Below are 57671 nucleotides of genomic sequence, written 5' to 3'. Positions count from 1 at the left end.
AGCCGATCGGCGCCATGGGCGGAGAGATGGCCCGGGTGCTGCTGGAGCTGCTGGGGAAGTGGACACCGGGCACCCCCGGCACGGACGCCGGTGCGCGACGGGCGGGGGAGGGGCCGGCCGGGGAGGGACCGGACAGCCTGCATCGCGTGCTGCCCACCGAACTGGTGACCCGCGCCTCCTCCTGACGGAAGCTCACGTCACCCCATAGGCCGCGCTCCGGGTGCGCCGGACCCGCGGGGGCCGTTGCATCGCAGACATGGCTCGCACCGGGACCGGCAACACCCGGACGACCGCGGCACCTCGGCGCCGCAGCCGTCCCCTGGTCGGCTGCACCCTGGCAGCCGTCACCCTCCTCGCCCTGCCCGCCCCCTTCCTCGCTCTCACCAGCACGTCGTCGCACAGCCCCGCCCCCCAGCGGTCCGGCACTCCGGCTCCCTCCACCGCGCCCGCCGCGCCTCACGTGCCTCGGGCCTCCGGTCCGCCGGCACCGGGCGGCGCGGAGCCGCAGGCCGACGGCATGCGGAGCGGCACACCCCGCCTCGTCGCACCCCCCGGCCTCCCGGGCGCCCCCGGCGCGGACACCGGCTCCGGAGCTGAGCGCAGGCCCGGCGCCGGCCGCGGGTCCGGCGCGGACACCGGCGACGGCGCCGCCCGGCCGTCCGGGCCCTCGGACGCGCCCTCCGGAACTCCCGGGGACACCGGGCCTCCTGGGGCCTCCGGACCGTCGGGCGACCCCGGAGACCCCGGAGCGCCCGGAGACACAGGGGTTCCGCGCGGGGAGCCGGACCCGGCCGAACCGTCCGCACCCGCGGACCCGCCCGCGACGGCGGAGAGCGGATGGGTCTCGCCGGTGACCGAGTTCCCGGTGCGGATCTCCCAGGCGTACGGGGTCAAGGGCGGCTGGGCGGCGGGCTATCACACCGGGGTCGACCTGGCGGTCCGGGTGGGCACGCCGGTGCGGTCCGTCGGCCCGGGGGCGGTCGTGGCCGCCGGGTGGGCCGGTGACTACGGGAAGGCGGTGACCGTCCGGATGGAGGACGGCATGTACCTCCTCTTCGCGCACCTCTCGGAGGTCTACGTCCGGGAAGGAGCCGCGGTGCGCGCCGGGACCTGGCTCGGGCGCTCGGGCAACACGGGCCACTCCACCGGCCCGCATCTGCACTTCGAGGTGCGCGAGCAGCGCGGCTACGGTTCGGACATCGACCCCGTGCGCTACCTCGCCGACCACGGTGTACGCCTCGGCTGAGGGCGGTCGGCGGGCCGGAGCCCCGGACGGGAGCGGCCGGGAGCGGCCGGGCGCGCGGGGCGCGCCCGCGGGTCCGCTCCGGGCGCCCGGCCCGGTGCCGGTCAGCGGCCGGGCCGGTCCAGCACGCGGTCCGGGCGGCAGATGTCGCAGACCCGCGCCTCCGCGGTGCGGGCCAGCAGCTCCACCGCCTCCTGAGCGGTGACGCGCCGGGTGAGCCAGCCGTCGCGGGCCTGCCAGCAGTCCCGGCGGTGTACGCACCACCAGGGTTCCGCGTCGCCGGTACCGCGCATCCGGACGGCCAGCCACTGGCGGCCCGCGACGGCACCGGCCGTCGGCACCGCGGTGTAGCTCTCGCCGGGGATCGGGGTGATGTCCTCGGCCGCGACGCTGATCGCGGTCGGTGCGCTCTTGGGCTCGGCGTGCCCGTCGGGGTGCTGGTGGCGGCTCGGCAGAATCGCCTCGCACTCGTACCACCAGTGGCCGTCGGGCGTGCGGGAGCGGCCGGTGACGATCACGTCCAGCTCCTGTCCGTCCGGCATCCGGGCCCGCGCCCACGGGCCCGCTCGGGCACGCCACTCACTCACGCCCCGAATATTAGTTCGAATGAAGCGGGAGTGCGCCGTCCGGGTTCATTCCGTCCCGCGTTGTCGTGTTGTACCAAAAAGTGACACTTCGGCCGCCATTGTGGTGCCTCGTCCAACCAACCCTCGGAGGTTCACATGCGTATGCGCACGCTCGCGCGTTCCGTCGCCGTCGGCTTCGCCGTCCTGGGCCTGGCCGGTGCCGGTGCCGGTTCGGCCGCCGCCTGGCCGAAGGGGCACCAGTACAACTGGGTGCACGAGTCGGTCAGCAAGGAGATCAAGAAGATCTCCATCTCCGACGACGACAAGATCATCAGCGACTCGGTCATCTTCGTCTTCGGCCCGATGCAGAACGACTGACCCGAGTACCTTCCCCTGGCAGAGACCAGCTCTGCCTGCCCGTCAGCACTGCGTTCCCGTCTCCCCAAGGAGGCCGGGAACGCAGTGTTTTTCGCGGCCTCCGACGGCTCCCGGGGCTCCCGTGCCCCGCCCCCCCCGCCTGCCGGGCGGCTCCCGCCCGTCCCGGGCCCTGGTACGGGCCGGAGGCCGCGCCCCGGCGTCCGGTGCGTGCCGCCGGGTGCCGTCCGCCTGCTACTGCTGCGTGCCGGTCCGCTCCGCGTGGTCGCCGTCCTGCCCGGACCCCGCGCCGTCCCGCGGGGATCCCGCGCCGTCCCGGCCGGGCTCCGCGCCCGGCTGTGCGGGCTCCGGGCGGTCCTGCTCCCCGCCCGGCCCACGAGTGGCGCCTGTCGTCCTCCCGGTCTTCCACGCCCCGGTGCCGAAGGGCCACCGGGGGCCGCGGTTGTCGTCCGGGATGCCCACGAGTTCCTCGACGTCGAACAGCCGGGCGATGGGCACGTCCGAGCTGCTGTGGGCGATGATCGAGAAGGCGATGGTGACCGCGATGAGGGTGAACGCCTCCTCGCCGTGCGGGATACCGGCCTGGAGCACCAGCAGTCCGTAGACCACCGAGGCGAAGCCCTTGGGGCCGAACCAGGCCGCGGTCAGCTTCTCCCGCCGGTCGAAGGACGTACCGAGCAGCGACAGCAGCAGCGAGGCCGGCCGGATCAGGACGATCGCCAGCACGGCGACCACGTACCCGCCGAAGGACAGGTCCCCGAACAGCTCCCCGGTCAGCAGCGCTCCGAAGATCAGCAGCGCGGCGAACTTGGCCAGTTCGGCCAGCGAGTCCCCCAGCGGTTCGAACGCCCGCTTGGCCTCGGGGGAGACCGCCGCGAGCACCGAGCCCGCGCTGAAGGCGGCCAGGTAGGAGTTGGCGTGGGTCAGCGCGCACACGGCGTACAGGATCACGCCGATGGCCAGCGGCCCCAGCGGCTGCAGCTTCGGCTCGGCACCCAGCAGCCGGAACCGCAGCAGGCCGTTGACGAGCAGCGGGGCCGCGATGCCGAAGGCCAGTCCGAGCACCAGCTCCAGGGCGATGCTGCCGGCCGAGGCGTGCTCGCTGTGCCCGCTGGGTGCCGCGGCGGCCAGGAAGATCAGCACGAACGGCAGCGCCAGCCCGTCGTTGATGCCGCTTTCCACGTTGAGGAGCTGCCGGAGCCGGGACGGCACCCGGCGGTGCCCGACGATGGCGGAGGCGAAGACCGGGTCGGTGGGGGAGAGCACCGCGCCGACGAGGAAGGAGGTGGTCCAGTCGAAGCCGACCAGCCAGTGGGTGAGCAGCGCGATACCGAGGAAGGCCAGCGGCATGCCCAGGCCCAGCGCCCGGGCCGGGCTCTTCCAGCGCTCGCGCAGGTCGGCGAAGTGGACGTGCATCCCGTCGGTGAACAGCACGGCGAAGAGCGCCAGATCGGCCGTGACGCGGACGATGTCGCTCTCCGGCGCCACGTGGATGAGCCCGAGCGCTCCGTCCCCGACCAGCGCGCCGCCCGCCAGGAACAGCAGCGAGGTGGAGAGCACCGAGCGTGCGGCCAGTCCGGACAGCAGTACGGCGACCAGCAGTGCGATGCCGAAGACCATGACCAAGACCAAGAGAAGCAACCCCCGCCGCGCCGACTCGTGCACACAAACAAGAGGCCCTGTGGCCCGCGTTTCCGCCGGCCACAGGGCCTCCGAGAGAAGGGTGATCGACGGGACTTGAACCCGCGACATCCTGGACCACAACCAGGTGCTCTACCAACTGAGCTACGACCACCATGTCCGGTGCGGAAGAGAAGATCTTCCCTGACCGGCCGCTACGAGTGTACAGGGTCCGGCGCCGTGCTCGCGCACAGGTTTCCGGTCCGGGCCCGGCAGGGGTGCTGCCGGGCCCGGAAGCCCTCCGGTCAGTCCGCCGGAGGCAGCACGTGCCGGGCCGCGATCTTCTTCGCCGTCTCCGAGTCGGGTCCCGGCTGGGGCACGAAGACGGCCTCCCGGTAGTACCGCAGTTCCGCGATGGATTCGCGGATGTCGGCCAGTGCCCGGTGGTTGCCGTTCTTCTCCGGGCTGTTGTAGTAGGCGCGCGGGTACCAGCGGCGGGCCAGCTCCTTGACCGAGGAGACATCCACGATGCGGTAGTGCAGGTGGCTGTCGAGCGCGGCCATGTCGCGGGCGAGGAAGCCGCGGTCGGTGCTGACGGAGTTGCCGCACAGCGGCGCCCGGCGGGCGTCGGGCACCCACTCGCGTACATAGGCCAGGACCCGGGCCTCGGCGTCGGCCAGCGTCGTGCCGCCGTCCAGCTCCTCCAGCAGGCCGGAGGCGGTGTGCATCTCGCGCACCACCTCCGGCATCGCCTCCACGGCGTGCGCGGGCGGGCGGATCACGATGTCCACGCCGTCGCCGAGTACGTTCAGCTCCGAGTCGGTCACCAGCGCGGCCACCTCGATGAGCGCGTCATCGGACAGCGAGAGGCCGGTCATCTCGCAGTCGATCCACACCATGCGATCGTTCATGCTCTTCACAGTACGTGACCCGGCCCGCTCAGCTCGTCCCCCGGCCGCGCTGGCCGGGAACTCGCGGGGCGAACGCGTCCGATTCCGGTTTGCCCTGTTCCGGGCGGCTGTGCGGAGTGCTTCGGTGCTCCCTCGCTTCCTGTCGGGTCTCCTGCCTGATGCCGTACGCCGACGGTCCGCCTCCCGGCGGTCCCCCCGCAGCTCCCGGCTCGTGGCCGCCCGGATACCCCGGATACCCCGGGTGCCCGTGCGGTCCGGCATGGCCGGGCTGGCCGTACCCCTGCCCCGGCGGGGACTGGTGGGGCAGCCGCAGCGGGCTCTCGCCGCCCTGGCCCCCCGGGCCCGGAACGCCGTTCCCGGCGCTCCCCGCTGCGCCCGGCGGCGCCCCCGCACCCTCGTGCGCCTGCTCCCCGTCCGGCCGGCGCGCGCGGTACGCGGCCCGGTAGGCGGCGGGGGAGGCACCGAGCTGGCGGCGGAAGTGGCCGCGCAGCGCGACGGGCGAGCGGAAGCCGCAGCGGCCCGCCACCTCGTCCACGGAGTAGTCCGACGTCTCCAGCAGACGCTGCGCCTGGAGCACGCGCTGGGTGATCAGCCACTGCAGTGGAGCGCTCCCAGTGAGTGACCGGAAGCGCCGGTCGAACGTGCGGCGGCTCATGTACGCGCGCGCGGCGAGCGTCTCCACGTCGAACTGCTCGTGGAGGTGCTCCAGCGCCCAGGCGACGACCTCGGCGAGCGGGTCGGCGCCGATCTCCTCTGGTAAGGAGCGGTCCAGGTGGCGGGGGTGGCCGCCGGTCTCCTGGCCGTTGCCGCGGCGCGGCGGGACGACCAGCCGGCGGGCCAGTGCCCCGGCCGCCTCGGCCCCGTGGTCGCTCCGTACGACGTGCAGGCACAGGTCTATGCCCGCGGCCGTACCGGCGGAGGTGAGGATGTCCCCGTCGTCCACGAACAGTTCGCGCGGATCGACGTGGACGGCCGGATAGCGCTTGGCCAGTGTGGGTGCGTACATCCAGTGGGTGGTGGCCGGCCGCCCGTCCAGCAGTCCGGCGGCGGCGAGGACGAAGGCGCCGGTGCACAGACCTATGACGCGGGCCCCCTCCTCGTGCGCCCTGCGCAGTGCCTCCAGCGCCCCCGGTGGTGGCGGCTGGGTGATGGAGCGCCAGGCGGGCACGACCACGGTGCCCGCACGGGAGATCGCCTCCAGCCCGAACGGCGCGCTCAACTGGAGCCCGCCGGTGGTACGCAGTGGTCCGTCCTCACCCGCGCAGACAAGCAGCCTGTAGCGCGGAACTCCGGCGTCTTGGCGGTCGATTCCGAAGACGGAGAGCGGGATGGAACTCTCGAAGATGGGACCACCGCTGAAGAGCAACACCGCCACGATCTCGCGCCGGCGGCGCGCGGCCAGCTTGCGGGTCTCGACTGGGCCGTTCGTGGAGTCCTGGCTCATTGGAACTAAGCCCCCCTCAATCGTTGTGTTCCTCTCGGTCCATACACATCTCCCCCGCTCTCCCCCGCAGTGAAAGCCAAGATCGAATCTACTGCGTCGGATGAGGTGGGCGGTGCAAGTTCGGCATCCGGCGCTATGTCGACAAGGCAACTTGGCGTGAAGCATTCGATCACGAAGCGTTTCACTCAACCGCGCTGCAGGGAAGTACGCATGCCCTCTCTGCCCCATCAACGTAGGGTGCACACCCGCCTGACGCTCCTTTCCTCCCTGGTGGCAGGGGGTCGGGCGGGAAGGGCGGCACAGGTTCTGACGCTGTGCCAAGTTGGCTGAAATTCGAGGGGGATCAGACGTGCGATTCGGTCACACGCAAGGCGTGCCGTCGTGACTCCAGGGATGTATGAGGTATGTGGGGCGCATGAGGTGCGCTCTGCGTGTGCAACATGCGACGGTGCGTGACCTTTTGTGGCTCTGTGCGTGCCGGTGTGTGCCGTTGTGCGCCGCGAGGGACGGTCTCGCGCCAACGCAATGATCGGGACAGAATGCCTCCGGTGTGCCACCTGGCGCCGCGTCCGCCGCGCTCGTGCCGCAGCGGGGGCGCTCCCACGGCGCGTGACCAGTGCGACACGCGGGGTGCGCGGGGTGGCGGGCCGGACGGTTCCGCGCCATTTCCGGCGGCGGTCCTGTTACGCCTCGGTCAAGGAGGCGCGTAAGGGGCGTAACGCGGCATTGCGCTGCGGCCCGCGCTCAGGCATGCTCCGGGGTCAACTGCTCCGGGCAGCCGCTCCGCATTGCCTGGGCATGGGGGGAGTGCGGTCGTACCCTTTGGGTAAGGGACTTGGGAAGACGATTCCCGGTCTTCGTGAGCAGGCCGTGCAGCACCCAGCAGATCCGTCCGAGCAGATCCGAGAGAGCGCAAGCCGTCCGTCGTCCCTCTGCACAGAGGACTCACTTCGCCGAGACACTCATGGCAGGACACGAGATCCCTGAACCAGCAGACCGCAGGCAGGTCGCCGACTCCACGGCGATCCCCGAAGCGGCGGACGAGACGCGCCACTCCTGCGATCCGGCGTTCCAGCACGGCGTCGTCGTCGGTTTCGACGGCTCGGTCTCCAGCGAGCGCGCGCTGGCGTACGCCATCGGCATGGCCTACCGCTCGGGCTCCGGTCTGATCATCGTCCATGTCGCCAACCGGCTGCCCACCACGGTGTGGGCGGGTTGCGAACCCCCCGTCTTCGTCGACGTCCCCGACCACCGCACCGAAGTGCTCGGGCTGGAACTCGCCTGCGCCGAACATCTGGCGGAGGTGCCCTGGATCCTGGTGGAGCGGGGTGGCGACATCTGCCACGAGCTGGAGGAGGTCGGCAGCGAGTACGCGGCCGACGCCATCGTCGTCGGCTCGACGCACGGACTCGTGGGACGGATCTTCGGCTCGGTGGCGGGGCGCCTCGCGCGGCGGGCCCAGCGTCCGGTCATCGTCGTCCCCTGAGCCCCGCCGTCCCGCTGTGCGCCCCGGCACTGCGGGCCGCGTCCCGGGGGCGCGGCTGCTGCTCGTCCCGCCGGGTCCGCGCTGGTGCGGCGCATTCCGGTTCGCCGGGGGATGCTGCTGTGCCGGTGCCGGTGCCGGTGCGTTGCGGTGCCTGCGCGGCTCGCTGCTTTCCTCGCCGATCCCGCGGCCCGCGGCTGGCGTTGCGGGTTGCGGGTTGCCGGTCGCCGGGGGTGTGCGCCGTAGCGTTCCCGTCGTTGCGCGCCGCCCCCGCCGCAGCGCAGGCCGCCGATTCCCTTGCCGGGGAGCCGAATTCGCCCGCACCCGGCGCGCCCACCGGTGAGCTGCGCGGTCGGTGCCGCAAAGAAGGCATCGACAAATCTACCCACCCGTAGAGGTGGGTTGTGCGCTTGTGAGGGGCATACAGACAGCACACGGGTGGCCGAGACCCGAGGGCGCGCCACCGGGTGGGAGGTGACGGTCCCGTCCGGTGGCCCACCCGCCGGCGTAATGGGCGACGCCGGCACAGGGGAGGCGGGATCCCGCGCGGATGGTGGCCCGCGCGGGATCCCGCCCACCCGGGCGCCCGCACCCGGCGGCGCGGGCGGTGGGCCGCTCCTACTCCACGGTGACCGACTTGGCCAGGTTGCGGGGCTTGTCGATGTCCCGCCCCAGGGCGAGGGCCGTGTGGTAGGCCAGCAACTGCAGCGGAATACCCATCAGGATCGGGTCCAGCTCGTCCTCGTTCTTCGGCACCAGGATGGTGTGGTCGGCCTTCTCCTGCTCCTGGTGGGCCACGGCCAGGATGCGGCCGCTGCGTGCCTTGATCTCCTCCAGCGCCGCCCGGTTCTTCTCCAGCAGGTCGTCCTCGGGCACGATCGCGACCGTCGGCATCGCGGGCTCGATCAGCGCCAGGGGCCCGTGCTTGAGCTCGGAGGCCGGGTACGCCTCGGCGTGGATGTAGGAGACCTCCTTCAGTTTGAGGGACGCCTCCAGGGCCACGGGGTAGCCGCGCACCCGCCCGATGAAGAGCATGGAGCGGGCGTCCGCGTACAGCTTCGCCAGCTTCTCGATCTCCGGCTCCTGCTTGAGGATCTCGGCGATCTGGTCCGGCAGCCGGCGCAGCCCCTCGATGATGCGCTTGCCGTCCTTGACCGACAGGTCGCGGATGCGGCCCAGGTGCAGCGCGAGGAGCCCGAAGGCGACCACCGTGTTGGTGAAGCACTTGGTGGACACGACGCAGACTTCGGGCCCGGCATGCACGTAGACCCCGCCGTCGGCCTCCCGGGCGATGGCCGAGCCGACGACGTTGATGACCCCGAGCACCCGGGCGCCCTTGCGCTTGAGCTCCTGGACGGCGGCGAGCGCGTCGTAGGTCTCCCCGGACTGCGAGACGGCGATGTAGAGCGTGTCGGGGTCCACCACCGCGTTGCGGTACCGGAACTCGCTGGCGGGCTCCGCGTCGGCGGGGATGCGGGCGAGCTCCTCGATCATCTGGGCGCCGATGAGGCCGGCGTGGTACGAGGTGCCGCAGCCGAGGATCTTCACCCGGCGCACGGCACGGGCCTCGCGCGGGTCGAGGTTCAGGCCGCCCAGGTGCACGGTGGCGAACCGGTCGTCGATGCGCCCGGCCAGCACCCGGTCCACCGCGTCCGCCTGCTCGGCGATCTCCTTGTGCATGTAGGTGTCGTGGCCGCCCAGGTCGTAGGACTCGGCGGCGTACTCCACCGTCTCCGGGGAGGAGGAGGTGCGGGAGCCCTCGGTGGTGTAGGTGCGGTAGTCGCCGGCCTTGATGGTGGCCATCTCGCCGTCGTCCAGCGTGACCACCTGGCGGGTGTGGGAGACCAGCGCGGCGACGTCCGAGGCGACGAACATCTCGTTCTCGCCGATGCCCAGCACCACGGGCGAGCCGTTGCGCGCCACCACGATGCGGTCCGGGAAGTCGGCGTGCAGCACGGCGATGCCGTAGGTGCCCTCGACGTGGCGCAGCGCCTCCTGGACGCGCGCCTCCAGCCGCTCGGCCTGCGCCGCGGCGATGAGGTGGGCCAGCACCTCGGTGTCGGTGTCGGAGACGAAGGTGACGCCCTCCGCCGTCAGCTTGGCGCGCAGTTCGGCGGCGTTGTCGATGATGCCGTTGTGGACGACGGCGACCTTCTCGGCCGGGTCCAGATGCGGGTGGGCGTTGACGTCGTTGGGCACGCCGTGGGTGGCCCAGCGGGTGTGGGCGATCCCGGCGCTGCCGGTGAACCGCTTGGGGACGCGCTCCTCCAGGTCCCGGACCCGGCCCTTGGTCTTGGCGGTCTTCAGCCCGCCCGCCTTGCCGCCCGTGCCGGTCTGGATGGCGATGCCCGCCGAGTCGTAACCGCGGTACTCCAGTCGCTGGAGGCCCTCCAGCAGGAGCGGGGCGGTGTCACGCTTACCGATATACCCGACAATTCCGCACATACTGCTGATGCCCTGCCTCTCTGTCGTGCCGTTGGGGATGAGCTGCCGGCGCTGCTCCGCGGTCAGCCGTACACGATGCGGCGGAGCTGTCTGAGGGACAGCTCGGGCGGCGCGACGGCCCGGTGCGGCAGCTCGGCCTCGATACGTTCGAAGATCTCCGGGTTCGCCAGGCCCTTGGCCTGGAGCTCGCGGTGCCGACGGCGGACGAACTCGGCGGCCGTCTCGTCGAAGTACGACAGGACGTCCAGCACCACCCGGACCGCTTCGCCGCGCTGCAGCGGCGTGGTGCGGACCAGGTGGTCGATGAGGTCGTCGTGGACCGGTGTCGGGGCGTCGAGCACCCGTCGATACTGCGGTTTCCGCGTCTCGATCGCAAGAAATCTGCCCGATAGCGGGCACGGCGTGGCGAAATCGGACCAGAAAAGGTACGTACCGCTCTCTTCCCGGCTTCGCGTGCGGCGGTCAGTATGACGAAGTGTCCTGAACACGGCTTTCGTTGAGAGTGCGCCACCCGGGTGAAGGACCGTTCACCCGGGCCCGCCGCGGATCCCGGAGAGATCGCTGATGGGACGACGACTCACACCGTTACTGGTCCTGTGCGCCTCGCTGCTCGCCGCCACCGCACTGCCCGCCACCCCCGGGGCAGCCGACGCGGCCTCCACGCGTGCCAGAGCCCGGCCCACACCACTCGACCGGGTGATACCCGCACCCGCCTCGGTACAGGAGCGGGGCAGGCCCTACACGATCACCCCGCGGACGGTGATCCGCGTGCAGCCCGGTGCCGGCTCCGACCGCGCACCGGGCCGCCGCGGGAACCGGCAGCAGCGGGGCGGCCCGGCCGGCGGCACCAGTGGCACCGCGGGAGAGGCGCGGTCCGGGCGGGAGGTGCGAGAGGCGCGGTCCGGGCGAGAGGTGCGAGAGGTGCGAGAGGTGCGGGAGGTGGCCGAGCAGCTCGCCGCACTGCTGCGGCCCGCCACCGGCTACCGGCTGCCGATCACCAGCCGCCCCGGACGCGACGGCATCAAGCTGCGGCTCGGCGGCGGCCGGACGCTGGGCGGCGAGGGCTACCGGCTCCAGGTGGGCGCGCGTGCCGCGCGACTCACCGCCCGCGACGCCGCCGGGCTCTTCCACGGAGTGCAGACCATCCGGCAGCTTCTCCCCGCCGCCGTCGAAGCCCGTACCGAGCAGCCGGGCCCCTGGCAGCTCGCCGGTGGCGTCATCACCGACACCCCGCGCTACGCCTACCGGGGCGCCATGCTGGACGTCTCCCGCCACTTCTTTCCCGTCCCGGCGGTCAAGCGGTACATCGACCAGCTCGCCCTCTACAAGATCAACACCCTGCATCTGCACCTCTCCGACGACCAGGGCTGGCGCCTCGCCATCGACTCCTGGCCCCGGCTGGCCGAGTACGGCGGCGGCACCGAGGTCGGCGGCGGGCCCGGCGGGTACTACACCAAGGCCGACTACCGCGAGATCATGCGCTACGCCGCGGCCCGGCACCTGACCGTCGTCCCCGAGATCGACATGCCCGGACACACCAACGCGGCACTGGCCTCCTACGCCGAACTCAACTGCGACGGCACGGCGCCGCCCCGCTACACCGGCACCGAAGTCGGGTTCAGCTCCCTGTGCGTCTCCCTGGAACGGACCTACGACTTCGTCGACGACGTGCTCCGCGAACTGGCGGCCCTGACCCCCGGCCCCTACCTCCACATCGGCGGCGACGAGGCGCACTCCACCAGCCATGAGGACTACGTCGCCTTCATGCGGCGCGTACAGCCCCTCGTCGCCGCATACGGCAAGCAGGCCGTCGGCTGGCACCAGATCACCGCCGCACCCGCTCCCGGCACCGTCGCCCAGTACTGGGGCTACGACCGGACCGGAGCCGAGGAGCGCCGCCAGGTCGCCGAGGCCGCGCGGCAGGGCACCGAACTCGTGCTCTCCCCGGCGGACCGGGCCTACCTGGACATGAAGTACGACAAAAACACTCCGCTGGGACTCTCCTGGGCCGGATACGTGCCCGTGCAGCGCTCCTACGACTGGGACCCGGCCCGCTACCTGGAAGGGGTGCCCGAGGAGGCCGTCCTGGGAGTCGAGGCGCCGCTGTGGTCGGAGACGATCGAGACCAGCGCACAGCTCGAATACCTGGCCTTCCCGCGCCTGCCAGGGCTGGCCGAACTGGGCTGGTCGCCCGCCGCCACCCACGACTGGGACGGCTACCGGCAGCGACTGGCCCGACAGGGCAGCCGCTGGGAACGGATGGGAGTGAACTACTACCGCTCACCGCAGGTGCCCTGGCCCCACTGACCGCACCCCGGGCGGTACCGGGTCCGCGGCGCCGTCACCGCCCGGCGCCGCGGACCCTGCGGAGCCCGCTTCGAGCGGGGAGCCTTCCCCTTGCGGGGAGCGGGACCGTCGCGGGAGCGGTCTCCGCGGAGAGTGGTTCTCCTCAGCGTGTCTTGCACCCTCAGTCCGTGGCGTACGGCGGTGACGGTTGGTTCCATACGTCATCAAACCTGCTGATGATCCGCCGGAGTTCGCGGGCAGCGCGAGGCGACATGGCCTGCGTCACCGTGTCGAGGAGAGCACGCGCTTCAAGAGGATTGCCGCAGCAGCACCAGTACACGTTGCCCCACTCGTAGTCGTGCCACAGCTCACGCTCGGGACGACGGACGTAGTCCTTCCACAAGCGCACGGCTGCGAAGATGTCGCCTGGCTGCAGATAATTCCGGGTGCGCTCGAGACGGTAGACCTCTGACATTGCACGCGAGGACAGGCCGTCGATGACGGGGTTTGCGTCTGGTGTCCGGTGGCGGTGGGAGATGCCGGTCCGGATGTGTCCTGGCCGTCTACGCGGCATGGGCCTTTCGGTTCGTCGTCATGCCGAACACGGTGCCATGGCTCCGTACGACGCCTCGAACGGTTTCTCGCTCGCCCGCGATTCGCCGGGCAGGTGGACGGCTGTCTCTACCGCCGCAACCGGCACCGCGAATGACGGCCGGAGCCCCGCCCCGGTCCAAGCCTCATCGGCGCGCCCCTCAGGGGCGGGGCCGACCGGGGCGGGGCTCTGTTCAGTCGCGGGGTACGGGGGTCACTCGCCGACTCCCAACTCGCGGGCCACCAGCATGCGCTGCACCTCGCTGGTGCCCTCGCCGATCTCCAGGATCTTCGCGTCCCGCCACATGCGGGCCACCGGGTACTCGTTCATGAATCCGTAGCCGCCGTGGACCTGGGTGGCCTCACGCGCGTTGGTGACGGCGCTCTCGGAGGAGTACAGCTTGGCCAGCGCCGCCTCCTTCTTGAACGGCTCGCCGGCCAGCAGTCGCGCGGCCGCGTCCCGCCAGGCCACCCGCGAGGTGTGAGCCCGCATCTCCATGTCCGCGATCTTGAACTGGATGGCCTGGTTGGCGCCGATGGGCTTGCCGAACGCCGTACGGGTGTTGGCGTAGCGGACCGACTCGTCCACACAGCCCTGGGCGAGCCCGGTGGCCAGTGCGGAGATCGCGATCCGGCCCTCGTCCAGGATCCGCAGGAACTGGGCGTAGCCGCGGCCCGGCTCGCCGAGCAGATTGGCGCGGGGCACGCGCACGTCGGTGAAGGACAGCTCATGGGTGTCCGACGCGTTCCAGCCGACCTTCGAGTAGGCGGGCGCCACCGTGAACCCCGGGGTGCCGGAGGGGACGATGATGGTCGAGATGCGCGGCGCGCCGTTCTCCTTGCGTCCGGTGACCGCGGTCACCGTGACCAGGCCCGTTATGTCCGTGCCGGAGTTGGTGATGAAGGACTTGCTGCCGTTGATCACCCATTCCCCGGATTCCTCGTCCAGGACGGCGGTGGTGCGGGTGCCGCCCGCGTCGGAACCGCACTCCGGCTCGGTCAGTCCGAAGGCGCCCAGCATCTCGCCCGCGCACAGCCGGGGCAGCCACTCCTGCTTCTGCTCCTCGGTGCCGAAGAGGTACACGGGCATCGCGCCCAGCGACACCCCCGCCTCCAGCGTGATGGCCACCGAGGAGTCCACCCGGGCCAGCTCCTCCAGGGCGAGGCAGAGGGCGAGGTAGTCGCCGCCCATCCCGCCGTACTCCTCGGGGAAGGGCAGGCCGAACAGGCCCATGGCGCCCATCTGCTGGACGATCTCGTACGGGAACTCGTGTCGCTCGTAGAACTCGCCGATCTTGGGGGCGACCACGTCGTGGGCGAACTCCTCCACGGTGCGGCGCAGTTCCTCGTGCTCGGGGGTGAGGCGGTGGTCGAGTGCCATGCTCACTGCTCCTTGGGGGCGGGGGAGTCCGGGGTGCTCCGGGACTCCGCGGAAGAGGGGGAAGCGGGGGCGGCGACGGAAGAGGCTGCGCCGGCGAGGGCGCGAACCGTTCGGGAGGGGCTGGGACGGCCCAGCCGCTGCGCCATCCAGGTGCTGGTGGCGGTGAGCCGGGCCAGATCGACTCCCGTCTCGACACCGAGGCCGTGCAGCATCCAGACCAGGTCCTCGGTGGCGAGGTTGCCGGTGGCGCTCTTGGCGTACGGGCAGCCGCCCAGCCCGCCGGCCGAGGCGTCCACCGTGGCCACGCCGTGCTGGAGTGCCGCGAGGGTGTTGGAGAGCGCCTGGCCGTAGGTGTCGTGGAAGTGCACGGCGAGGGTGGGGCCGCCCGGCGGAGCGGAGTCGGCGGGAGCGCCCGAAGCGGGCAGCCCCGCCGTACCGAGCGCGGTGAGCAGTGCGTGGACATGGCCGGGGGTGGCCACGCCGATGGTGTCGCCCAGGCTCAGCTCGTCGCAGCCCATCCCGGCCAGCGCCCGGCACACTCGCACCACCTGGTCGACGGGGACCGGGCCCTCCCACGGGTCGCCGAAGCACATCGACAGATAGCCGCGCACGCGGAGGCCCGCGCTCTTGGCGCGCGCCACCACCGGCTCGAACATCTCCAGCGCGCCGTCCACCGTGCGGTTCAGGTTGGCCTTGGCGAAGGACTCCGTGGCGCTGGCGAACACCGCCACCTCCCGCGCGCCCAGCGCCGACGCGCGCTCCAGGCCGCGCGCGTTGGGCACCAGTACCGGCAGCCGCACCCCCTCCAGGTCCGCGAGGCGCGGATACAGCTCCTCCGCGTCGGCGAGCTGGGGGACCCACTTGGGGTGCACGAAGCTGGTGGCTTCCACGGTGCTCAGCCCGGCCGTGGCGAGCCGCCGGATGAACTCCGCCTTCACCTCGACCGGGACGATCGCCGACTCGTTCTGCAGCCCGTCCCGCGGCCCCACCTCGTGGATCCGCACCCGGGTGGGCAGCCCCTCCACGGGGAAGACCATCGGCAGATCGCCCGGGGTGCCGTTTCCTTCCACCGGGCCGGCGGCCGGAGCCGCGGGGCGTCCCGGAGCTGTGGGTTCCGAGGAGTTCGTCGTGTCCGTCATCCCGTCGCCTCCGTCGCCGCTTCCGCTCCGGTCTCCGGCGCGTCGCCGGCGGCCGGGTCCACGACCGCGAGCACCTGGTCCATCGCCACGGTGCTGCCCGCCGTGACCTCCAGTTCGGCCACCCGACCCGCGTGCGGTGCCGTGATCACGTGCTCCATCTTCATGGCCTCCACCACCAGCAGGCTCTGGCCCGCGGCGACCTCGTCGCCGACGGCCGCCTTGACCACCGTGACCGTCCCCGGCATGGGCGCGGTCAGCGCGTCGGCGCCGTGTGCGCCACCGGCCCGCCGCAGCGCGTCCGCCACCGGGTCGTGGTCGCGCACCTGCCAGGCTTCGCCGTCCCTGCCCAGCCACACGCCCGGGGTGTCACCGTCCTCGCAGCGGACGCGGCTGAGGGTGCGGCTCATGCCGTCCCAGTCGAGCCGGACGGTCGGGCCGCCGGTCTCGGTGCCGGGTGCCAGCCGCGCCCGCACGGGGGTGGCGCCGTCGACGCTGACCTCCATCTCGCCCGGGGCCGGGAGTTCCTCGGGGCGCCTGCCGTCCGGTGCGGTGGGCCGGACCCGGACGGCCACGGGGTCGCGGCCCGGTACCCGCAGCGAGTGCACCGTCCAGGCCCGCTGCCCGCCGAGCCGCCACCCGGACGGTACCGAGAACGGGCTGACCCAGCCGCCGGTCGCGGGGGCGGCCGCCGCGGGCTGCGGCGGGCCGGTCGGGGTCTGCGCCGTCCGGGTCTCCGGAGTGAGCGCCGCCTGCCGCAGCAGCGCTGCCGCGCCGTACACCTCGTCGGGCACGCTCTCGGGCAGCAGTTCGGCCGCCACGCGATCCACCAGGCCGGTGTCCAGCTCGCCGGAGGCGACCTCCGGGTGGCCGAGCAGGGCGCGCAGGAACGCCGTGTTGGTGTCGACTCCGAGCACCGTGGTGCGGGCGAGCGCTGCGCGCAGTCCGCGCAGCGCGGCGGCCCGGTCGGGGCCCCAGGCGATGACCTTGGAGAGCATCGGGTCGTAGGTCGTGCCCACTTCGGTGCCCTCGGTGAGCCCGGAGTCGGTGCGTACCCCTTCGCCCTGCGGCTCCTCCAGCAGCAGCACCCGTCCGGCCGAGGGCAGGAAGTCCACATGCCCGTCCTCGGCGCCGGGCGTGCGTCGTGCCGTCTCCGCGCAGATCCGGGCCTCCACCGCGTGCCCGTCGAGTGCGATCTCCTGCTGCCCGAAGGGCAGCGGCTCCCCGGCGGCCACCCGCACCTGCCACTCCACCAGGTCGAGCCCGGTGATCAGTTCGGTGACCGGGTGCTCCACCTGGAGGCGGGTGTTCATCTCCATGAAGTAGTAGGACCCGGAGCCGTCGCCCGGCACGATGAACTCGACCGTGCCCGCGCCCCGGTAGCCGCACGAGCGGGCCGCGTTCACCGCTGCCTGCCCCATCGCCTCGCGGGTCGCCGCGTCGAGCAGCGGGCTGGGCGCCTCCTCGATGATCTTCTGGTGGCGGCGCTGCAGCGAGCATTCGCGCTCTCCCAGGTGCAGGACATTGCCGTGGCCGTCCGCCAGCACCTGGATCTCGATGTGCCGCGGCCGGTCGACCCACCGCTCCACGAGCAGTCCGTCGTCGCCGAAGGCGCCCTTGGCCTCGCGCCGCGCCGCGGCGATCTCGTCGGGCAGTGCCGCCTCGTCCCGCACCAGCCGCATGCCCTTGCCGCCGCCGCCCGCCGAGGGCTTGAGCAGCACCGGCAGACCCGTCTGCCGGGCGGCGGCGGCCAGTTCGGTGTCGGTCAGTCCGGTGCCCGAGGAGCCGGGGACCACCGGCACGTCCGCCGCGGACACCGTCTCCTTGGCGCGGATCTTGTCGCCCATCAGCTCGATGGCCTCCGCGGGCGGGCCGATGAAGACGAGGCCCGCCTCGGTGCAGCGCTGGGCGAACGCCGCGTTCTCGGCGAGGAATCCGTACCCCGGATGGACGGCCTGCGCACCGCTGCGGTGGGCCGCCTCCAGCAGCCGGTCCGCGCTCAGATAGCTGTGGACCGCCGCCGCGGGGCCGATCCGCACGGCGGTGTCGGCCTCGCGCACATGGCGGGCGTCGGCGTCCGCGTCGCTGTGCACCGCGACGGAGCGGATGCCGAGCCTGCGCAGCGTACGGATCACCCGCACCGCGATCTCGCCGCGGTTGGCGACCAGCACCGTGTCGAACATCGGCCCTCTCCTCGTCCTCACGACCCCGTGGCTTCCGGTCCCGGGGCGCTCCGCTCCGGTCGTGCTTCCGGCCGCGTCCGCGGCCCCCTTCGCGTTCGGCTGTGTCACGTCCGGCCCCTCACATCCGGAAGACGCCGAAGCGCGGCGCCTCGGGATCGCGTCCGGGCAGCGGGGCGTTGGCACAGGCGGTCAGGGCCAGCCCCAGCACCTGACGGGTCTCCAGGGGGTCGATCACCCCGTCGTCCCACAGCCGGGCCGTGGCGTAGTAGGCGTTGCCCTGGGATTCGTACTGCGCACGGACCGGTGCGCGGAACTCCTCTTCCTCCTCGGCGCTCCACTCCTCGCCGCGTGCCTCCATCTGGTCCCGCTTGACGGTGGCCAGCACCGAGGCCGCCTGCTCCCCGCCCATCACGGAGATCTTGGCGTTCGGCCACATCCACAGGAAGCGGGGGCTGTAGGCCCGGCCGCACATCGAGTAGTTGCCGGCGCCGTAGGAGCCGCCGATCACGACCGTCAGCTTCGGCACCCGGGCGCAGGCCACCGCGGTGACCATCTTGGCGCCGTGCTTGGCGATGCCGCCCGCCTCGTAGTCCTTGCCGACCATGAAGCCGGAGATGTTCTGCAGGAAGAGCAGCGGGATGCCGCGCTGGTCGCACAGCTCGATGAAGTGGGCGCCCTTCTGGGCCGATTCGGAGAAGAGGATGCCGTTGTTGGCGACCACACCGACCGGATGGCCGTGTACGTGGGCGAAGCCGGTGACCAGGGTGGTGCCGTACTCCGCCTTGAACTCCTGGAACCGCGAGCCGTCCACCACGCGGGCGATGACCTCGCGCACGTCGTAGGGGGTGCGGGAGTCGGCGGGGACGGCGTCGTAGAGCCCGGCCGGGTCCAGGGCCGGCTCCTCGGCGGGGCGCACGCTCCAGGGCAGGGCCGCGGTGTCGGCGGGTGCGGGCAGGGTGGCGACGATGTGCCGGACGATGCGCAGCGCGTGCGCGTCGTCCTCCGCCAGGTGGTCGGTCACTCCGGAGATCCGCGAGTGCGTCTCGCCGCCGCCCAGTTCCTCGGCAGTAACGACCTCACCGGTCGCCGCCTTCACCAGCGGGGGCCCGCCGAGGAAGATCGTGCCCTGCCCGCGCACGATCACCGCCTCGTCGCTCATCGCGGGGACGTAGGCGCCTCCCGCGGTGCAGGAGCCGAGGACCGCGGCGATCTGCGGGACACCGGCGGCGGACATCCGGGCCTGGTTGTAGAAGATCCGGCCGAAGTGGTCCCGGTCGGGGAAGACGTCGTCCTGCATCGGCAGGAACGCGCCGCCGGAGTCCACCAGATAGAGGCACGGCAGCCGGTTCTCCAGGGCGATCTCCTGCGCACGCAGGTGCTTCTTGACCGTCATGGGGTAGTAGGTGCCGCCCTTGACCGTGGCGTCGTTGGCGACGACGACCACCTCGCGGCCGGCGACCCGGCCGATCCCCGCGATCACCCCGGCGGCGGGCGCCGCGTCGTCGTACATCCCGTCGGCCGCCAGCGGTGCGATCTCCAGGAAGGGGGAGCCGGGGTCCAGCAGCGCGTCCACGCGCTCCCGCGGCAGCAGCTTTCCCCGCGCCGTGTGCCGTTCGCGTGCCCGGGCACCGCCGCCGAGCCGGGCGCGTGCGAGCTTCTCCCGGAGCTGCCCGGCCAGCTCGCGGTGGGCCCTGCGGTTCTCCCCGGCGGCGTCCGAACCGGGGTCGAGGGTGCTGCTCAGGCGCGGCGCCGCGGGCCCGTGCCCGCTCACGTCCCGCACTGCTCGCTCGTTCATCCGACCGGCCCCCTCGCTCGCACGACACACGCCCTTCCCGCCGCGCCACCTCATGTCCGGCGCGACGCACCACGAGCCGACGCAGCCGACCGTGACCACCGCGGGCAGCGCGGCAGGCGCGGCCAGTACGGGCGGCGCTGCCAGCACTGCCAGCACTGCCAGCACTGCCAGCACTGCCAGCACTGCCAGTACTGCCAGTACTGCCAGCGAACACAGTTAGTCAGCGTTAACTCGACGCCTCCAGGTTAACGCTGACTAACGCGGCTGTCTAGAATGGTCAGCATGAGCACGAAGACGGCAGGCACGGCCGCACCCAGCCGGCGGGAGCAGATTCTGCGGGAGGCCGCACGGCTCTTCGCCGAGCGCGGCTTCCACGGGGTGGGCGTCGACGAGATAGGGGCCGCGGTGGGCATCAGCGGCCCCGGTCTCTACCGCCACTTCGCGGGCAAGGACGCGATGCTGGCCGAGCTGCTGGTCGGAATCAGCCGGCGGCTCTACGACGGGGGGCGGCGCCGGGCCGAGGAGTCGGCGGCGGCGGGCCTGTCGCCGGGGGCGGCGCTGGACGCGCTGATCGACGGGCACATCGACTTCGCGCTGGACGACCGCGAGCTGATCACCCTGCACGACCGGGAGCTGGACCGGCTGCGGGAGGCCGACCGCAAGCAGGTCCGCAAGCTCCAGCGGCAGTACGTCGAGCTGTGGGTCTCGGCGGTCCGCGCGCTGTACCCGGATCTGACCGAGCTGGAGGCGCGGGTCTCGGTGCACACCGTCTTCGGGCTGCTGAACTCGACGCCGCACCTGAGCGGCCCTTCGGCGCTGCCGGACCGGGAGACGACGGCGGCGCTGCTGCACCGCCTGGCCCGCGGCGCGCTCTCGTCCGCCGCGCCCGCGGCGGAGGGGTCGGGCGGCGGCCCCGCGGTGCAGGCTGCGTACCCGCCCCCCGGGTCCGAGGGGCCGGACACCCCGGTCTGACGGGTGGGCACCCCGAAGCGGTACCCCTCCGGGAGGGCGAAGCGGGTCACGGCCCCGGTCGGCCCCGGTTCGCCCTGGACAGCCGAGGTGACTGCTCGGTAGCTTTGACGTGTGTAGGCTGAGCAAGCGCTTAGCCATGCCGAGGCGACGAGGAGGCGTGCTGTGCGCCGCACGGTGTTCAACGAGGACCACGAAGCGTTCCGCCGGACGATCCGCGACTTCATCGCGGCGGAGGTCGTGCCCCACTACCCGCAGTGGGCCGAGCAGGGCTATGTCCCCAAGGACTTCTACAAGAAGCTCGGCGAGCTGGGCGTCTTCGGCATCGAGGTCCCCGAGGAGTACGGCGGCGCGGGGGAGACGAGTTTCAAGTACAACGCCGTGATCACCGAGGAGTGCGCCCGCGCCGGGGTCAGCTTCGGCGGCTCCGGCGTGCACACCGCGCTCTGCCTCCCCTACCTGCTCAAGTACGGCTCCGAGGAGCAGAAGAAGCGCTGGCTCCCCGCCTTCGTCTCCGGCGAGATGATGACGGCGATCGCCATGACCGAGCCGGGCACCGGTTCCGACCTGGCCGGGATGAAGACCACCGCCAAGCTGTCCGAGGACGGCACGCACTACATCCTCAACGGCGCCAAGACCTTCATCACCGGCGGTGTCCAGGCCGACCGGGTGCTGGTCTGCGCCCGCACCGCGGCTCCGGACCCCGCCGACCGGCGCGGCGGCATCTCGATCCTCGTGGTGGACGCCAGGAGCGAGGGCTACGCGGTCGGCCGCAAGCTGGAGAAGCTCGGGCTGCGCTCCTCCGACACCGCCGAGCTGTCCTTCACCGACGTCAAGGTGCCGGTCGAGGACCTGCTGGGCGAGGAGGGCAAGGCGTTCTCCTACCTCACCCACAACCTGCCCCAGGAGCGGCTGGGCATTGCGCTGGGTGCCTACGCGATGTCGGCGGCGGCGGTGCGCTTCGCCCACGAGTACGTCAAGGAGCGGACGGTCTTCGGCAAGGAGGTGGCCTCCTTCCAGAACACCAAGTTCGTGCTCGCCGACTGCCAGTCCGACGTGGACGCGCTGCAGGCCGTCGTGGACCGCGCGCTGGAGGCGCTGGACGCCGGTGAGCTGACTCCGGCGGACGCCGCCTCGGCCAAGCTGTTCACCACCGAGACCGCGGCCCGGGTCATCGACAAGTGCCTCCAGCTCCACGGCGGGTACGGCTACATGCTGGAGTACCCGATCGCCAACCTGTACGCCGACACCCGCGTCTCACGCATCTACGGCGGCACCAGCGAGGTCATGCGCTCCATCGTCGCGAAGTCCATGGGCCTGTGAGCGGCCCGGTGCCGACGTGGCTCCACCACCGGGCGGCCGCAGCGACATGAGCCAGGAACTGACCGACCTGCTCGATCTGCTCGACCTGGAGCGGATCGAGCAGGACATCTTCCGGGGCAGCAGCCGCGCCTCCCTGGTGCCCCGGGTCTTCGGCGGACAGGTCGCGGCGCAGGCGCTCGTCGCCGCCTGCCGCACCGTCCCGGCCGGGCGGCTGCCGCATTCCCTGCACGCGTACTTCCTGCGTCCCGGCGACCCCGGGGCGCACATCGTCTACACCGTGGACCGGATACGCGACGGCCGGTCCTTCACCACGCGCCGGGTGGTGGCGGTGCAGCACGGGCAGCCGATCTTCCATCTGTCCGCCTCGTTCCAGACGCACGAGGAGGGGTTGGAGCACCAGGAGCCGATGCCCCCGGCGCCCGATCCGGAGACGCTGCCGACCGCGGAGGAGAAGGTGCCGCGCTACCGGGAGCTGTTCGCCGACCCGCAGGTGCCCGAGCGCCTGCTGCGGGCACGGGCCGCGGTGGATCTGCGGTACGTCGAGGAGCCGCCGTTCGCCCGGGTCGGCAGCCGGAGCGAGCCGCGTTCCCAGGTGTGGTTCCGCACCAACGGGAAGCTGGACGGCGAGCTGGACGACCCGATGCTGCACATCTGCCTGGCGACGTATGTCTCGGACATGACGCTGCTGGACTCCGTGCTGCTCGCGCACGGCCGGGGCGGCTGGGCCGTCGGCGATGTGGTCGGGGCCTCACTGGACCACGCGATGTGGTTCCACCGCCCGTTCCGCGCGGACGAGTGGCTGCTCTACGACCAGGAGTCGCCCACGGCGCAGGGCGGCCGGGGGCTCGGCAAGGGGCGGATCTTCACCCGGGACGGGCGGCTGGTCGTCTCCGTCATCCAGGAGGGCGTCGTCCGGGTTCCCCGGCCGCGGCGCGCGGAGGCGCCGGGTGCCGCGGCGGAGCGGACGGCGGATCAGCCCGCGAGCCCCGCGGCGGACAGCAGGTAGGCGGTCATCGGCTCGTAGTAGCGCGGGTCGACCACGTGGTCGTCCAGGGGTACGGCGACCTCCAGCGTGCCTTCGGCCTCGCCCAGGAAGAGGGCGGGGTCGTTGCAGTCGGCGAATCCGACAGTGGTCAGCCCCTGCTGTGCGGCCCGGCCCGCCCAGCCGTGGTCGGCCACCACCAGGTCGGGCAGCGGTTCGCCGGCCTGCTCCAGGCCGAGCAGCACGCCCGCCATCGGCTGGGGGGAGTGCGTGTGCCACAGGGAGGCGCCCCGCTCGTAGACGGCGACGCCCTGGAACTGGACGATGACGCCCTCGTCGGCGAAGACCCGCAGCGGGGTGCGGACGATGTCGCAGCCTGCCGCGCGCAGCGCGGTGGCGAGGGTGCCGTGCATGTCCAGCAGTGCACCCGGGTGCCCGGTGGCGAACAGCACCCGGGAGCGTGCCTCCGCCGCCTTGCGGAGCTCGGCGGCGGCCCGGTCCAGGGCCGCCACGGTCAGCTCCGGATCGATGGTGTCCTGGCCGGTGCGGTAGTCCGGGTCGTCGTTGACGCCGCAGCGCTCGGCCATCACCGCGAGCACGTCCTGCTCGTCCGCCCAGCGCTCGCCCAGCTCCAGGCCGAGCCAGTAGTGGCGGTCGCCGTTGGCGAGCTTGCGGTAGTGGGAGAGGTTGTTCTCCCGCGGCGTGGCGACGTCCCCCGCGATCCTGGCGTGCACCAGGTGGCTGGTCAGCTCGGCACGGGAAGGTGCTGCCGGAAGCGGCAGGGGCAGGGGCACGGGCGAGAGCGGCTGCGACATGTACCCATTGTGGCTCGTACTGTCGCTCGATGGACGGAGTGTCCAAAAGGCGGGGTACGCTCCTGCGGACCGTCCAACGGCGGACGGGCGCATTCCGCCTAGGCTCGACGGTATGACCAGCAGCGACATACCTACCCCCGACAGCGCTCCGACTCCCCGCGGTCCCGTCGACTCCTCGCGGGTGCCCCGCTACGCCGGTCCGGCGACCTTCGCGCGGCTGCCGCGGATCGACGAGACGGGCGGCCGCGCCGACGTCGCCGTGGTCGGCGTCCCCTTCGACACCGGTGTCTCCTACCGGCCGGGTGCCCGCTTCGGCGGCAACGCGATCCGGGAGGCGTCCCGGCTGCTGCGGCCCTACAACCCGGCTCAGGACGCCTCGCCCTTCGCGCTGGCGCAGGTCGCGGACGCCGGGGACATCGCCGTCAACCCGTTCGACATCGGTGAGGCCGTCGAGACGGTGGAGGAGGCGGCCGGCTCCCTGCTGGACTCCGGCGCCCGGCTGATGACGCTCGGCGGCGACCACACCATCGCCCTGCCGCTGCTGCGCGCGATGGCGCGCAAGCACGGCCCCGTCGCACTGCTGCACTTCGACGCGCACCTGGACACCTGGGACACCTATTTCGGCGCCGCCTACACGCACGGCACCCCTTTCCGGCGGGCGGCCGAGGAGGGGCTGCTGGACACCGCGGCGCTCTCCCACGTGGGCACCAGGGGGCCGCTGTACGGGAAGCGGGATCTGGACGACGACGCGAAGATGGGCTTCGGCATCGTCACCTCGGCGGACGTGATGCGGCGCGGGGTGGACGAGGTGACCGACCAGCTCCGGCAGCGCATCGGCTCCCGCCCGCTGTACGTGTCGGTGGACATCGACGTGCTCGATCCGGCACACGCTCCGGGTACGGGCACGCCGGAGGCGGGCGGGATCACCTCGCGGGAGCTGCTGGAGATCCTGCGCGGGCTGTCCGGCTGCCATCTCGTCTCGGCCGACCTGGTGGAGGTCGCCCCCGCCTACGACCACGCGGAGATCACGTCGGTCGCGGCCTCCCACACGGCGTACGAGCTGACGACGCTGATGACACGGCAGATCGCGGCCGCTCGCGGCTGACGGAAGTGCCCCGGATGAGTGTGTTCCGGCCGTGTTGCGGGCGCGGCCCCTCCGGCGCTTCGTACGTGTGCGGACGGTCCCCGCGGTCCGCGGGCGGACCGCCCCCGTTCGGGACGCCGAACGGCCCAGGTCGGCGGGGGCTTGACGGGGTGCCGGAAAACATCCGCTCAGTCACGGAGTGCCACTGGTTTAATACGGGACGTTACTGAATTTGATCGGTCGATGTGCATTTCGTGGAAGTTATCGACAGACTGCAGAAGCGATCCCGCGGGAAGACGGCGCGGAGCGGTCGCGGAGCTGGCCTCGTGGGGGGTGCCGGCCCGCACGCACCCAGGGACGCGCCGTCGGTGGCCGGGGCGGCCACGGTGGAGCCACGCGCTCACCGGGCCGCCTTCGGCCACTCTTCGCCCCTCTCCCGGCCCCTGCTTCGCCCTTCTTCCGGCCCCTGCTTCGGCCCTCTCCCGGCCCCTGCTTCGGGCCTTCCCCGGACCTGGTTCCGCCCCCGCCCCGGCGCGGTCCGGAATGAAAGCCCGCTCTCCCGATGTTGGGCACTCGGCAGGAACGGAAGGGCGCAGGCCGACGTGAAGGGACTGGGGACGCGGTGACGGAGGAGAGTGCGGGTACGCCGGGCTGGGCCCGGCGGCTGGCCGGGTACTGCTGGCGGTACAGGCGCGCGGTGGTGCTCGCACTGGGTGCCTCGCTCGGCGGCATGGCCGTCATGGCGCTCGTCCCGCTGCTGACCAAGGTCATCATCGATGACGTGGTGGTCGGCGGACAGGGCGGCCTGTGGGCCTGGATCGGACTGCTCGTCGCCGCGGCAGCCGTCATCTACCTACTGACCTACGCCCGCCGCTACTACGGCGGGCGGCTCGCGCTGGACGTCCAGCACGACCTGCGCACCGAGATGTACCGCTCGATCGTCCGGCTGGACGGCCGCAGCCAGGACGAGCTGTCCACGGGGCAGGTGGTGGGCCGCGGCACCAGCGACCTCCAGCTCGTGCAGAGCCTGCTGTTCATGCTGCCGATGATGATCGGCAACGTGCTGCTGTTCCTGGTGGCGCTCGTCGTGATGCTCGTCCTCTCGCCGCTGCTCACCCTGGTCTCCGTCGCGGTCTTCCCGCTGCTGTGGTGGGTCGCCGACCTGAGCCGCAAGCGGCTCTTCCCCGCCACCTGGTACGCGCAGCAGCAAGCCGGAGCGGTCGCCTCGGTGGTGGACGGCGCGGTCAGCGGCGTCCGGGTGGTCAAGGGCTTCGGCCAGGAGGCGCAGGAGACCGGGAAGCTCCGGGCCGTCAGCCGGAAGCTGTTCGCGGGCCGGCTGCGCACCGTGCGCCTCAACGCGCGCTACACCCCGGCCCTGCAGTCCGTACCCTCGCTCGGCCAGGTCGCCATGCTCGCGCTCGGCGGCTGGATGGCCACCCGTGGCGAGATCACGCTGGGCACCTTCGTCGCCTTCTCCACCTATCTGGCGCAGCTCGTCGGCCCGGTCCGGATGCTGGCCATGATGCTGACCGTCGGACAACAGGCCAGAGCAGGCGTCGAGCGGGTCTACGACCTGATCGACACCGAGCCGCAGATGGCCGAGAGCCCGCACGCCCGGGACCTGCCCGCAGCCGCGGACGCCTCCGTCGAGTTCGAGGACGTCAGCTTCGGCTACGCGGCGGACACCCCCGTGCTGGACGGCTTCAGTCTGCGCATCGAACCCGGTGAGACGGTCGCCCTGGTGGGGGCCAGCGGCAGCGGCAAGTCCACCGTCTCCATGCTGCTGCCGCGTTACTACGACGTGACCGGCGGCGCGGTGCGCGTGGGCGGCCAGGACGTGCGCGAGCTGACCCTGGACTCGCTGCGCTCCGCCATCGGGCTCGTCCCCGAGAACCCCTTCCTGTTCTCCTCCTCCCTCCGGGAGAACATCGCCTACGGCGCGCCCGACGCCACCGACGAGGAGATCCGCGCCGCAGCGCGGGCCGCCCAGGCCGACCGGTTCGTCCAGGAGCTGCCGGACGGCTACGAGACCACCGTCGGCGAACAGGGGCTGACCCTCTCCGGCGGCCAGCGGCAGCGCATCGCGCTCGCCCGTGCCCTGCTGACCGACCCGCGCCTGCTGCTCCTGGACGACGCCACCTCGGCCGTGGACGCGCGCGTGGAGCACGAGATCCACGAGGCGCTGCGCGAGGTGATGGCCGGCCGTACCACGCTGCTGATCGCCCACCGGCAGTCCACCCTGGCGCTGGCCGACCGGATCGCCGTACTGGACGGCGGCCGGCTGGCCGACATCGGCACCCACGAGGAACTGGTCGAGCGCTGCGCCCTCTACCGGCGGCTGCTGACCGACCCGGACGAACTCGGTGACGTGGAGCGCGACCCGGCCGGCATGGCCGTGCACGACGCGCACGACACCGTCGACGGGGTGACCCCCGAGCTGTGGGTGCGCGAGCAGGAGCCGGGGACCGAGGGCGCTCTGCCGGGCGGCGGCAGCGGAACCGCCGCCGCGCAGGCCGGCCGGCCCGGAGCCTTCGGCACCGAACTCGCGGGCCTGCCCGGCAGCCCCGAACTGCTCGCCAGAGTGGCGGCGCTGCCCCCGGCCGACGACCTCCCCGAGGTGGACGAGGAGCGCGCCGAGCGGCGCGAGGACTCCTACGGGCTGCGGCGCCTGCTGCGCGGCTTCGGCGCCGCCCTGCTGGTCGCCCTGGTCTTCGCCGCGCTGGACGCCGGGTTCGGGCTGGTACTGCCCGTGCTGATCCGGCACGGCATCGACGACGGGGTGGAGAAGGGCGCGCTGGGCGCGGTCTGGTTCGCCTCCGGGCTGGCACTGGCCGTGGTCGTCGCCCAGTGGGCCGCCCAGACCGGCTCGCTGCTGCTGACCGGACGCACCGGCGAGCGGGTGCTCTACGCCCTGCGGGTGAAGATTTTCGCGCAACTGCAGCGGCTGGGCCTCGACTACTACGAACGGCACCAGGCGGGCGCCGTGATGACCCGGATGACGACCGACGTCGACGCGCTCTCCACGTTCCTGCAGACCGGGCTGGTCACCGCTGTCGTGTCGCTCTTCACCTTCCTGGGCATCCTCGGCGCGCTGCTGGTGCTCGACGTCCAACTGGCGCTGGTGGTCTTCGCGACGCTGCCGCTGCTGGTCGTCGGCACCTACTTCTTCCGCCGGCAGAGCGTCAAGGCGTACGAACTGGCCCGGGAGCGGGTCAGCGTGGTCAACGCCGACCTGCAGGAGTCGGTCGCCGGGCTGCGGATGGTGCAGGCGTTCCGCGGCGAGGAGCGCGGCGCCGAGCAGTTCGAGCGCCGCAGCGACGGCTACCGCCGGGCGCGGGTGCGCGGTCAGTGGCTGATCTCGGTCTACTTCCCCTTCGTGCAGCTCCTCGCCGCCGTGGCGACCGCCGCGGTGCTCGTCGTGGGCGCCGGACGGATCGAGGACAACACCCTGTCGGCCGGGGCCCTGGTGGCCTACCTGCTCTACATCGAGCTGTTCTTCGCGCCGGTGCAGCAGCTCTCGCAGGTCTTCGACGGCTATCAGCAGGCAGCCGTCTCGCTGCGCCGCATCCAGGAGCTGCTGCGCGAGGAGAGCAGCACGCCCGTCGCCGCCGCGCCGCAGGAGGTGACCGCGCTGCGCGGCGGGATCGAGTTCCGGGACGTGCACTTCCACTACGCCACCGAGGACCCCTCCGGCACGCAGGGGGAGCAGGCGGCGCTCTCGGACATCCGGCTGACCATTCCGGCCGGGGAGACGGTCGCCTTCGTCGGCGAGACCGGTGCGGGCAAGTCCACCCTGGTCAAGCTGGTCGCGCGGTTCTACGACCCGTCCCGGGGCGCCGTCCTGGCGGACGGTGAGGACCTGCGCGGCATCGACCTGACCGGCTACCGGCACCGGATCGGCGTGGTGCCCCAGGAGCCCTACCTCTTCCCCGGGACCGTGCGGGACGCCATCGCCTACGGGCGGATGGACGCGACGGACGCGGAGGTGGAGGCGGCGGCCCGGGGGGTCGGCGCGCACGACATGATCGCCTCCCTGTCGGGCGGCTATCTGCACGAGGTGGACGAGCGGGGCCGCAATCTCTCGGCCGGACAGCGGCAACTGATCGCGCTGGCCCGGGCCGAACTGGTGGACCCGGCGATCCTGCTGCTGGACGAGGCGACGGCGGCGCTCGACCTGGCGACCGAGTCGCTGGTCAACCAGGCCACCGACCGGCTGGCGGGGGAACGGACCACCCTGGTGGTGGCGCACCGGCTGACGACGGCCGCGCGCGCCGACCGGGTGATCGTCCTCGACCAGGGCCGGATCGCCGAGGACGGCACCCACGAGGAGCTGGTGGCGCTGGGCGGGCGCTACGCGGAGCTGTGGCGGACCTTCGCCGGGGAGACGGCGGGCGGCTCCGAGCACGCGGTGGTGTGAGCGCGCGCGGGCGGGCGTCGCGGGCACCGCGCCAGGCGCGCGCCCGCCCCGCGCGCCGGGGCCCGCGCGCCGGGGCCCGCGCGCCCCGCACCGCGGGCCCCGAGCGCTTCGCCCCGAGCGACCGCGTGCGCTTCGCCCCGTGCGTCAGCGCTCGCGGTTGCGCGGGTGCGCCCGGGCGGTGCGCTCGTTGCCGCGCTTGTAGTTGCCCGTCCAGCGGGCCATGACCAACTGTTCGTCTCCCGCGGAGACTTCCTGGAGGAAGCGTTGCGCCCGCCCGTCGCGCAGCGTGGTGACCGGGCGGCCGCGGTGGCTGATCAGCACCGTGCCCGCGGGTCCGCGCTGCTCGTAGGTGAATCCGTGTGGCTGCGGCATGCGCCGACAGTACGCCTCAGGCGTCGCACAGGCCGACCAGATATTCGTCGACCGTCTGCACCTGGCCCCAGGGCAGTGGCTCGGAACCGCTGCGCCAGTGCAGTGCGGAGATCTCCTCGGTCGGGGTGAAGGGCAGTACCTCGGCCAGTTCGCCGGTGAAGACGGCGCCGTAGAGCACTCGCTGCTCGGGGCCCAGCGAGGTGCGGGCGAACCCGGCGAAGCGCAGGGCAGCGGGGTCGGCCGTCTGGCCGGTCTCCTCGCGCAGTTCGCGGAGGGCGGCGCCGCGCGGGCTCTCGCCTTCCTCGATGCCGCCGCCGGGCAGCTCCCAGCAGGCGCGGCTGCGGACGTGCACCATCAGCAGCTTCCCGGCGTGCCGCACGACCAGCAGGACGTAGCCGACCGGGGCGTCCGGGAAGCGGGTCTCCTCGGGCTCGGTGTGGAAGGAGAGCAGCCGCATCTCGCGCGGGCCGGTGGCCAGCGGTGCGGGCGGGGTGGGAAGCGCGGAGTCGTCCATGGGCGGCAGCGTAACGGCGACCGCCGACAGGGCGGTTCGCACCGCTGAGCGGTGCTCGTTCACCCGTATGCGTACAGCGGGTCGGTGTCGGGGTCTGGCAAAGCCGGTCGGACGCCGATAGGTTCACGACGACTTTTGACGCAGTAAGGGGAGGGTGAATGCGTAAAACGCTCAGATGGCTGCTGTCTCTGGTGGTGCTGATAGGCACCTTCAGCGTCGGCAGCGCCTCGGCGGGGGCCGCCACCGCGGCCGATCCCGCGGCCGGCCAGGACATCAAGGACCGCATCCTCGCGGTGCCCGGGATGAGCCTCATCGAGGAGAAGCCCGTCGACGGATATCGCTTCTTCCTGCTCAACTACGAACAGCCGGTGGACCACCGGCGTCCCTGGAAGGGCACGTTCAAACAGCGCATCTCCATCCTGCACAAGGACACGAACCGGCCCACGGTCTTCTTCACCAGCGGCTACAACCTCAACACCAACCCCAGCCGCAGTGAGCCGACGCAGTTGACGGACGGCAACCAGGTCTCCATGGAGTACCGGTTCTTCACGCCCTCCAGGCCCGAGCCCGCGGACTGGTCGAAGCTGACCATCTGGCAGGCGGCCAGCGACCAGCACCGCATCCACCAGGCGCTCAAGAAGATCTACCGCAAGAACTGGATCGCGACCGGCGGCAGCAAGGGCGGCATGACCGCGACGTACTACCGCCGCTTCTATCCGCGTGACATGGACGGGACAGTGCCCTACGTGGCGCCCAACGACGTCCGCAACGACGAGGACTCCGCGTACTACAAGTTCTTCCGCAACGTCGGCTCCAAGGAGTGCCGCGACCGGCTCAACGGCGCGCAGCACGAGATCTTCGAGCGGCGCGGCGCGATGGTCTCGCGGATCAAGGCGTGGGCCAAGGAGAACGACTACACCTTCAAGCTGGCCGGCAGCGCCGACCGGGCCTTCGAACTGGTCGCGCAGGACCTCGTCTGGGGCTTCTGGCAGTACCACCTGGAGAGCGAGTGCGACGAGGTGCCCGCCACCGACGCCTCCACGGACACGCTCTACAAGTGGGCCGACGAGATCGGCGGCTGGTCGGCCGGCACCGACCAGGGCATCACCCCCTACGTGCCGTACTACTACCAGGCGGGCACCCAGATGGGGTCGCCCGACTACGAGGAGCCCCTCCTCGACGACGTGCGCAAGTACCCGGGCCTGAACGTGCCGAGCACCTACGTGCCGCGCAGCATCCCGGTGAAGTTCAACAAGCACGACAGGGCGATGCGCGACATCGACCGCTGGGTGCGCCACCGCTCCTCGCAGATGCTCTACATCTATGGTGAGAACGACCCGTGGGGCGCCGAGCCGTTCCGTCCCGGCCGGCACACCAAGGACACGGCCGTCTTCTGGGCGCCCGGACAGGACCACGGCGCGCGGATCGCCACTCTCGAGGACGACGACCGGGCCGCCGCCACCAAGATGGTGCTGGAGTTCGCCGGACTGGACCACGACGCGGACAAGAAGAAGCCCAAGCGCCTGACGTCGTACGACAAGAAGCTCGACAAGCCCCGGAAGCAGACGCTGGAACTGCGTCCCTGACACGGGCCCGCGGCCCTGACGCGGCTGCCGGCGGCGCCCTCCTTCGCGGCGGGGCGCCGCCGTTCGCGTTCCGGGCCGGGCGGATCAGGCCGCTTCGGCCAGCAGGCCCAGCAGATGGTCGCGGGCCCCGGGCAGCAGTGCGGGCAGCTCACGGACCTCCGGGAACCAGCGCTTCTCGTACTCCCAGCACAGCCACTCGACGCCCGCGTCCGCCTGCGCGTCCGTCGCCCGGGTCAGCACGTCCGCGACCTCGGTGAGCGGCAGCACGCCCTCGCCCGGCGCCAGCGGTGCCGGGTCCTCCCGCGAGGCGATGTCCTTCACCTGCACATAGCCCAGGTACGGAGCGAGCAGCCGGTAGGTCTCCTCCGGGTCCTCACAGCCCCGCCAGGTGTGCATGACATCCCACAGGGCCCCCGCGCCCGGGTGGTCGACGGCGCTCAGGACCCGCGCCGCGTCCGCGCCGGTGGCGTGCGAGTCGTGCGTCTCCAGCAGCACCCGCACCCCCAGATCGGCGGCGATGACGGCGGCCTGCCGCAGCCGCCGTACGGCGTTCGCGTCGCCCTCCGCGACATCCGGGCCGCCGCCGGGGAAGACCCGGGCGTACGGCGCACCCAGGTCGTGGGCCAGCTCCAGCAGGGCGCGCACCTCCTCCAGCACCGGCGCGTCCTCGCCGCTGTCGGCCATCCGCGGGTATCCGGCGACCCCCAGCGGAGTGAGACCGGCCTCCGCGAACTGCGCCGCCACCCGCTGCCGTGCGGCGCGGTCGAGGCCGGGGTGCACGGGCTCCTCCGGGTGGGCACGCAGTTCGACACCGTGGAAGCCCGAGTCGGCGGCCAGCCGCAGCACTTCGTCGACGGGCATGCCGGGCACGCCGAGTGTGGAGAACGCGAGTCGCATGCGCTCACCCGACCAGATGCCCTCCTCCGCGGCAAGGTTCCGGAAGCTCGTGTCGGCGCGCGGGCCCGCACAGGCACGGTGGCTGCGACCGGCCGCGCCCGCGAGGGGCTTGCGACCGGCCGCGCCCGCGAGGGGCTCACGCTCCGGCGCGGGGCGGCGCGGTGGAGGTGCGGACCACCAGCGCGTGCGGCACCGTCGTCGTCCCGCCCGGCGGGGCCGGCCGGGTGCCCAGGGCGAGCTGCCCGGCGCGGGCACCGGCTTCCTGCAGCGGCAGCCGCACGGTGGTGAGTCCGGGTGCGGCGTCGGCGCTGAAGGGCAGGTCGTCGAATCCGGCCACCGACACATCCTGCGGGACCCGCAGCCCGGCGTCCCGCAGGGCGGCGCAGACCCCGAGTGCGACCGTGTCGTTGGCGGCCAGTACTGCGGTCGTCTCCGGCGCCCTGCACAGCAGTTCGACGGTGCCCCGGTAGCCGCAGGAGCGGTCGTAGCCGCCCGCGTGCACGGTCAGCCGCTCCGCCCGGTCCGGACCGGCGGCCCCGTGCGCCGCCAGCGCCGCCAGATGGCCCGCCAGCCGGTGCCGGGTGGTGGTCCGCTCCGAAGGCCCGGCGATGTAGCCGATGTGCCGGTGGCCCAGCGTGAGCAGGTGCTCGGTCAGGGCGTGCGCGCCGCCGCGGTTGTCGAAGGCCACGGTCAGGACGGCACCGCGCGCGAGGCGCCGGGCACCCCTGCCCCGCGCCGCCGGCACCGGCCGCACCGCGGGCTCGGCGACCGGCCCCGCCTCCGGGACCGCCGCCGCTTCCGTGCCCGGCTCCGGAGGGTCCAGCGGCGGTCGGCCGCACAGCACGATCCGGGTGCCGCCCGCGGTGAGCCGTCGCAGGCGCGCGGCCAGCGACGCGCGGTGCGCCGGATCCTCGACCGCTCCGCCGGTCAGCACGATCGCCGCCGCCCGCTGGCGCTGCAGCAGGGTGAGGTAGGTCAGCTCGCGCTCCGGCGATCCGCCGGTGTTGCAGACCACGGCGAGCTTGTGCGGCACGGACGCGTCCGCACCGCTGTCCAGCTCGCTCTGCACGGCGCCGGCGATGATGCCGAAGAAGGGGTCGGCGATGTCGTTGACGAGGATGCCCAGCAGGTCGGAACTGGCGGCGGCGAGCGCGCTGGCGGGACCGTCCACGACGTACTCCAGCTCGGCCACGGCGCGCAGCACGCGGCTCCTGGTGGCGCCCGCGACGGGATAGCCGCCGCTCAGCACCCGGGAGACGGTCGCGGAGGAGACACCGGCGCGGGCGGCGACGTCCGCCAGGGTCACTGCCATCGGTGCGTCCTCCGCTCCTCCGCCGCCTCCGGGACGACGACATGGTCCCATGCGCTCCGTGGACCGCCCTGTGCTCCGCCAACTCCCTTGTCCGGCATGTCCGTTGGGGTTACCGTGAGCCGTTGGCCGTCAGAAAGCGCTTACTACGTGTCGATGCCACCGCGCGGACGCGCTCGCCGAACCGGGCGCCGCGACAGCAGGGAGACGAGTACACGTGTCACGCAGGACGATCCGCATCGCCATGAACGGCGTCACCGGCCGGATGGGCCACCGCCAGCACCTCGTGCGCTCCTTGCTCGCGCTGCGCGAGGAGGGCGGACTCGACCTGGGCGGCGGCCGGACGCTGTGGCCCGAACCGGTCCTGGTGGGCCGCAGGGAGGACGCGCTGCGCTCCCTCGCGCAGCAGCACGGGCTGGACCCGCGGGCCGTCTCCACCGACCTGGACGCGGCGCTGGCGGACGACGGCATCGAGGTCTACTTCGACGCCCAGATCACCTCCGAGCGCCTGGCGGCACTGCGCAAGGCCGTCGCGGCCGGCAAGCACGTCTACGCGGAGAAACCCACCGCCACCTCGCTCGACGGCGCCCTGGAGCTGGCCAGGGCGGCGTCCCGGGCCGGAGTCGAGCACGGCGTCGTCCAGGACAAGCTCTTCCTGCCCGGACTGCGCAAGCTCGCCCGGCTGGTCAGGGGCGGCTTCTTCGGCCGGGTGCTCTCGGTGCGGGGCGAGTTCGGCTACTGGGTCTTCGAAGGCGACTGGCAGAGCGCCCAGCGGCCCTCGTGGAACTACCGGGCCGAGGACGGCGGCGGCATCGTCAGCGACATGTTCCCGCACTGGGAGTACGTGCTGCACAGCCTCTTCGGCCGGGTCACCTCCGTCCAGGCCCACCTGGCCACCCATCTGCCGCACCGCTGGGACGAGCGGGGAGAGCCCTACCGGGCCACGGCGGACGACGCCGCGTACGGCATCTTCACCCTGGAGGGGGGCGCGGTCGCCCAGATCAACTCCTCCTGGGCGGTGCGGGTGCACCGCGACGAACTGGTCGAGTTCCAGGTGGACGGCACCGAGGGCTCCGCCGTCGCCGGTCTGCGCGGCTGCCGCTACCAGCACCGGGCCGGCACCCCCAGGCCGGTGTGGAACCCGGACCTGCCCGCCGCCGAGCGGTTCCGCGACCAGTGGCAGGAGGTGCCCGACAACGACGGGGACGAGGCCACCAACGGCTTCAAGGCCCAGTGGGAGCTCTTCCTGCGCCGCGTCGCCGACCGGGACGGCACCGGTCCGGGCGGGGACGGCGGGGACGGCGGTGGCGACCCCGGCGACGGGGACGCCCGGGGACAGTCCGCCGGGCCGTGCCCCTGGGACCTGCTCGCGGGCGCCCGCGGGGTGCAGCTCGCCGAACTGGCCCGCACCTCCTCGGAGCAGGGCCGCCGCATCGAGGTGCCGGAGCTGGTGCTGTGATCCGGCTGCCCGACCCCGCCACCGGGGGCCTCCGCACCCACGAACCCCGCCGCGTCCCCGCGCCCGCCGTACGCGGACGCCGTCCGGAGGGCACCGGGCCCTGGCCGCGGTGCACCTCCCGCAGGCTCCTGGCGGCCGCCCACGTGGTGGCCGACCCACTGGCCGACGTGCCGCCCGACGGCCCCGCGGCGCTCGACTGGGACGCCACCCTCGCCTTCCGGCACCACCTGTGGAGCCACGGGCTGGGGGTCGCCGAGGCCATGGACACCGCACAGCGCGGCGCGGGCCTGGACCGGGCGGGAGCCGGCGAACTGATCCGGCGCACGGCCGCCGAGGCGAAGGCGGTCGGCGGGCAGGTGGCCTGCGGCGTGGGCACCGACCTGCTGGACCCCCGGGTACCGGGCCGGGACCGGCCGGCTGCCTCCTCGGCGACGGCCGCGGTCGTCGCCGCCTACGAGGAGCAGCTCGCGCTGACCGAGGAGGCGGGCGCACAGGCCGTCCTGCTGGCCTCCCGCGGACTGGCGGCCGTGGCGCGCGGCCCGGAGGACTACGAGCACGTCTACGGCACGCTGCTGCGCCAGGTGAGCAGTCCGGTCGTCCTGCACTGGCTGGGGCCCGCGTTCGACCCCGCGCTGGAGGGCTACTGGGGCAGCCGCGACCCGGACGCGGCCGCCGGCACCCTGCTGCGCATCGTCGCGGCGCACCCCGGGAAGGTGGACGGGGTGAAGGTCTCGCTGCTGGACGCGGACCGCGAAGTGGCGCTGCGGCGGCGGCTGCCGGCCGGGGTGCGCTGCTACACCGGGGACGACTTCCACTACCCGCAGTTGATCGAGGGCGACGAGGCGGGCCACAGCGACGCGCTGCTCGGTGTCCTCGATCCGCTGGCGCCGTTCGCCGCGCACGCCGCGGCACTGCTGGACGCGGGGGACACGGCGGGGTTCCGGGCGGTGCTCGACCCGACCGTCGCGCTGGCCCGGCACCTCTTCCAGGCGCCGACCCGCCACTACAAGACCGGTGTGGTGCTGCTCGCCTGGCTCTGCGGGCACCAGGACCACTTCACCATGGTCGGCGGGCTGCAGTCGGCCCGCTCGCTGCCGCATCTGGCGCGCGCCTGGGAACTCGCCGACGGGCTCGGCCTCTTCCCCGACCCGGAACGTGCCGAGCACCGGATGAAGCACCTGCTCGCGGTGGGAGGAGTGGTCCAGTGAGCCGGGCACGCACCACCAGGGAGGGCCTGGCACGGCTCTCGGTCAACCAGGAGACCGTGCGTCAGCTCTCGCTGGCCGAACTGGCCCGCGGCGCGGCCGAACTGGGCATCGGCGGCGTCGGGCTGTGGCGCGAGCCGGTGCGGGCCCACGGTCCGGCCGCCGCGGCCCGCCTGATGCGCCGGCACGGACTGGCCGTCACCTCGCTGTGCCGGGGTGGCTTCTTCACCGCACGGGAGCCCGCGGCGCGGCGCGCCGCGCTGGACGACAACCGTGCAGCCCTCGACGAGGCGGCCGAACTGGGCACCGGCGTCCTGGTGCTGGTCCCCGGCGGGCTGCCGGAGGGGGAGCGTGACCTCGCTGCGGCGCGCGAGCGGGTCGCCGACGCGCTCGCCGAACTCGTCCCCGCCGCCAGGGAGCGCGGCGTACGCCTGGCGCTCGAACCACTGCACCCGATGTATGCCGCGGACCGGTGTGTGGTCTCCACGCTCGGCCAGGCTCTCGACCTCGCCGGACGGTTCCCCGCCGAGGAGGTCGGGGTCGTGGTGGACGCCTACCACCTGTGGTGGGACGAGCGGGTGCCGCGGCAGCTCGCACGCGCGGGCGCGCAGCACCGGATCGCGCTCCTCCAGCTCGCGGACTGGGTCACCCCGCTGCCCGCGGGAGTGCTGCTGGGGCGCGGCCAGTTGGGGGACGGCGCGATCGATCTGCGGGCCTTCCGCGCGTGGACGGAGGCCGCGGGCTACCGGGGTCCGGTGGAGGTGGAGATCTTCAACCCGGCGCTGTGGGAGCGGGACGGCACCCAGGTGCTGCGGGAGACCGCGGCGCGGTACCTCCGCCATGTCCTGTAGGCGCCCCCGGGTTGCGGGACCGGGCCGCAACCCGGGCCGCGGGTCCGGGCCGGCCCGCCCCCCGGCGTCCGGGCTCAGCCGTCACCCGGCGCAGCAACCCTTTCGCACAGTCGCGGGTCCTGCCGCTGTCGGCTCGCCCTGGGGGCAGCAGCGGGAGGCCGAGGGGAGAGGCGAGGGGCCCGGTCCGCGGACCGGGCCCCTCGTAGCGTCCACCTGCCGCGTCAGAACGGCACGCCGCAGCGCAGCACCACGTTGGCGTAGGGCTTGGCCTCACCGGTACGCACCACCAGCCGGGCCTGCCGCGTCAGCATCTTCAGCTCCTCGTGCGGCACCAGTTCCAGCTCCGGGAAGTGCCCCTCCAGCAGTGCGCCGCACTCGGGGTTGGCCTGCCGTACCTCTGTCGCGGCACGCGCACCCTCCACCTCCAGCTCCTCCAGGAGGCCGGCGAGCACCTCGGCGAAACCGGGCACTCCGGCGCGGAAGGCCAGATCCACCACGTCGGGGCCCTCCGGGACGGGGAGGCCGACGTCGCACACCACGACGAGGTCGGTGTGCCCCAGCCGGGCGAGGGCCCCGCTGAGGTGGCGGTTGAGGATTCCGGACTTCTTCATGCCGCGCTCTCCTGGTCGGCGGCCTCGACGTCCGCCGCGCTCGGGTAGGACTCCTGGGCACCCGGACGGGTCACCGCGAGGGCGCCGACGCGCACCGCGTAGCGCACCGCTTCCACCAGACCGTCGCCGCGGCCCAGCCGCCAGCCGAGCGCGCCGGTGAAGGCGTCGCCCGCGCCGGTGGTGTCCACGGCCCGCACCCGCGGACTGGGCACCCGCACGGTGCCGGAGCCGTCCGCCGTCCCGGAGTCCGCCGCGGTGCCCACTCCGGGTCCGGCCACCAGCGCGCCCTCGGCGCCCAGGGTGACCACGACACTGCGCGGGCCCAGCGCGAGGAGGGCACCCGCCCACTCCCCGGGATCCGATTCCGGCGACTGCCCGGGTTCCGAGTCCGGGGACTGGCTGTCGGCCAGCAGCAGCCGGGCCTCGTGCTCGTTGAGCACCAGCGGATCGCACAGTGCCAGCACGTCCTGCGGCAGCCGGGCGGGCGGTGAGGGGTTGAGCACCACCCGTGCCCCGTGTTCGGCGGCGGATCGCGCCGCCGCGGCAACCGTCTCCAGGGGGATCTCCAGTTGGAGGGAGACGACGGCGGCGGCCTCGAAGAGGTCGCGCGCCGCTGCCACGTCGTCGGGCGTGAGGCGGGCGTTGGCACCGGGGGAGACGACGATGCTGTTGTCGCCGGCCGCGTCCACGGTGATGAGGGCGACGCCGGTCGGAGCGTCCTCGCCCTCGGCGGCACCGCCGGTGCCGCTGCTGTCCACCGTGCCGGGCGCGTCCGCCGCTCCCATCAGGAGCCCCGCCGGGTCGGCACCCGCCGCCCGCTGCGCCTCGGCCAGCATGCGGCCGTACGCGTCGGCGCCGACGCGCGCGAGCAGCGTGGTGCGGGCGCCGAGTCGGGCGGCTGCCGCCGCCTGGTTCGCGCCCTTGCCGCCCGGGTGGATCACCATGTCCGACCCGAGCACCGTCTCACCGGGGCCCGGCCGGCGTTCGAGGCCGATGACCAGGTCGGCGTTGGCGGAACCCACGACCAGCAGGTCGTATCCGTGCATCCGGGGTGCTCCTTCTCGTCCCGCGCGGGTACGGGTGTCCGCGGCGGGCCGTTCAGCCTGTCGTCCGTCCGGCTCCCGGTCAGGAGAACCGGTCGACGTTCTTCTTGGTGACGACCTTCACCGGGACCTTGATCTGCTTGTCGACGGTGGAGCCGTCGATGACGCGCATGGCGTTGCGGACGGCCATCTTGCCGAGCTCGGTGGGCTGCTGGGCGACGGTCGCGTTGATGGTGCCCTTCTTGATGGCCTTCATCGCGTCACCGGTGCCGTCGAAGCCGACGATCTTGACGGACTTGCCGGCCTTGGAGCCGAGCGCCTTGACCGCGCCGAGCGCCATCTCGTCGTTCTCCGCGAAGACCGCGTCGATCTCCGGGTGCGACTGCATGGCGTTGGTGGTCACGTCCAGGCCCTTGGTGCGCTGGAAGTCCGCGGGCTGCTTGGTGACGACCTTGATGCCCGGGTACTCCTTCAGGCCCTGCTTGAAGCCCTTGCCGCGCTCGCGCGACGCGGAGGTGCCGGTCTGGCCCTGGAGCCACAGGACCTGGCCCTTGCCGTCGAGCTGGTCGGCGATCTCCTTGGCGGCCTTCTCGCCGCCCGCCACGTTGTCGGAGGCGACGGTGGTCTTGATGTCGGCCTTGTTGACGCTGCGGTCGGCGGCGATCACCGGGATCTTCGCGTTGTTGGCGGCCTTGACCGAGGGGGCCGCGGCATCCGAGTCGACCGGGTTGATGATGATCGACTTCACCTGCTGGGAGGTGAAGTTCTGGATCTGGTTGGCCTGCTGGGAGGCGTCGTCCGAGGCGTTCTGGACGCTCAGCTCGGCGCCCTGGGCCTTGGCCTCCTCCTCGGCGCCCTTCTTCATCTGGACCATGAAGGGCTGGTTGAGCGCGGATATGGCGAAGCCGATCTTGGGCTTCTCCTTGCCGTCGCTCGACCCGTCGCCCGAGCCACAGGCCGTTGCCGTCAGCGCGACTGCCGTGGCCATGACGACGACAGACGTGTTCGTTCTCTTGCTCATTGCTGCATTCCTTGCAGTCGGCAGATGGATGAACTACGCGAGCTCCCCCGTCGCATAAGGATCATGCGCGGCGACGCAGTGTATCGAGGAGCACGGCGAGCGCAATAACTACCCCAATGACGACCTGCTGCCAGAAAGCGGAAACATCGAGCAGGTTGAGCCCATTGCGCAGAACAGCGAGGATAAGGGCCCCGATCAGCGTTCCGGAAGCCTTGCCCACGCCTCCGGCCAGACTGGCACCACCAATGACGACGGCGGCAATCGCGTCCAGTTCGTAACCTTCGGCAGCCGTCGGCTGGGCCGAGGCGAGCCGCGAGGCCAGGACGATCCCGGCGACGGCGGCGAAGGCACCCACCAGGGTGTAGATCACCAGCTTCTGGCGGCGGACCCGGATACCGGACAGGTGCGCGGCCTCCTCGTTGCCGCCGATCGCGTACATCGACCGGCCGCTGTAGGTGCGGTTGAGCACCAGCGCCGCCAGCAGACCCATCACGATCATCACGATGACCGGCACCGGCAGCCACTCACCGATCGTCTTGCCGATCCAGGAGAGGGAGTCGGGCAGCACGACGGGGCTGCCCTCGGAGACGACCTGCGCCAGGCCGCGCGCCGCCGAGAGCATCGCCAGGGTCGCGATGAACGGCGGCAGCTTGCCGTAGGAGATCAGGATGCCGTTCAGCAGTCCGCAGGCGGTGCCCGAGAGGATCGCCAGCAGCACGCCGACGAAGACCGGCATGCCCTGGGTGGTGGTGAACCAGCCCAGCATCACTCCGGAGAAGGCGGCCACCGAGCCGACCGACAGGTCGATGCCCCCGGAGACGATGGCGAAGGTGACGCCGAAGGCCAGGATCGCGGTCACGGCCGCCTGGACGCCCACGTTGAGCAGGTTCGTCGCGGTGAAGAAGTTGCTGGTCCAGAACGACAGCACCAGCACCAGGACGAGCAGCGCGACCAGCGCGCCGTTGTCCTGCAGTACGCGCCCTGTGTCCTCCACGACGCGACGGGCCGGGTTCGGCCCTCGCTTGCCGCCGGGGCGCTTGTCCAGGCGGTGACCCGGCTGCGTGTCAATGGCCACGGGGAGAGTCCTCCATCTCGCTCGTTCCTGGCGCGGAGGTGCCGACGGCCAGGGCCATGACGGCGTCCTGGGTCGCTTCCCGCGCGGTCAGTTCACCGGCGATCCGGCCCTGGGACATCACCAGGACCCGATCGCTCATGCCCAGCACCTCGGGGAGGTCGCTGGAGATCATCAGCACCGCGTGGCCGGAGGCCGTCAGCTCGTTGATGAGCTGGTAGATCTCGACCTTCGCGCCCACGTCGATGCCGCGGGTCGGTTCGTCGAGGATCAGCACGCGGCTGTTGGCGAGCAGCCACTTGCCGATCACGACTTTCTGCTGGTTGCCGCCGGAGAGCGTGCGCACGTGCTGGTCCAGCCCGGCCATCCGCACCCCGAGCCGCTCGGCGATCCGGGACGCGGCCCTGCGCTGCCCGGCGCGGTCCACCAGGCCGCCCTTGCTCGCCTCGCGGAGGGTGACCAGACCGAGGTTCTCCGAGACCGAGGCGTCCGGCAGCAGGCCCTGCCCCTTGCGGTCCTCGGGGACCAGCCCGAGCCCGGCCGAGTGCGAGGCCCACACGTCGCCGCCCGGCAGCCGCTTGCCGGAGACCTCGACGCGGCCGGCGTCGTAGCGGTCGGCGCCGAAGACGGCCCGCACCACCTCGGTGCGGCCCGCGCCGACCAGTCCGGCGATGCCGACGACCTCGCCGGCGCGCACCTCGAAGGAGACGTTGTCGAACACGCCCTGCCTGCGCAGGCCGGTCACCCGCAGCAGCGGGGCGCCCGACCCGGCACCGGCGCCCTGGGCCGGTGCGGCCTGGCGCGGGTACTGCTGCTCGATGCTGCGGCCCACCATCAGCCGCACCAACTCCTCCTGCCTGGTGCCGGCCGGGACCTGGCCGACGCTGCGGCCGTCCCGCAGCACGGTGACCCGGTCGCCGATGGCGGGGATCTCCTCCAGGTGGTGGGTGATGAAAACGATGCCCACGCCTTCGGCCCGCAGCTTGCGGACGATGGCGAACAGACGGTTGACCTCTTCGGCGGTGAGCACGGCGGTCGGCTCGTCCATGATCAGGATTCGGGTGCGCAGGCTGAGCGCCTTGGCGATCTCGACCATCTGCCGGCCGGCGATGCCGAGCTTGCCCACCGGGGTGCGCGGCGAGGCGGTGATCCCGACCCGGTCCAGCAGCACCTTCGCGTCGGCCTCCATCTTCCTGCGGTCCACGAGGCCCAGGCGGCGCGGCTGCCGCCCCAGGAAGATGTTCTCCGCGACGGACAGGTGCGGCACCAGGTTGAACTCCTGGTGAATGGTGGCGATGCCGAGCTTCTCCGCGGCCTCGGCGTCGGCGATCCGTACCGTTCTGCCGTCGCAGAGCACCCGTCCCTCGTCCGGGCGGTAGGTGCCGGAGAGCACTTTGATCAGCGTGCTCTTGCCGGCGCCGTTCTCGCCCAGCAGGACGTGCACTTCACCGGCGCGCAGGTCGAAGTCGACACCGTCGAGCGCGACCACGCCGGGGAAGGTCTTGCGGATGCCTTCCGTGCGCAGCAGTTCCCGTGCCGGGGGCGGGTCTGGGGTGGTCAACGACGCGTCCTTTCGTCTTCGCCGCAGGAGCGGCGCGCTGTGAGGTGGGCGGAGAGCGTGACGGAACCGGCGCTCCGGCCCTCCACCAGGTCGGTCAGTGCGGCGACCGCGCGGTGGCCCAGTTCCTGGGTGGGCTGGGCTATGGCGGTGATCGGGGGGTCGGTGTGCAGGAACCACGGGATGTCGTCGAAGGCGGCGAGCGACACGTCGTGCGGGACCCGCAGTCCGAGGGTGCGGAGCTGCTCCATGACGCCGAGCGCCATCAGGTTGTCGGTCGCGAAGATCGCGTCCGGTGGCTCCGGCAGCGCGAAGAACGCGTCCGTGGCCCGCCGCCCGCTCGCGGTCTGGAAGTCGCCCTGTCCGATGAAGGTCTCGGGCAGCGGCAGGCCGTGCGCGTGCAGCGCCGAACGGAAGGCGTCCACCCTTTCGTTGCTGGTCGTGCTGGCCACGGGCCCGGTGATGATGGCCAGCCGCCGGTGCCCGAGCGCGTACAGATGAGCGACGAGATCGTGCACCGCGGGCCGCCCGTCGGCGCGCACCAGCGGTACGTCCAGGCCCTCGATCCAGCGGTCGACGAAGACCATGGGGATGCCGAGCAGTGCGGCCTCGCGCAGTGCGACGGAGTCGCCGTCGGCGGGGGAGACGAGCAGCCCGTCGATCCTGCGGTCCAGCAGGGTGCGCACGTGGTGGTCCTGGAGCGTGAGCTGTTCGTCGGCGTTGCCGATGATCACGCTGTAGCCCCGGCTGCGGGCCGCGTCCTCGACCGCGCGGGCCAGCTCCGTGAAGAAAGGATTCAGCACGTCGCTGATGACCAGGCCGAGGGTGCGGGTCTGGTCGGTGCGCAGTGACCGTGCCAGCGTGTTGGGCCGGTAGCTCAGCTCAGAGACGGCGGACAGTACCCGGGCACGGGTCTCCTCGCGGACCCCGCTGTGGTCGTTGAGGACGCGCGAGACCGTGGCGACGGAGACGCCCGCGCGGGCTGCGACGTCCTTGATGCCTGCCATTGCCGTGCCGTGTTCCAGGGGTGAGGGACGCCGCGTCGACGCGGCGTCAGGAGGGGGAGAGGGGGGTGAGCGGTCGGGATTCCGGTGCGGGGGCCGTGCTGGCCTCCGGTCCGGAACGGTGCGAAGTGCTCCCGGCGCGCAGGGGAGTGCCAGGAGGCGCCGCGCTGCGCATGGAAACGATTACATCGGTAATGGAAAGTGATGTGCGCATGGTGATGCAAGCTGAGGACATCGACGATGCACGATCGTGATGATGCGCGTGCAGACGCAACTGCGCTGGTGTCGCGGACAGTTCCGACGGGGTGCGCGGAGTTTTCCACAGGGCTGCCGCGGTGTCGGTCGGCGAGGCTACCGTCGGTGACATGACGTTCCAGCCTGCAGTGCTCGAAGGGGTACTAGAGCGCATCACCTACGCCAATGAGGACAACGGGTACACCGTGGCGCGGGTCGACACCGGCCGCGGCGCCGGCGAACTGCTCACGGTCGTGGGTGCGTTGCTCGGTGCGCAGGCGGGGGAGTCGCTGCGTATGGAGGGCCGCTGGGGTTCCCACCCCCAGTACGGACGCCAGTTCCATGTGGACAACTACGTCACGGTGCTCCCGGCCACCGTCCAGGGCATCCGGCGCTATCTGGGCTCGGGTCTGGTCAAGGGCGTCGGGCCGCGCATCGCGGACCGGATCGTCAGCCACTTCGGCGTCGACACGCTGGAGGTCATCGAGGCCGACGCGCGCAGGCTCATCGAAGTGCCGGGCCTCGGCCCCAAGCGCACCGGACTGATCGCCGCGGCCTGGGAGGAGCAGAAGGCGATCAAGGAGGTGATGGTCTTCCTCCAGGGCGTGGGCGTCTCCACCTCCATCGCGGTGCGCATCTACAAGCAGTACGGCGACGCGTCCATCTCCGTGGTGCGCGGCAACCCCTACCGGCTGGCGGCCGACGTGTGGGGCATCGGCTTCCTGACCGCCGACCGCATCGCCCAGGCGGTCGGCATTCCGCACGACAGTCCCGAACGGGTCAAGGCGGGCCTGCGGCACGCCCTTTCGCAGTCCTCCGATCAAGGCCACTGCTATCTGCCCGAGGAGCGGCTCATCGCCGAGGCGGTCAAGCTCCTCCAGGTGGACACGGGGCTGGTCATCGACTGCCTCGGCGAGCTCGCGGGGGACGAGGAGGGCGGGGTCGTGCGCGAACCGGTGCCCGACCCGGAGCAGCCGGGGCGCAGCCTGACGGCCGTCTACCTCGTCCCCTTCCAGCGCGCCGAGGTCGCCCTGGCGGCGCAGCTCAAACGGCTGGCCCGCACTCCCGAGGACCGGCTGCCGTGGTTCCAGGACGTCGACTGGGACGCGGCGCTGGGGTGGCTGGCGCGGCGCACGGGCGCCCGGCTGGCACCGGAGCAGGAGGAGGCGGTGCGGCTCGCGCTCACCAGCCGGGTCGCGGTGCTGACCGGGGGGCCGGGGTGCGGCAAGTCCTTCACGGTGCGTTCGGTGGTCGAGCTGGCCCGCGCCAAGGAGGCCCGGGTGGTGCTCGCCGCGCCCACCGGCCGGGCCGCCAAGCGGCTGGCCGAGCTGACCGGGGCGGAGGCGTCCACGGTCCACCGGCTGCTGGAGCTGAAGCCCGGCGGGGACGCGGCCTACGACCGGGACCGCCCGCTGGAGGCCGACCTGGTGGTGGTCGACGAGGCGTCCATGCTCGATCTGCTGCTCGCCAACAAACTGGTCAAGGCCGTCCCGCCCGGTGCGCATCTGCTGCTCGTCGGGGATGTGGACCAGCTCCCCTCGGTGGGCGCCGGCGAGGTGCTGCGCGACCTGCTGGCCGAGGGCGGCCCGGTCCCGGCGGTGCGGCTGCGCCGGATCTTCCGCCAGGCCCAGCAGTCCGGTGTGGTGACCAACGCGCACCGCATCAACTCCGGCGCCCCTCCGCTCACCCGGGGCCTGTCGGATTTCTTCTTCTTCGTGGAGGAGGACACCGAGGCCGCCGGGCTGCTGACGGTGGACGTGGCGGCCCGGCGCCTCCCGGCGAAGTTCGGGCTGGACCCGCGCCGCGACGTACAGGTGCTCGCCCCCATGCACCGCGGCCCGGCCGGCGCCGGGGCGCTGAACGGACTGCTCCAGCAGGCCGTCACCCCGGCCCGGCCCGACCTCCCGGAGAAGCGGTTCGGCGGCCGGGTCTTCCGGGTGGGCGACAAGGTCACCCAGATCCGGAACAACTACGAGAAGGGTGCGAACGGCGTCTTCAACGGCACCGTCGGGGTGGTCACCGCGCTGCACCCGGACGACCACCGGCTCACCGTGCTGACGGACGAGGACGAGGAGGTCGGATACGACTTCGACGAACTGGACGAGCTGTCCCATGCCTACGCGATGACCATCCACCGCTCGCAGGGCAGCGAGTACCCGGCGGTAGTGATCCCGGTCACCACGGGTGCCTGGATGATGCTCCAGCGGAATCTGCTCTATACGGCCGTGACGAGAGCCAAGCGGCTGGTGGTGCTGGTGGGGTCCCGCAGAGCCCTCGGACAGGCCGTCCGCACCGCCTCTGCGGGGCGCCGCTGCACGGCGCTCGACCACCGGCTCCGCGCCTCTGTGCCGGCCCCGGGAGGCGGGATGGGCGCCGGGGGGTGACCATGACGGCCAAGAGGGTGCACCATGTCCAGATGGACGGCACTCCGTGCCACCATGGAGCCCTCTGGCTGACCCCCAGTGCACCGCACGGCGCTGGATAAGGGAGAGTGGAAAGAGTCAGGGCACCTCGAAGAAGAGGCACTACGTCGGTGAGGGATGACGTGAGCGAACACCGCGACAGCGAGAACTCCGTAGTACTCCGCTACGGGGACGGCGAGTACAGCTACCCGGTCGTCGACAGCACGGTGGGCGACCGTGGCTTCGACATCGGCAAGCTGCGCGCCCAGACCGGTCTGGTGACCCTGGACTCGGGATACGGCAACACCGCCGCCTACAAATCCGGCATCACCTTCCTCGACGGTGAGCAGGGCATCCTGCGCTACCGCGGCTATCCGATCGAGCAGCTCGCCGAGCGCGGCACCTTCCTGGAGACGGCGTACCTGCTCATCAACGGTGAGCTGCCCACCGTCGACGAGCTGAGCGCGTTCAAGAACGAGATCACGCAGCACACCCTGCTGCACGAGGACGTCAAGCGGTTCTACGACGGCTTCCCGCGCGACGCGCACCCGATGGCGATGCTCTCCTCCGTGGTCAGCGCGCTGTCGACCTTCTACCAGGACAGCCACAACCCCTTCGACGAGGAGCAGCGGCACCTCTCGACCATAAGGCTGCTGGCCAAGCTGCCCACGATCGCCGCCTACGCCTACAAGAAGGCGATCGGCCACCCGGTCGTCTACCCGAGCAACGACCTCGGCTACGTGGAGAACTTCCTGCGGATGACCTTCTCGGTCCCGGCGCAGGAGTACGCGCTGGACCCGGTCGTGGTCAACGCCCTGGACAAGCTGCTGATCCTGCACGCGGACCACGAGCAGAACTGCTCGACCTCCACCGTGCGCCTGGTCGGCTCCTCGCAGGCGAACATGTTCGCCTCGGTCTCGGCCGGTATCAACGCCCTCTGGGGCCCGCTGCACGGTGGGGCCAACCAGAGCGTGCTGGAGATGCTCCAGGGCATCCAGGCATCGGGCGGCGACGTCGACACCTTCATCCGCAAGGTGAAGAACAAGGAAGACGGCGTCAAGCTCATGGGCTTCGGCCACCGCGTCTACAAGAACTTCGACCCCCGGGCGAAGATCATCAAGTCGGCTGCCCACGATGTGCTCTCGGCGCTGGGCAAGAGCGACGAGCTGCTGGACATCGCGCTCCGCCTGGAGGAGCACGCGCTCTCCGACGACTACTTCGTCGAGCGCAAGCTCTACCCGAACGTGGACTTCTACACCGGCCTGATCTACCGCGCCATGGGCTTCCCGACCAGCATGTTCACGGTGCTGTTCGCGCTCGGCCGGCTGCCGGGCTGGATCGCCCAGTGGCACGAGATGATCAAGGAGCCGAACTCGCGGATCGGCCGCCCGCGGCAGATCTACACCGGCATCGTCCAGCGCGACTACGTTCCGGTCGAGGCGCGCTGAGCCGCGGAGGCGTACACATCCGGCTCCTGATACCGGCACAAACGGAAGGCCCCCATCCGAACGGATGGGGGCCTTCCGTTTGTGCGGATTGACGAAGAGACGTAGGTCACAGAAATTAGGGGGTAACCATAAGCGGGGCTCGTAGGTCTAACCGGGTGGCGTCGGCCTCCCGGCGGAGCCTTCGCCGCTGCTTCACATCTGTCTTGGGGGACGGATGCGGAGTGAAGAAACGGTGAACGTGCGCGGGGAGCTTGAGCGGCCCTCCCGCAGCACGGACACCCAGAGGCGCCCGGCCAGGATCCCGTGGGGGGAATCCATGACCGGGAATCGGAAGCGCCTCGTCGACGGGCCCGTGGGGGGACCTGGTCGGCGAGGCGCTTTCTGCCGTCCGGCTGCCGTACTGCGCGGGGCCCGGTGCGGGTCGATACTGGAAGAGGTCGATGCCCGCGAGCCGGACCGGCCGCCGTCAGGCCCGGCCCACCAGCTCGTACCCGGCCTCGTCGACGGCGTCGCGCACGGCGGTGTCGTCCAGTTCGCCGGAGGAGGTGACGGCGACCTCTCCGGAGGCGGCCACGGCCTTCACTGCCGAGACGCCCTCGATCCGGGAGATCTCCTCGGAGACCGCGCCCTCGCAGTGGCCGCAGGTCATTCCGGAAACCTTGTAGGTGGTCGTGACGCTGCTCATGACCCGCTCCTCAACTCTCGGTACGCATTTCTCCGCGGGAGCCCCTGCGGGAATCCCCGCACGGCCTCGCGGTGCGGACGGCACCGGAGGGCCCGGCCCTCCAAGCGGTGTCCGCGGAACAGACGATATACCCCCGCAGGGTATCCGCCAAGCGCGCTCCCGAAGCCGCTCCGGCCCTGCGGCGGCCCCGTGGTCCTGCGCCCCGGGGTCCCGCACCGGTCCTCGCATCGGCTCTCCGAGCAGCCGCCTGCTCCGTCCGGCGGGGGCGCGCTCGCAGACGGGGCGCCCGGCGGAAGGCAGGTGGTCGGCGTGGACGGCGCGCTGCTGATGACGCTCACGGTGGTGGGTCTGACGACCCTGCCGCCCCTGGTGCCCAACTCGGCACTGATCGCGGCGGCCGGCGCGCTGGCGGCGGCGGGCCGGATCCCGCTGCCGCTGGTGCTGCTGACCGTGGCGGGGAGCGCCCTGGTCGGGGACGCGCTGATGTACGGACTCGGGCGGCGCACCGGAGCGCGGCTCCGTCGCCGGCTGTCCCACGGCCGCCGCCGGGTCGCGCTGGAGTGGACCCAAGAGCGCGTCGGCCGGTACGGGGTGCCGTTCGTGATCGCCCTCCGTTTCCTGCCCAGCGGCCGGGTCGTCGGCGGCCTGGCCACCGGAGCGGTGGGCTACCCGGTGCGCCGCTTCCTGCTCGGCTCCGGCCTGGCCGAAGCGCTCTGGGCGGTCTACTCGGTCGGGGTCGGCTACTGGGGTGGGCAGGCGCTCGCCGGGACGCTGTCCGGTGCGCTGATCGGAATCGGCGCCTCGGCGGTGCTGGCCGGGGCCGCAGGGGTGGTGCAGCGGCTGCTGCGGCGGCGCGCGCCGTCCCGGCCGGTGCCGCACCGGTCCGCACTCCCGCCGGGCCCGCCCCGGCCCCGGCGGCTCTCCCGGGCCGGTGTGCTGTCGCCGCTTTGGCGGTCCGGTGGGCTGCCGGCGCTGTTCCGGTCCGGTGGGCTGCCGCTGCGCTCCTGGCCCGGTGCGCTGTCGCCGCCATCCCGGCTCGGCCCGCAGCCGTTGTCATCGCCGCACCGTTCCAGACCGCAGCCGCAGCCGCAGCCGCAGCCGCAGCCGCAGCCGCAGCCGCAGCCGCAGCCGCCCCCGCTGGCGCGGCCGCGCCCCCAGTCGCAGGCACCGTCGCACCCGTGCCGGGCGGTTCCGCCTCCGCTGTCGCCCCGGTTCGGCTCCCGCGGCGGGGTCCGGACGTCGGCCGGGGCGGCACCTGTGGTGCCGCCCCGGGGTGATGGTGCTCCGGTCGGTGCTCCGGGCGCTGCGCCCGGTGTCGCGGCCGGGGTCGCCTCAGTGGCCGCCGCGGTGTCCCGGCCTGCGGGTCACCCAGTCGCGGATGGTGTCCGCGTACCAGTACGGCTTGCCTCCCTCCACGAGGTCGGGTGGCGGTAGCAGGCCGTGTTTCCGGTAGGAGCGCACGGTGTCCGGTCGCACGCTGATGTGCGCGGCGATCTCCTTGTACGACCAGAGGGTTCGGTCGGCCATCTCTCGCACCTCCCAGGGTGACTGGTGATCACTCAGCCTGTGCCTGGTGAACGACGGAGAGTGACCCTGGGCCGGGTGCTGTGCGGCGCTGTGACACCGAACCCGTGAAACGGTGACATTGGTGACGCGGCTGTCGTCCGCCGCTATGCCCCGCAACTGCGCAGGAACCGGCGGGTGCGTTCGGCGATGGGGAAGGGCTGGTCCGGCGGGCACGGGTACATGTCCTGCTCGACGATGGCGAACAGGTCCACGCCCAGGCGCTGGGCCGCGGCCAGGACGGGCTCCAGTTCCGGCACACCCCCGGGGGGTTCGCACATCACCCCGCGGCGCACCGCGGGGCCGAAGGGGGTCTCCTCGCGGACGACGTCGGCGAGGATCTCCGGGTCCACCTGCTTGAGGTGCAGGTAGTCGATCCGCTCGCCGTAGCGTTCGATCAACTCGACGCTGTCGCCGCCGCAGTAGGCGTAGTGCCCGGTGTCCAGGCAGAGGTTGACCAGTTCGGAGTCGGTGGCGTCCAGGAAGCGGACGACATGCTCCTCGGTGTCGATGTGGGTGTCCGCGTGCGGATGCACGGCGATGCGCAGCCCGTACTTCTCGCCCACCTCCCGCGCCAGCCGCTCGGTGCCCTCGGCCAGGTGGCGCCACTGCCCGGCGGTCAGTTCGGCCGGCTCGATCAGTTCGGCGGTCCGGTCGTCGCGCCAGAAGGACGGGATGACCACGAGGTGGCCGGCTCCCATGGCGCGGGTGAGTTCGGCGACCTGGGAGACGTGGGCCCAGGTCTCGTCCCAGACGTCCGGTCCCCGGTGCAGGGAGGTGAAGACCGTGCCGGCGGAGACCTCCAGGTCGCGCGCGGCGACCTCGTCGGCCAGCCGGGCCGGATCGGTCGGGAGGTAGCCGTAGGGGCCCAGTTCGATCCAGCGGTAGCCCGCCTGCGCCACCTCGTCCAGGAAGCGCTGCCAGGGCACCTGCTGAGGGTCGTCGGGAAACCACACGCCCCAGGAGTCGGGCGCCGAGCCGACCCGGATGCGGTCGAGGGAGGGGGAGGAGGGGGCGGAAGTGCCAGTCATGGCCCAGAGCCAATCCGGTCCGGAGCAGCCGGGTCAAGAGTTTGTCAGGACAACGCTTCATCCTGCCGAAGTCGTCCGGCCGTCGGCGAGCTTCGGTGCGGACCTTCCGGCTTCGGTGTGAACCCTTTCGTGCGCCTCGACGTCAATATGTAAGGACAAATTATTGACACTGGTCGGCACCGCGACGGACGATGAGCCGGGTACCTGCGCACACCGCGGGCCACCACCCGACCGGCGAGGGAAGAGAGGCACCGGAGAGATGACCGAGCCGCAGCCGCGCGCGCCGCACGATCCGGGCATGCCGCACGAGGTACTGACCATGGGCCGCATCGGCGTGGACCTCTACCCCCTCCAGACCGGCGTCCCGCTCCAGCACGTGGAGAGCTTCGGCAAGTTCCTCGGCGGCTCCGCGACCAACGTGGCCGTCGCCGCGGCGCGGCTGGGCCGCTCCGCCGCGCTCATCACCCGCACCGGAGACGACCCGTTCGGCGTCTACTGCCACGAGGCGCTGCGCGGCTTCGGCGTGGACGACCGCTGGGTGACGCCCGTGGCGCAGTACCCCACCCCGGTGACGTTCTGCGAGATCTTCCCGCCGGACGACTTCCCGCTCTACTTCTACCGCCTGCCCAAGGCGCCCGACCTGGAGATCCGCACCGGGGAACTCGACCTGGCGGGTGTCACCGGCGCCGCCGTCTTCTGGGTGACCGGCACCGGGCTGTGCGCCGAGCCCAGCCGGGCCGCCACCCTCGCCGCGCTCGCGGCGCGGGCGCCCGGCCGCGACGACGCGGTCGCCACCGTCCTCGACCTGGACTGGCGGCCGATGTTCTGGGGCGCGGGCGCGGCCGGTCCGCTCACCGGGGAGGAGGCGGCCGAACAGGCGCGGCCCCACTACCGGCAGGCCCTCGCGCACGCCACCGTCGCCGTCGGCAACCTCGCCGAGTGCGAGGTCGCCACCGGAGTCCGCGAGCCGCACGCCTGTGCCGAGGCGCTGCTCGCAGCCGGAGTCGAACTGGCCGTCGTCAAACAGGGCCCGAAGGGGGTGCTGGCCGTGCACGCGGACGGCACCGCCGTCGAGGTGCCCCCGCACCCGGTGGAGGTCGTCAACGGCCTCGGCGCGGGCGACGCGTTCGGCGGCGCGCTGTGCCACGGGCTGCTCGCCGGCTGGGACCCGGAGTACACGATGCGGTACGCCAACGCCGCCGGCGCCCTCGTCGCCTCCCGCCTGGCCTGCTCCTCCGCCATGCCCGCCGCGGCCGAGGTCGAGGAGCTGCTGCGCGCCTGACGGCCGCCGGGCCGCCGCGCCCCCGTGCCTTCCCGGGCGGCACGGGCGCACCCGCCCCGGCGCGGCGGCCCCCCCGCCCCGGCGGTACGGCGGCCCCCCCGCCTCAACGCGGCGGCACCCCGCCCCGGCGGTACGGCGGCATCCCGGGCCCGCGCCCGTCCCGCACACCCGACGCCCGAAAGAGAGTCACCCTTGACCCCCAGCAGTGTCAGCATCTCCGAGCTGGCGGCCCTGCGGTCCCGGCATCCGGAGGCCATCGCCGAGGCGGCGGCGCGCCGCAGGCGCCGGCCGCTGGTGCGGGACGGCGCCCGGCTGATGATCGTCGCCGCGGACCACCCGGCCCGCGGCGCGCTGGGCGTCGGCGGTGACGAGCTGGCCATGGCCGACCGCGCCGACCTGCTGGAGCGCCTCGTCCTGGCGCTCTCCCGGCCCGGGGTCGACGGGGTGCTGGCCTCCGCGGACATCCTGGAGGACCTGCTGCTGCTGGGCGCCCTGGAGGAGAAGGTGGTGCTCGGCTCGATGAACCGCGGCGGACTGGCGGGCGCCTCCTTCGAGCTGGACGACCGCTTCACCGGGCACCGCGCCGAGGACCTGGCCCGGGCCCGCTTCGACGGCGGCAAGCTGCTGCTGCGGATCGACCTCCAGGACCCGGGCTCGCTGCGCACCCTGCACTCCGCGGCCCGCGCCGTCGACGACATGGCGGCGCACCGGCTGCCGGTCTTCGTGGAGCCGTTCCTGAGCACCCGCAGCGGCGGCCGGGTGGTCAACGACCTCCGCGGCCCCGCCGTCGCCCGCTCGGTCGCCATCGCCTCCGGGCTGGGCGGCACCTCCGCCTACACCTGGCTCAAGCTGCCGGTCACCGACGACCCGGAGGACATGGCGCGGGTGTGCGGGGCCTCCACGCTGCCCGTCGTGCTGCTCGGCGGAGAGGTGCACGGCGACCAGGAGGGCGCCTACGAGAAGTGGCGCAAGGCCCTCGGCCTGCCGACCGTGCGCGGGCTGGTCGTCGGGCGCTCCCTGCTCTACCCGGCCGGCGGCGACGTCGGCTCGGCCGTGGACACCGCCGTCGGACTGCTCTGAAAGGGGCTGCAGGAGATGACAGACACCAGCTCGGGTTTCCATCTGCGGGCGGGCAGCGCCGCCTCGGGCCCGTACGCGCTCGCCGTCAGCCCGGAGAGTGCCGGGTGGGGCCACTCGTCGCTGCGGGTGCTGGAGCTGGCCCCGGGCGCCGGGCACTCGTTCACGACCGGGCCGAGCGAGTGGATCGTGCTGCCGCTCAGCGGCGGCTGCACCGTGCGGGCCGACGGGCACACCCTGGAACTGCGCGGACGGGAGAGCGTCTTCGCCGCCGTCAGCGACTTCGCCTACGTACCCCGCGACGCCGAGGTGGAGGTCAGCAGCGCGGCGGGCGGCCGGTTCGCGCTCACCGGGGCGCGCTGCGAGCGGCGGCTGCCGGTGCGCTACGGCGCCGCCGAGGACGTGCCCGTGGAGCTGCGCGGCAGCGGCACCTGCTCGCGGCAGGTGAACAACTTCGCCGCAGCGGGCGTGTTCGAGGCCGACCGGCTCATCGCCGTCGAAGTCCTCACCCCGGGCGGCAACTGGTCCTCCTACCCGCCGCACAAGCACGACGAGGAGCGGGCCGGAGCGGAGAGCGCACTGGAGGAGATCTACTACTACGAGATCGCCCCGCACGGCTCCACCGAGGGTCTGGGCTACCAGCGGGTGACCCCCAGCGGCCACGGCCGGGGCACCGACGTGCTGGCCGAGGTGCGCGGCGGGGACGCGGTGCTCATCCCGGACGGCTGGCACGGGCCCTCGATGGCGGCGCCGGGTCACGACATGTACTACCTGAACGTGATGGCGGGCCCGGGGGTGGATCGCGCGTGGCTTATCTGCGACCATCCAGATCACGCGTGGATTCGTGGCGCCTGGAGCGAAACGCCTATGGATCCAAGGCTTCCGCTGTATGAAGCGAAGGATTCCGCAGAATCGCGCGGTGCTGCGCAGAACGAGGAGGGCGAGCGATGACGACCGTCAGGCTGACCGTCGCACAGGCCCTCGTGCGCTTCCTCGCCGTCCAGCACACCGAACGTGACGGGCAGCGGCACCGGCTGATCGACGCCTGCTGGGGCATCTTCGGACACGGCAACGTCGCCGGGCTCGGCCAGGCGCTCGTGGAGAGCGGGCAGGGCCGGCCCTCGGAAGAAGCGCCGCTCCCCTTCCACCAGGGCCGCAACGAACAGGCGATGGTGCACGCCGCCGTCGGCTTCGCCCGCCAGCGCAACCGGCTCTCGGCGCAGGCCGTCACCACCTCCATCGGCCCCGGGGCCACCAACCTGACCACCGGCGCCGCGCTGGCCACCGTCAACCGGCTGCCCGTCCTGCTGCTGCCCGGCGACGTCTTCGCCGGCCGCGCCCCCGATCCGGTCCTCCAGCAGTTGGAGGTGCCGTACGCGGGCGACGTCTCGGTCAACGACGTGCTGCGCCCCGTCTCCCGCTACTTCGACCGGGTGCTGCGCCCCGAGGCGCTGATCCCGGCCGCGCTCCAGGCCATGCGGGTGCTCACCGACTCCGCCGAGACCGGCGCCGTGACCCTCGCGCTGCCGCAGGACGTGCAGACCGAGGCGTACGACTGGCCCGAGGAGTTCTTCGCCGAGCGCGTCTGGCGGGTGCCGCGCCCGGTCCCCGAACCCGAGGCGCTCGCCGCGGCGGCCGAGGCCGTCCGCGCTGCCCGGCGGCCGCTGCTGATCGCGGGCGGCGGCGTCCACCACAGCGAGGCCGAGGACGCGCTGCGGGCCTTCGCCGACGTGACCGGCATCCCGGTGGCCGCCACCCAGGCGGGCAAGGGCTCGCTGCTCCCTCGGCCTTCGGCCGGGAGGTCTCCCCACGACCACCCCTGCGAGGTGGGCGGCGTCGGCCACACCGGCACCGCCGTCGCCGACGAACTGGCCCGCACCGCCGACCTGGTGATCGGGGTCGGCACCCGGTACACCGACTTCACCACCGCCTCCCACACCCTCTTCCCGTCCACCGCGCGCTTCCTCAACCTCAACATCACGGCCTTCGACGGGCACAAGCTCGGCGCGACCGCCGTCGTCGCCGACGCGCGCGCCGCGCTGGAGGCGCTGACCGGCGCACTGCGCGGGCACCGGGTCTCGCCCGACTACGAGGCCGAGTACGGGCGCGGCAGGCAGGCGTGGGAGCGCACCGTCACCGAGGCGTTCGCGCCGCATCCGCCGGGCGCGTCGGCCCGGCCCTCGCAGACCCAGGTGCTCGGCGCCCTGGACTCCGTCGTCGGGGACGAGGACGTCGTCATCAACGCCGCCGGATCGATGCCCGGGGATCTGCACAAGCTGTGGCGGGCCCGCTCCCCGCGCCAGTACCACGTCGAGTACGGCTTCTCCTGCATGGGCTACGAGATCCCCGCGGCGATCGGCGTCCGGCTGGCGGCACCGGACCGCCCGGTGTGGGCGCTGGTGGGCGACGGCACGTATCTGATGCTGCCCACCGAGATCGTCACCGCGGTCCAGGAGGGCATCGACATCAACGTCGTCCTGGTGCAGAACCACGGCTACGCCTCCATCGGCGGCCTGTCCGAGCAGACCGGCGGCGAACGCTTCGGCACCGCCTACCGGTTCCGGGACGAGGACGGCGGCTACACCGGCGCGCCGCTCCCCGTGGACCTGGCCGCCAACGCCGCCTCGCTCGGCATGGTGGTGCACCGGGCCGCCACCTGCGACCAGCTCCGCGAGGCGCTGGCCGCGGCGCGCGCCTCCGACCGGCCCACCTGCGTCCACGTCGAGACCGACCCCGACCCGGCCGTCCCCGCCCCCGGGCCGCAGGCGTGGTGGGACGTCGCCGTCGCCGAGACCTCGCAGCGTCCGGCCGCGCGCCGGGCCCGCGCGGAGTACGAACGGCAACGCGCCGACCGGAGGCGGTATCTGTGACCGCGCGTCGGCACCGGTGGCCGCGCCGCGGCACCCGCGCCCCTGCTCCCTCACCCGCACCACGAAAGGTCCCGTCCCCATGAAGACCCTCGGCCACTGGATCGGCAACAAGCCGGTGGAGTCCGCCTCCGGCACCGTCGGCCCCGTCTACGACCCCGCCACGGGCGCGCAGCCCACCCAGGTCGCGCTCGCCTCCGTCCAGGAGGTGGACGCGGCGGTCGCCGCCGCGGCCGCGGCCTGCCCCGAGTGGTCCCAGTCCTCGCTGGCCCGGCGCACCGCCTTCCTGTTCAAGTACCGCGAGCTGCTGGACGCACGGCGCGACGAGATCGCCGCGCTGATCACGGCCGAGCACGGCAAGGTGCACTCCGACGCGCTGGGCGAGGTCGCCCGCGGCATGGAGATCCTGGAGCTGGCCTGCGGCATCCCGGAGAAGCTCAAGGGCGAGCTGTCCACCCAGGTCTCCACCCGGGTGGACGTCTCCTCCATCCGGCAGCCGGTCGGCGTGGTCGCGGGCATCACCCCGTTCAACTTCCCCGCGATGGTGCCGATGTGGATGTTCCCGCTGGCCATCGCCTGCGGGAACACCTTCGTCCTCAAGCCCAGCGAGAAGGACCCCTCGGCCGCCTACCGGCTCGCCGAACTCGCCGCCGAGGCGGGACTGCCGGACGGTGTCCTCAACGTCGTCAACGGCGACAGGACGGCCGTCGACCGGCTGCTGTCCCACCCGGACGTGGCAGCGGTCTCCTTCGTCGGCTCCACCCCCATCGCCCGGCACATCCAGGCCGAGGCCACCGCCCACGGCAAGCGGGTGCAGGCCCTCGGCGGCGCCAAGAACCACATGATGGTGCTGCCCGACGCCGACCTCGACCACGCGGCGGACAACGCCATCAACGCCGCCTACGGCTCGGCGGGGGAGCGGTGCATGGCCGTCTCCGTCGTCGTCGCCGTCGGAGGCACCGGCGACGAACTGGTCGCCAAGATCGCCGAGCGGGCCGCGGCGCTGCGCATCGGCCCCGGCGACGACCCGGCCAGCGAGATGGGCCCGCTCATCACCCGCGAGCACCGCGACAAGGTCGCCTCCTACGTCGCGGGCGCCGCCGACCAGGGCGCGAAGGTCGTCGTGGACGGCACCGGCTTCCGGGTCGAGGACCACCCGGAGGGCTTCTTCCTCGGCGTCTCGCTGCTGGACGACGTCCGGCCCGGCATGGCCGCCTACGACGACGAGATCTTCGGCCCGGTGCTGTGCGTGGTGCGCGCCGAGACCTACGACGAGGGCATCGCGCTGATCAACGCCAGCAAGTGGGGCAACGGCGCCGCCGTCTTCACCCGGGACGGCGGCGCGGCCCGCCGTTTCCAACTGGAGGTGGAGGCCGGAATGGTGGGCGTCAACGTGCCCATCCCGGTGCCGGTCGGCTACCACTCCTTCGGCGGCTGGAAGCAGAGCCTCTTCGGCGACCTGCACATCTACGGCAACGACGGCGTGCAGTTCTACACCCGGGGCAAGGTCGTCACCACCCGCTGGCCCGAC

The 57671-nt window shown here is 72.6% G+C and carries 44 protein-coding genes, 1 tRNA gene and 1 pseudogene (2 of these 46 cut by a window edge); 22 read left to right on the top strand and 24 right to left on the bottom strand.

Annotated features, from left to right (window positions below; all coding sequences use genetic code 11):
* A protein-coding gene (locus tag BMX65_RS18750; protein ID WP_075001474.1) for a LacI family DNA-binding transcriptional regulator crosses the window boundary here: on the top strand, positions 1–185 show its 3' end. Its footprint begins 925 nt before the window's first position; the window shows 185 of its 1110 coding nt (coding positions 926–1110); its start codon lies off the left edge, out of view; it ends in the stop codon at positions 183–185.
* Between the two features lie 665 nt (positions 186–850).
* Positions 851–1246, top strand: a complete 396-nt coding sequence (locus tag BMX65_RS33605; RefSeq protein WP_079171981.1) for a M23 family metallopeptidase — start codon at positions 851–853, stop codon at positions 1244–1246.
* 101 nt (positions 1247–1347) lie between these two features.
* Here the strand turns inward: BMX65_RS33605 and BMX65_RS18740 are convergent, their stop codons facing one another.
* Positions 1348–1830, bottom strand: coding sequence for a DUF6233 domain-containing protein (locus BMX65_RS18740; RefSeq protein ID WP_239501831.1), 483 nt, complete (start codon positions 1828–1830; stop codon positions 1348–1350).
* A gap of 135 nt (positions 1831–1965) precedes the next feature.
* Between BMX65_RS18740 and BMX65_RS18735 the strand changes: the two genes are divergently transcribed.
* Positions 1966–2187, top strand: coding sequence for a hypothetical protein (locus BMX65_RS18735; RefSeq protein WP_075001472.1), 222 nt, complete (start codon positions 1966–1968; stop codon positions 2185–2187).
* Between the two features lie 231 nt (positions 2188–2418).
* Here BMX65_RS18735 and BMX65_RS18730 read toward each other — a convergent pair whose 3' ends face one another.
* The 4 genes from BMX65_RS18730 to BMX65_RS18715 form a co-directional block, all read right to left on the bottom strand.
* A complete protein-coding gene (locus BMX65_RS18730) occupies positions 2419–3816 on the bottom strand; it encodes a cation:proton antiporter (protein ID WP_239501830.1) in 1398 nt (465 codons plus the stop codon).
* Between the two features lie 90 nt (positions 3817–3906).
* Positions 3907–3979 (bottom strand) — tRNA-His (locus BMX65_RS18725).
* A gap of 130 nt (positions 3980–4109) precedes the next feature.
* Complete coding sequence (gene orn / locus BMX65_RS18720) at positions 4110–4715, bottom strand: oligoribonuclease (RefSeq protein ID WP_075001471.1); 606 nt, start codon at positions 4713–4715, stop codon at positions 4110–4112.
* 28 nt (positions 4716–4743) lie between these two features.
* Complete coding sequence (locus tag BMX65_RS18715; RefSeq protein WP_075001470.1) at positions 4744–6159, bottom strand: helix-turn-helix domain-containing protein; 1416 nt, start codon at positions 6157–6159, stop codon at positions 4744–4746.
* 964 nt (positions 6160–7123) lie between these two features.
* Between BMX65_RS18715 and BMX65_RS18710 the strand changes: the two genes are divergently transcribed.
* Entirely contained in the window at positions 7124–7645 is a 522-nt protein-coding gene (locus BMX65_RS18710) for a universal stress protein (protein WP_075001469.1), read from the top strand.
* Between the two features lie 615 nt (positions 7646–8260).
* Here BMX65_RS18710 and glmS read toward each other — a convergent pair.
* Together glmS and BMX65_RS18700 are read right to left on the bottom strand one after the other, a co-directional pair.
* Positions 8261–10087, bottom strand: a complete 1827-nt coding sequence (gene glmS / locus BMX65_RS18705) for a glutamine--fructose-6-phosphate transaminase (isomerizing) (protein ID WP_019357088.1) — start codon at positions 10085–10087, stop codon at positions 8261–8263.
* 62 nt (positions 10088–10149) lie between these two features.
* Positions 10150–10428 (bottom strand): hypothetical protein, encoded by a 279-nt coding sequence (locus tag BMX65_RS18700; protein WP_019357089.1) that lies wholly within the window; start codon positions 10426–10428, stop codon positions 10150–10152.
* A 223-nt stretch (positions 10429–10651) separates the two neighbouring features.
* On the opposite strand from BMX65_RS18700, the gene BMX65_RS18695 reads away from it, so the two are divergent.
* Positions 10652–12394, top strand: coding sequence for a family 20 glycosylhydrolase (locus tag BMX65_RS18695; RefSeq protein ID WP_075001468.1), 1743 nt, complete (start codon positions 10652–10654; stop codon positions 12392–12394).
* 160 nt (positions 12395–12554) lie between these two features.
* On the opposite strand, the gene BMX65_RS18690 is transcribed toward BMX65_RS18695, so the two are convergent.
* From BMX65_RS18690 to BMX65_RS18670, 5 genes are all read right to left on the bottom strand, one after another.
* Positions 12555–12848: a hypothetical protein gene (locus BMX65_RS18690; RefSeq protein WP_239501829.1), complete on the bottom strand. Its 294-nt coding sequence runs from the start codon at positions 12846–12848 to the stop codon at positions 12555–12557.
* Positions 12849–13178: 330 nt separating this feature from the next.
* Positions 13179–14345: an acyl-CoA dehydrogenase family protein gene (locus BMX65_RS18685; protein ID WP_075001466.1), complete on the bottom strand. Its 1167-nt coding sequence runs from the start codon at positions 14343–14345 to the stop codon at positions 13179–13181.
* A 2-nt stretch (positions 14346–14347) separates the two neighbouring features.
* Entirely contained in the window at positions 14348–15382 is a 1035-nt protein-coding gene (locus BMX65_RS18680) for a hydroxymethylglutaryl-CoA lyase (RefSeq protein ID WP_075001583.1), read from the bottom strand.
* Between the two features lie 98 nt (positions 15383–15480).
* Positions 15481–17664: an ATP-binding protein gene (locus BMX65_RS18675; protein ID WP_075001465.1), complete on the bottom strand. Its 2184-nt coding sequence runs from the start codon at positions 17662–17664 to the stop codon at positions 15481–15483.
* Between the two features lie 118 nt (positions 17665–17782).
* Positions 17783–19459, bottom strand: coding sequence for a carboxyl transferase domain-containing protein (locus BMX65_RS18670; protein WP_075001582.1), 1677 nt, complete (start codon positions 19457–19459; stop codon positions 17783–17785).
* Positions 19460–19741: 282 nt separating this feature from the next.
* Here BMX65_RS18670 and BMX65_RS18665 point away from each other — a divergent pair, with 282 nt between their 5' ends.
* From BMX65_RS18665 to tesB, 3 genes are all read left to right on the top strand, one after another.
* A complete protein-coding gene (locus BMX65_RS18665; protein ID WP_398758593.1) occupies positions 19742–20431 on the top strand; it encodes an SACE_7040 family transcriptional regulator in 690 nt (229 codons plus the stop codon).
* Between the two features lie 162 nt (positions 20432–20593).
* The gene (locus BMX65_RS18660; RefSeq protein WP_075001463.1) at positions 20594–21751 is read left to right on the top strand and encodes an acyl-CoA dehydrogenase family protein; all 1158 of its coding nucleotides are present in this window, start codon (positions 20594–20596) and stop codon (positions 21749–21751) included.
* A gap of 46 nt (positions 21752–21797) precedes the next feature.
* Positions 21798–22757 carry an acyl-CoA thioesterase II gene (gene tesB / locus BMX65_RS18655; RefSeq protein ID WP_075001462.1) on the top strand — a complete coding sequence of 320 codons (960 nt, stop codon included), beginning with the start codon at positions 21798–21800 and terminating at the stop codon, positions 22755–22757.
* Here tesB and BMX65_RS18650 read toward each other — a convergent pair.
* Positions 22724–23548: a phosphatase gene (locus BMX65_RS18650; RefSeq protein ID WP_177214295.1), complete on the bottom strand. Its 825-nt coding sequence runs from the start codon at positions 23546–23548 to the stop codon at positions 22724–22726. The two genes, tesB and BMX65_RS18650, sit on opposite strands and share 34 nt — an antisense overlap.
* 112 nt (positions 23549–23660) lie before the next feature.
* Here BMX65_RS18650 and speB point away from each other — a divergent pair, with 112 nt between their 5' ends.
* Both speB and BMX65_RS18640 read left to right on the top strand, forming a co-directional pair.
* Complete coding sequence (gene speB, locus BMX65_RS18645; RefSeq protein WP_075001461.1) at positions 23661–24653, top strand: agmatinase; 993 nt, start codon at positions 23661–23663, stop codon at positions 24651–24653.
* Between the two features lie 541 nt (positions 24654–25194).
* Positions 25195–29049 carry an ABC transporter ATP-binding protein gene (locus tag BMX65_RS18640; RefSeq protein ID WP_075001460.1) on the top strand — a complete coding sequence of 1285 codons (3855 nt, stop codon included), beginning with the start codon at positions 25195–25197 and terminating at the stop codon, positions 29047–29049.
* 144 nt (positions 29050–29193) lie between these two features.
* Here BMX65_RS18640 and BMX65_RS18635 read toward each other — a convergent pair whose 3' ends face one another.
* Both BMX65_RS18635 and BMX65_RS18630 read right to left on the bottom strand, forming a co-directional pair.
* Positions 29194–29421, bottom strand: coding sequence for a hypothetical protein (locus BMX65_RS18635; protein ID WP_075001459.1), 228 nt, complete (start codon positions 29419–29421; stop codon positions 29194–29196).
* A 16-nt stretch (positions 29422–29437) separates the two neighbouring features.
* Entirely contained in the window at positions 29438–29935 is a 498-nt protein-coding gene (locus BMX65_RS18630) for an NUDIX hydrolase (RefSeq protein ID WP_075001580.1), read from the bottom strand.
* Positions 29936–30093: 158 nt separating this feature from the next.
* On the opposite strand from BMX65_RS18630, the gene BMX65_RS18625 reads away from it, so the two are divergent.
* Complete coding sequence (locus tag BMX65_RS18625) at positions 30094–31521, top strand: S28 family serine protease (RefSeq protein WP_075001458.1); 1428 nt, start codon at positions 30094–30096, stop codon at positions 31519–31521.
* An 84-nt stretch (positions 31522–31605) separates the two neighbouring features.
* Here the strand turns inward: BMX65_RS18625 and BMX65_RS18620 are convergent, their stop codons facing one another.
* Together BMX65_RS18620 and BMX65_RS18615 are read right to left on the bottom strand one after the other, a co-directional pair.
* On the bottom strand, positions 31606–32418 hold the full coding sequence (locus BMX65_RS18620) for a sugar phosphate isomerase/epimerase family protein (RefSeq protein WP_075001457.1): 813 nt from the start codon (positions 32416–32418) through the stop codon (positions 31606–31608).
* A gap of 136 nt (positions 32419–32554) precedes the next feature.
* Positions 32555–33730: a LacI family DNA-binding transcriptional regulator gene (locus BMX65_RS18615; protein ID WP_075001456.1), complete on the bottom strand. Its 1176-nt coding sequence runs from the start codon at positions 33728–33730 to the stop codon at positions 32555–32557.
* A 214-nt stretch (positions 33731–33944) separates the two neighbouring features.
* On the opposite strand from BMX65_RS18615, the gene BMX65_RS18610 reads away from it, so the two are divergent.
* Genes BMX65_RS18610 through BMX65_RS18600 form a run of 3 tightly spaced genes read left to right on the top strand, consistent with a single transcriptional unit; the run spans position 33945 to position 37242 of the window.
* Complete coding sequence (locus BMX65_RS18610; RefSeq protein WP_075001455.1) at positions 33945–35186, top strand: Gfo/Idh/MocA family protein; 1242 nt, start codon at positions 33945–33947, stop codon at positions 35184–35186.
* On the top strand, positions 35183–36394 hold the full coding sequence (locus BMX65_RS18605; RefSeq protein WP_075001454.1) for a dihydrodipicolinate synthase family protein: 1212 nt from the start codon (positions 35183–35185) through the stop codon (positions 36392–36394). Before BMX65_RS18610 ends, BMX65_RS18605 begins: the two co-directional genes overlap by 4 nt.
* A complete protein-coding gene (locus BMX65_RS18600; protein WP_075001453.1) occupies positions 36391–37242 on the top strand; it encodes a sugar phosphate isomerase/epimerase family protein in 852 nt (283 codons plus the stop codon). The genes BMX65_RS18605 and BMX65_RS18600 overlap by 4 nt, the downstream gene beginning before the upstream one ends.
* 221 nt (positions 37243–37463) lie before the next feature.
* Here BMX65_RS18600 and rbsD read toward each other — a convergent pair whose 3' ends face one another.
* The 5 genes and pseudogenes from rbsD to BMX65_RS18570 all read right to left on the bottom strand — a co-directional run bounded on the left by rbsD (position 37464) and on the right by BMX65_RS18570 (position 43554).
* Positions 37464–37853: a D-ribose pyranase gene (gene rbsD / locus BMX65_RS18595; RefSeq protein ID WP_075001452.1), complete on the bottom strand. Its 390-nt coding sequence runs from the start codon at positions 37851–37853 to the stop codon at positions 37464–37466.
* On the bottom strand, positions 37850–38899 hold the full coding sequence (locus BMX65_RS18590) for a ribokinase (protein ID WP_075001451.1): 1050 nt from the start codon (positions 38897–38899) through the stop codon (positions 37850–37852). The genes rbsD and BMX65_RS18590 overlap by 4 nt, the downstream gene beginning before the upstream one ends.
* 79 nt (positions 38900–38978) lie before the next feature.
* Positions 38979–40911: pseudogene (locus tag BMX65_RS34165) on the bottom strand (ABC transporter permease/substrate-binding protein).
* A gap of 70 nt (positions 40912–40981) precedes the next feature.
* Positions 40982–42550, bottom strand: coding sequence for a sugar ABC transporter ATP-binding protein (locus BMX65_RS18575; protein ID WP_177214293.1), 1569 nt, complete (start codon positions 42548–42550; stop codon positions 40982–40984).
* The gene (locus tag BMX65_RS18570; RefSeq protein WP_075001448.1) at positions 42547–43554 is read right to left on the bottom strand and encodes a LacI family DNA-binding transcriptional regulator; all 1008 of its coding nucleotides are present in this window, start codon (positions 43552–43554) and stop codon (positions 42547–42549) included. Before BMX65_RS18570 ends, BMX65_RS18575 begins: the two co-directional genes overlap by 4 nt.
* A 362-nt stretch (positions 43555–43916) precedes the next feature.
* On the opposite strand from BMX65_RS18570, the gene recD2 reads away from it, so the two are divergent.
* Positions 43917–46169 (top strand): SF1B family DNA helicase RecD2, encoded by a 2253-nt coding sequence (recD2, locus tag BMX65_RS18565; protein ID WP_075001578.1) that lies wholly within the window; start codon positions 43917–43919, stop codon positions 46167–46169.
* A gap of 149 nt (positions 46170–46318) precedes the next feature.
* Positions 46319–47635, top strand: coding sequence for a citrate synthase (locus BMX65_RS18560; protein WP_075001447.1), 1317 nt, complete (start codon positions 46319–46321; stop codon positions 47633–47635).
* Between the two features lie 466 nt (positions 47636–48101).
* Here the strand turns inward: BMX65_RS18560 and BMX65_RS18555 are convergent, their stop codons facing one another.
* On the bottom strand, positions 48102–48374 hold the full coding sequence (locus BMX65_RS18555) for a heavy-metal-associated domain-containing protein (protein WP_075001577.1): 273 nt from the start codon (positions 48372–48374) through the stop codon (positions 48102–48104).
* Between the two features lie 255 nt (positions 48375–48629).
* Here BMX65_RS18555 and BMX65_RS33185 point away from each other — a divergent pair, with 255 nt between their 5' ends.
* Entirely contained in the window at positions 48630–49754 is a 1125-nt protein-coding gene (locus BMX65_RS33185; protein WP_239501828.1) for a DedA family protein, read from the top strand.
* 236 nt (positions 49755–49990) lie between these two features.
* On the opposite strand, the gene BMX65_RS18540 is transcribed toward BMX65_RS33185, so the two are convergent.
* Positions 49991–50914, bottom strand: a complete 924-nt coding sequence (locus BMX65_RS18540) for a sugar phosphate isomerase/epimerase family protein (RefSeq protein ID WP_075001444.1) — start codon at positions 50912–50914, stop codon at positions 49991–49993.
* Positions 50915–51212: 298 nt separating this feature from the next.
* Between BMX65_RS18540 and iolC the strand changes: the two genes are divergently transcribed.
* From iolC to BMX65_RS18515, 5 genes are all read left to right on the top strand, one after another.
* Positions 51213–52196, top strand: a complete 984-nt coding sequence (iolC, locus tag BMX65_RS18535; protein ID WP_075001576.1) for a 5-dehydro-2-deoxygluconokinase — start codon at positions 51213–51215, stop codon at positions 52194–52196.
* A 192-nt stretch (positions 52197–52388) separates the two neighbouring features.
* On the top strand, positions 52389–53276 hold the full coding sequence (locus tag BMX65_RS18530; protein ID WP_075001443.1) for a Cgl0159 family (beta/alpha)8-fold protein: 888 nt from the start codon (positions 52389–52391) through the stop codon (positions 53274–53276).
* A 15-nt stretch (positions 53277–53291) separates the two neighbouring features.
* Positions 53292–54224, top strand: coding sequence for a 5-deoxy-glucuronate isomerase (gene iolB / locus BMX65_RS18525; RefSeq protein ID WP_075001442.1), 933 nt, complete (start codon positions 53292–53294; stop codon positions 54222–54224).
* Entirely contained in the window at positions 54221–56143 is a 1923-nt protein-coding gene (gene iolD / locus BMX65_RS18520; protein ID WP_075001441.1) for a 3D-(3,5/4)-trihydroxycyclohexane-1,2-dione acylhydrolase (decyclizing), read from the top strand. The genes iolB and iolD overlap by 4 nt, the downstream gene beginning before the upstream one ends.
* A gap of 79 nt (positions 56144–56222) precedes the next feature.
* On the top strand, positions 56223–57671 hold the 5' portion of the coding sequence (locus tag BMX65_RS18515) for a CoA-acylating methylmalonate-semialdehyde dehydrogenase (RefSeq protein WP_075001440.1). The gene runs 48 nt beyond the window's last position; the window shows 1449 of its 1497 coding nt (coding positions 1–1449); its start codon is at positions 56223–56225; its stop codon lies off the right edge, out of view.

It is taken from the genome of Streptomyces qinglanensis (assembly GCF_900111245.1).
Taxonomy (GTDB): Bacteria; Actinomycetota; Actinomycetes; order Streptomycetales; family Streptomycetaceae; genus Streptomyces; species Streptomyces qinglanensis.
The sequence above is the reverse complement of the archived record's forward strand: the minus strand, read 5'-3'. Positions and strand labels throughout refer to the sequence as shown.

Coding starts and splice junctions, on each gene's coding strand:
- BMX65_RS18735 (WP_075001472.1), top strand. CDS start 1,966: ATGCGTATGCGCACGCTCGCGCGTTCCGTCGCCGTCGGCTTCGCCGTC.
- orn (WP_075001471.1), bottom strand. CDS start 4,715: ATGAACGATCGCATGGTGTGGATCGACTGCGAGATGACCGGCCTCTCG.
- BMX65_RS18715 (WP_075001470.1), bottom strand. CDS start 6,159: ATGAGCCAGGACTCCACGAACGGCCCAGTCGAGACCCGCAAGCTGGCC.
- BMX65_RS18710 (WP_075001469.1), top strand. CDS start 7,124: ATGGCAGGACACGAGATCCCTGAACCAGCAGACCGCAGGCAGGTCGCC.
- glmS (WP_019357088.1), bottom strand. CDS start 10,087: ATGTGCGGAATTGTCGGGTATATCGGTAAGCGTGACACCGCCCCGCTC.
- BMX65_RS18695 (WP_075001468.1), top strand. CDS start 10,652: ATGGGACGACGACTCACACCGTTACTGGTCCTGTGCGCCTCGCTGCTC.
- BMX65_RS18690 (WP_239501829.1), bottom strand. CDS start 12,848: ATGTCAGAGGTCTACCGTCTCGAGCGCACCCGGAATTATCTGCAGCCA.
- BMX65_RS18685 (WP_075001466.1), bottom strand. CDS start 14,345: ATGGCACTCGACCACCGCCTCACCCCCGAGCACGAGGAACTGCGCCGC.
- BMX65_RS18680 (WP_075001583.1), bottom strand. CDS start 15,382: ATGGTCTTCCCCGTGGAGGGGCTGCCCACCCGGGTGCGGATCCACGAG.
- BMX65_RS18675 (WP_075001465.1), bottom strand. CDS start 17,664: ATGTTCGACACGGTGCTGGTCGCCAACCGCGGCGAGATCGCGGTGCGG.
- BMX65_RS18670 (WP_075001582.1), bottom strand. CDS start 19,459: ATGAACGAGCGAGCAGTGCGGGACGTGAGCGGGCACGGGCCCGCGGCG.
- BMX65_RS18665 (WP_398758593.1), top strand. CDS start 19,742: ATGAGCACGAAGACGGCAGGCACGGCCGCACCCAGCCGGCGGGAGCAG.
- tesB (WP_075001462.1), top strand. CDS start 21,798: ATGAGCCAGGAACTGACCGACCTGCTCGATCTGCTCGACCTGGAGCGG.
- BMX65_RS18650 (WP_177214295.1), bottom strand. CDS start 23,548: ATGTCGCAGCCGCTCTCGCCCGTGCCCCTGCCCCTGCCGCTTCCGGCA.
- speB (WP_075001461.1), top strand. CDS start 23,661: ATGACCAGCAGCGACATACCTACCCCCGACAGCGCTCCGACTCCCCGC.
- BMX65_RS18640 (WP_075001460.1), top strand. CDS start 25,195: ATGTTGGGCACTCGGCAGGAACGGAAGGGCGCAGGCCGACGTGAAGGG.
- BMX65_RS18635 (WP_075001459.1), bottom strand. CDS start 29,421: ATGCCGCAGCCACACGGATTCACCTACGAGCAGCGCGGACCCGCGGGC.
- BMX65_RS18630 (WP_075001580.1), bottom strand. CDS start 29,935: ATGGACGACTCCGCGCTTCCCACCCCGCCCGCACCGCTGGCCACCGGC.
- BMX65_RS18625 (WP_075001458.1), top strand. CDS start 30,094: ATGCGTAAAACGCTCAGATGGCTGCTGTCTCTGGTGGTGCTGATAGGC.
- BMX65_RS18620 (WP_075001457.1), bottom strand. CDS start 32,418: ATGCGACTCGCGTTCTCCACACTCGGCGTGCCCGGCATGCCCGTCGAC.
- BMX65_RS18615 (WP_075001456.1), bottom strand. CDS start 33,730: ATGGCAGTGACCCTGGCGGACGTCGCCGCCCGCGCCGGTGTCTCCTCC.
- rbsD (WP_075001452.1), bottom strand. CDS start 37,853: ATGAAGAAGTCCGGAATCCTCAACCGCCACCTCAGCGGGGCCCTCGCC.
- BMX65_RS18590 (WP_075001451.1), bottom strand. CDS start 38,899: ATGCACGGATACGACCTGCTGGTCGTGGGTTCCGCCAACGCCGACCTG.
- BMX65_RS18570 (WP_075001448.1), bottom strand. CDS start 43,554: ATGGCAGGCATCAAGGACGTCGCAGCCCGCGCGGGCGTCTCCGTCGCC.
- recD2 (WP_075001578.1), top strand. CDS start 43,917: ATGACGTTCCAGCCTGCAGTGCTCGAAGGGGTACTAGAGCGCATCACC.
- BMX65_RS18540 (WP_075001444.1), bottom strand. CDS start 50,914: ATGACTGGCACTTCCGCCCCCTCCTCCCCCTCCCTCGACCGCATCCGG.
- iolC (WP_075001576.1), top strand. CDS start 51,213: ATGCCGCACGAGGTACTGACCATGGGCCGCATCGGCGTGGACCTCTAC.
- iolB (WP_075001442.1), top strand. CDS start 53,292: ATGACAGACACCAGCTCGGGTTTCCATCTGCGGGCGGGCAGCGCCGCC.
- iolD (WP_075001441.1), top strand. CDS start 54,221: ATGACGACCGTCAGGCTGACCGTCGCACAGGCCCTCGTGCGCTTCCTC.